Annotated in this window: 44 protein-coding genes, 3 tRNA genes and 4 pseudogenes; 10 read left to right on the top strand and 41 right to left on the bottom strand. The window is 38.6% G+C overall.

Features of this window, described 5'->3' with window-relative positions:
- Positions 1-209: 209 nt before the first annotated feature.
- Both BN200_RS00280 and BN200_RS00285 read right to left on the bottom strand, forming a co-directional pair.
- Positions 210-283: transfer RNA gene (locus BN200_RS00280), tRNA-Gly, on the bottom strand.
- A 26-nt stretch (positions 284-309) separates the two neighbouring features.
- A tRNA-Tyr gene (locus BN200_RS00285) sits at positions 310-393 on the bottom strand.
- Between the two features lie 203 nt (positions 394-596).
- On the opposite strand from BN200_RS00285, the gene BN200_RS00290 reads away from it, so the two are divergent.
- Complete coding sequence (locus BN200_RS00290) at positions 597-1,427, top strand: TrmH family RNA methyltransferase (protein ID WP_019220403.1); 831 nt, start codon at positions 597-599, stop codon at positions 1,425-1,427.
- Here BN200_RS00290 and BN200_RS00295 read toward each other — a convergent pair.
- The 6 genes and pseudogenes from BN200_RS00295 to BN200_RS00325 form a co-directional block, all read right to left on the bottom strand.
- Positions 1,417-2,156, bottom strand: a pseudogene (locus BN200_RS00295) (rhomboid family intramembrane serine protease). The gene BN200_RS00290 and the pseudogene BN200_RS00295 overlap by 11 nt on opposite strands.
- Before the next feature lie 594 nt (positions 2,157-2,750).
- Positions 2,751-3,176 carry a DUF2155 domain-containing protein gene (locus tag BN200_RS00305; protein WP_051007732.1) on the bottom strand — a complete coding sequence of 142 codons (426 nt, stop codon included), beginning with the start codon at positions 3,174-3,176 and terminating at the stop codon, positions 2,751-2,753.
- An 85-nt stretch (positions 3,177-3,261) separates the two neighbouring features.
- A complete protein-coding gene (locus BN200_RS00310; RefSeq protein ID WP_019220406.1) occupies positions 3,262-3,660 on the bottom strand; it encodes an NADH:ubiquinone oxidoreductase subunit NDUFA12 in 399 nt (132 codons plus the stop codon).
- 191 nt (positions 3,661-3,851) lie between these two features.
- Positions 3,852-5,351: an Asp-tRNA(Asn)/Glu-tRNA(Gln) amidotransferase subunit GatB gene (gene gatB / locus BN200_RS00315; RefSeq protein ID WP_019220407.1), complete on the bottom strand. Its 1,500-nt coding sequence runs from the start codon at positions 5,349-5,351 to the stop codon at positions 3,852-3,854.
- Positions 5,352-5,481: 130 nt separating this feature from the next.
- Positions 5,482-6,909 (bottom strand): trigger factor, encoded by a 1,428-nt coding sequence (tig, locus tag BN200_RS00320; protein WP_019220408.1) that lies wholly within the window; start codon positions 6,907-6,909, stop codon positions 5,482-5,484.
- A gap of 137 nt (positions 6,910-7,046) precedes the next feature.
- Positions 7,047-7,129: transfer RNA gene (locus BN200_RS00325), tRNA-Leu, on the bottom strand.
- Positions 7,130-7,293: 164 nt separating this feature from the next.
- Here BN200_RS00325 and trmFO point away from each other — a divergent pair.
- Positions 7,294-8,699 (top strand): annotated as a pseudogene (gene trmFO, locus BN200_RS00330) (methylenetetrahydrofolate--tRNA-(uracil(54)-C(5))-methyltransferase (FADH(2)-oxidizing) TrmFO).
- Positions 8,700-9,308: 609 nt separating this feature from the next.
- On the opposite strand, the gene BN200_RS00335 reads toward trmFO, so the two are convergent.
- The 8 genes from BN200_RS00335 to BN200_RS00370 form a co-directional block, all read right to left on the bottom strand.
- On the bottom strand, positions 9,309-9,584 hold the full coding sequence (locus BN200_RS00335) for an HU family DNA-binding protein (protein ID WP_019220409.1): 276 nt from the start codon (positions 9,582-9,584) through the stop codon (positions 9,309-9,311).
- A 230-nt stretch (positions 9,585-9,814) separates the two neighbouring features.
- Complete coding sequence (gene lon / locus BN200_RS00340; RefSeq protein ID WP_019220410.1) at positions 9,815-12,238, bottom strand: endopeptidase La; 2,424 nt, start codon at positions 12,236-12,238, stop codon at positions 9,815-9,817.
- A 183-nt stretch (positions 12,239-12,421) separates the two neighbouring features.
- Positions 12,422-13,693, bottom strand: coding sequence for an ATP-dependent Clp protease ATP-binding subunit ClpX (gene clpX / locus BN200_RS00345; RefSeq protein WP_034988517.1), 1,272 nt, complete (start codon positions 13,691-13,693; stop codon positions 12,422-12,424).
- Positions 13,694-13,877: 184 nt separating this feature from the next.
- On the bottom strand, positions 13,878-14,510 hold the full coding sequence (gene clpP / locus BN200_RS00350) for an ATP-dependent Clp endopeptidase proteolytic subunit ClpP (RefSeq protein WP_034988804.1): 633 nt from the start codon (positions 14,508-14,510) through the stop codon (positions 13,878-13,880).
- 145 nt (positions 14,511-14,655) lie between these two features.
- Entirely contained in the window at positions 14,656-15,462 is an 807-nt protein-coding gene (locus BN200_RS00355; protein ID WP_034988519.1) for a glycosyltransferase family 32 protein, read from the bottom strand.
- A gap of 10 nt (positions 15,463-15,472) precedes the next feature.
- On the bottom strand, positions 15,473-16,849 hold the full coding sequence (trkA, locus tag BN200_RS00360) for a Trk system potassium transporter TrkA (RefSeq protein ID WP_019220414.1): 1,377 nt from the start codon (positions 16,847-16,849) through the stop codon (positions 15,473-15,475).
- A gap of 3 nt (positions 16,850-16,852) precedes the next feature.
- On the bottom strand, positions 16,853-18,211 hold the full coding sequence (gene ntrX, locus BN200_RS00365; RefSeq protein WP_019220415.1) for a nitrogen assimilation response regulator NtrX: 1,359 nt from the start codon (positions 18,209-18,211) through the stop codon (positions 16,853-16,855).
- Position 18,212: 1 nt separating this feature from the next.
- On the bottom strand, positions 18,213-20,471 hold the full coding sequence (locus BN200_RS00370) for a sensor histidine kinase NtrY-like (protein WP_019220416.1): 2,259 nt from the start codon (positions 20,469-20,471) through the stop codon (positions 18,213-18,215).
- 159 nt (positions 20,472-20,630) lie between these two features.
- Here BN200_RS00370 and rirA point away from each other — a divergent pair, with 159 nt between their 5' ends.
- The 3 genes from rirA to BN200_RS00385 are packed head-to-tail and all read left to right on the top strand — an operon-like array spanning position 20,631 to position 22,800.
- Complete coding sequence (gene rirA / locus BN200_RS00375) at positions 20,631-21,098, top strand: iron-responsive transcriptional regulator RirA (protein WP_019220417.1); 468 nt, start codon at positions 20,631-20,633, stop codon at positions 21,096-21,098.
- 20 nt (positions 21,099-21,118) lie between these two features.
- Positions 21,119-22,315: a bifunctional 2-C-methyl-D-erythritol 4-phosphate cytidylyltransferase/2-C-methyl-D-erythritol 2,4-cyclodiphosphate synthase gene (locus BN200_RS00380; protein WP_341871742.1), complete on the top strand. Its 1,197-nt coding sequence runs from the start codon at positions 21,119-21,121 to the stop codon at positions 22,313-22,315.
- Positions 22,312-22,800, top strand: coding sequence for a CinA family protein (locus BN200_RS00385; protein WP_019220419.1), 489 nt, complete (start codon positions 22,312-22,314; stop codon positions 22,798-22,800). The genes BN200_RS00380 and BN200_RS00385 overlap by 4 nt, the downstream gene beginning before the upstream one ends.
- An 88-nt stretch (positions 22,801-22,888) precedes the next feature.
- Here the strand turns inward: BN200_RS00385 and BN200_RS00390 are convergent, their stop codons facing one another.
- The 14 genes and pseudogenes from BN200_RS00390 to tpiA all read right to left on the bottom strand — a co-directional run bounded on the left by BN200_RS00390 (position 22,889) and on the right by tpiA (position 37,052).
- Positions 22,889-23,350 (bottom strand): type II toxin-antitoxin system RatA family toxin, encoded by a 462-nt coding sequence (locus tag BN200_RS00390; protein WP_019220420.1) that lies wholly within the window; start codon positions 23,348-23,350, stop codon positions 22,889-22,891.
- 2 nt (positions 23,351-23,352) lie between these two features.
- Positions 23,353-24,315 (bottom strand): lipoyl synthase, encoded by a 963-nt coding sequence (gene lipA, locus BN200_RS00395; protein ID WP_019220421.1) that lies wholly within the window; start codon positions 24,313-24,315, stop codon positions 23,353-23,355.
- Between the two features lie 72 nt (positions 24,316-24,387).
- Entirely contained in the window at positions 24,388-25,848 is a 1,461-nt protein-coding gene (lpdA, locus tag BN200_RS00400; RefSeq protein WP_019220422.1) for a dihydrolipoyl dehydrogenase, read from the bottom strand.
- 225 nt (positions 25,849-26,073) lie between these two features.
- Positions 26,074-27,399, bottom strand: coding sequence for a pyruvate dehydrogenase complex dihydrolipoamide acetyltransferase (locus BN200_RS00405; RefSeq protein ID WP_019220423.1), 1,326 nt, complete (start codon positions 27,397-27,399; stop codon positions 26,074-26,076).
- Between the two features lie 14 nt (positions 27,400-27,413).
- Complete coding sequence (locus BN200_RS00410; protein ID WP_019220424.1) at positions 27,414-28,787, bottom strand: pyruvate dehydrogenase complex E1 component subunit beta; 1,374 nt, start codon at positions 28,785-28,787, stop codon at positions 27,414-27,416.
- Between the two features lie 16 nt (positions 28,788-28,803).
- Complete coding sequence (pdhA, locus tag BN200_RS00415; protein ID WP_019220425.1) at positions 28,804-29,844, bottom strand: pyruvate dehydrogenase (acetyl-transferring) E1 component subunit alpha; 1,041 nt, start codon at positions 29,842-29,844, stop codon at positions 28,804-28,806.
- 129 nt (positions 29,845-29,973) lie between these two features.
- Complete coding sequence (locus BN200_RS00420) at positions 29,974-30,303, bottom strand: FtsB family cell division protein (protein WP_019220426.1); 330 nt, start codon at positions 30,301-30,303, stop codon at positions 29,974-29,976.
- Positions 30,304-30,475: 172 nt separating this feature from the next.
- Positions 30,476-30,885 (bottom strand): annotated as a pseudogene (locus tag BN200_RS00425) (TM2 domain-containing protein).
- Positions 30,886-31,286: 401 nt separating this feature from the next.
- On the bottom strand, positions 31,287-31,694 hold the full coding sequence (locus tag BN200_RS00430) for a TM2 domain-containing protein (protein ID WP_019220427.1): 408 nt from the start codon (positions 31,692-31,694) through the stop codon (positions 31,287-31,289).
- A gap of 104 nt (positions 31,695-31,798) precedes the next feature.
- Positions 31,799-33,067 carry a phosphopyruvate hydratase gene (eno, locus tag BN200_RS00435; RefSeq protein ID WP_019220428.1) on the bottom strand — a complete coding sequence of 423 codons (1,269 nt, stop codon included), beginning with the start codon at positions 33,065-33,067 and terminating at the stop codon, positions 31,799-31,801.
- A gap of 67 nt (positions 33,068-33,134) precedes the next feature.
- Positions 33,135-33,980: a 3-deoxy-8-phosphooctulonate synthase gene (kdsA, locus tag BN200_RS00440; RefSeq protein WP_019220429.1), complete on the bottom strand. Its 846-nt coding sequence runs from the start codon at positions 33,978-33,980 to the stop codon at positions 33,135-33,137.
- Positions 33,981-34,017: 37 nt separating this feature from the next.
- Positions 34,018-35,646, bottom strand: coding sequence for a CTP synthase (locus tag BN200_RS00445; RefSeq protein ID WP_019220430.1), 1,629 nt, complete (start codon positions 35,644-35,646; stop codon positions 34,018-34,020).
- A 126-nt stretch (positions 35,647-35,772) separates the two neighbouring features.
- Complete coding sequence (secG, locus tag BN200_RS00450; protein ID WP_019220431.1) at positions 35,773-36,207, bottom strand: preprotein translocase subunit SecG; 435 nt, start codon at positions 36,205-36,207, stop codon at positions 35,773-35,775.
- Positions 36,208-36,287: 80 nt separating this feature from the next.
- Positions 36,288-37,052, bottom strand: a complete 765-nt coding sequence (gene tpiA / locus BN200_RS00455; RefSeq protein ID WP_019220432.1) for a triose-phosphate isomerase — start codon at positions 37,050-37,052, stop codon at positions 36,288-36,290.
- Positions 37,053-37,205: 153 nt separating this feature from the next.
- Between tpiA and BN200_RS00460 the strand changes: the two genes are divergently transcribed.
- Positions 37,206-39,095, top strand: coding sequence for a peptidyl-prolyl cis-trans isomerase (locus tag BN200_RS00460; protein WP_019220433.1), 1,890 nt, complete (start codon positions 37,206-37,208; stop codon positions 39,093-39,095).
- A gap of 1,603 nt (positions 39,096-40,698) precedes the next feature.
- On the opposite strand, the gene BN200_RS00470 is transcribed toward BN200_RS00460, so the two are convergent.
- The 10 genes and pseudogenes from BN200_RS00470 to nagZ form a co-directional block, all read right to left on the bottom strand.
- Positions 40,699-41,559 carry a phytoene/squalene synthase family protein gene (locus BN200_RS00470; RefSeq protein ID WP_019220436.1) on the bottom strand — a complete coding sequence of 287 codons (861 nt, stop codon included), beginning with the start codon at positions 41,557-41,559 and terminating at the stop codon, positions 40,699-40,701.
- Positions 41,556-41,942, bottom strand: a complete 387-nt coding sequence (locus BN200_RS00475) for an Mth938-like domain-containing protein (RefSeq protein ID WP_019220437.1) — start codon at positions 41,940-41,942, stop codon at positions 41,556-41,558. The genes BN200_RS00470 and BN200_RS00475 overlap by 4 nt, the downstream gene beginning before the upstream one ends.
- A 483-nt stretch (positions 41,943-42,425) precedes the next feature.
- Complete coding sequence (yajC, locus tag BN200_RS00480; protein ID WP_019220438.1) at positions 42,426-42,872, bottom strand: preprotein translocase subunit YajC; 447 nt, start codon at positions 42,870-42,872, stop codon at positions 42,426-42,428.
- Between the two features lie 367 nt (positions 42,873-43,239).
- On the bottom strand, positions 43,240-44,418 hold the full coding sequence (locus BN200_RS00485; RefSeq protein ID WP_019220439.1) for a M23 family metallopeptidase: 1,179 nt from the start codon (positions 44,416-44,418) through the stop codon (positions 43,240-43,242).
- Between the two features lie 166 nt (positions 44,419-44,584).
- Positions 44,585-45,243 (bottom strand): annotated as a pseudogene (locus BN200_RS00490) (protein-L-isoaspartate(D-aspartate) O-methyltransferase).
- 133 nt (positions 45,244-45,376) lie between these two features.
- Positions 45,377-46,654 (bottom strand): serine--tRNA ligase, encoded by a 1,278-nt coding sequence (gene serS, locus BN200_RS00495; protein WP_019220440.1) that lies wholly within the window; start codon positions 46,652-46,654, stop codon positions 45,377-45,379.
- A gap of 61 nt (positions 46,655-46,715) precedes the next feature.
- Entirely contained in the window at positions 46,716-47,495 is a 780-nt protein-coding gene (gene tatC / locus BN200_RS00500) for a twin-arginine translocase subunit TatC (protein ID WP_019220441.1), read from the bottom strand.
- Positions 47,492-47,932 (bottom strand): Sec-independent protein translocase protein TatB, encoded by a 441-nt coding sequence (tatB, locus tag BN200_RS00505; RefSeq protein ID WP_019220442.1) that lies wholly within the window; start codon positions 47,930-47,932, stop codon positions 47,492-47,494. The genes tatC and tatB overlap by 4 nt, the downstream gene beginning before the upstream one ends.
- A 47-nt stretch (positions 47,933-47,979) precedes the next feature.
- A complete protein-coding gene (gene tatA, locus BN200_RS00510) occupies positions 47,980-48,291 on the bottom strand; it encodes a twin-arginine translocase TatA/TatE family subunit (RefSeq protein ID WP_019220443.1) in 312 nt (103 codons plus the stop codon).
- Positions 48,292-48,504: 213 nt separating this feature from the next.
- Positions 48,505-49,536, bottom strand: a complete 1,032-nt coding sequence (gene nagZ, locus BN200_RS00515) for a beta-N-acetylhexosaminidase (protein ID WP_034988806.1) — start codon at positions 49,534-49,536, stop codon at positions 48,505-48,507.
- Positions 49,537-50,237: 701 nt separating this feature from the next.
- Here nagZ and BN200_RS00525 point away from each other — a divergent pair.
- The 3 genes from BN200_RS00525 to pgsA all read left to right on the top strand — a co-directional run bounded on the left by BN200_RS00525 (position 50,238) and on the right by pgsA (position 54,143).
- Positions 50,238-51,089, top strand: coding sequence for a 23S rRNA (adenine(2030)-N(6))-methyltransferase RlmJ (locus BN200_RS00525; protein WP_019220446.1), 852 nt, complete (start codon positions 50,238-50,240; stop codon positions 51,087-51,089).
- Positions 51,090-51,500: 411 nt separating this feature from the next.
- Positions 51,501-53,486, top strand: a complete 1,986-nt coding sequence (uvrC, locus tag BN200_RS00530) for an excinuclease ABC subunit UvrC (protein ID WP_019220447.1) — start codon at positions 51,501-51,503, stop codon at positions 53,484-53,486.
- Between the two features lie 75 nt (positions 53,487-53,561).
- Complete coding sequence (gene pgsA / locus BN200_RS00535; protein WP_019220448.1) at positions 53,562-54,143, top strand: CDP-diacylglycerol--glycerol-3-phosphate 3-phosphatidyltransferase; 582 nt, start codon at positions 53,562-53,564, stop codon at positions 54,141-54,143.
- Positions 54,144-54,246: 103 nt separating this feature from the next.
- On the opposite strand, the gene ndk is transcribed toward pgsA, so the two are convergent.
- Positions 54,247-54,669: a nucleoside-diphosphate kinase gene (gene ndk / locus BN200_RS00540; RefSeq protein ID WP_019220449.1), complete on the bottom strand. Its 423-nt coding sequence runs from the start codon at positions 54,667-54,669 to the stop codon at positions 54,247-54,249.
- Positions 54,670-55,208: 539 nt separating this feature from the next.
- On the opposite strand from ndk, the gene BN200_RS00545 reads away from it, so the two are divergent.
- Positions 55,209-57,080 (top strand): ABC-F family ATP-binding cassette domain-containing protein, encoded by a 1,872-nt coding sequence (locus BN200_RS00545; protein WP_019220450.1) that lies wholly within the window; start codon positions 55,209-55,211, stop codon positions 57,078-57,080.
- The last annotated feature ends 238 nt before the right edge of the window (positions 57,081-57,318 follow it).

Here is a 57,318-nt window from a genome sequence, read left to right on the forward strand (position 1 = left end):
TTTTGTACGTTCAAACTTGCTCTTCGCCATCGCTGCAATCTCTTGTCTTAGCACCTAGAAACAGACATGGAAAACTGAATTAAACCAGACTGGCAGATCAATCTAGCTCTTACAACTCTTAAGATAGGAAGTCCTGTTTACAACTGAAACACCCTCCCATCATACTCATTCACCCAACTATCCACAACTCTTAGCTATTAAAAACCGTCTGGAGCGGGTAGCGGGAATCGAACCCGCATATTCAGCTTGGAAGGCTGCTGCTCTACCATTGAGCTATACCCGCATACCATAAACTCTCCTTTATATGAATGGTGGAGGGGGTTGGATTCGAACCAACGTAGCATACGCAACGGATTTACAGTCCGCCCCCTTTAACCACTCGGGCACCCCTCCATTCCATCAGCAAAGCTGTGCGATAAGGCATCACAGCAACCAAATTCCGATCAACTATCTCAAATCGGCTGCGGTGTGGTTATGCCGATTACTATCGTCTCTGTCAACAGAATAAATACAATTCCGTACAAATTTCTTGCTCATAATTTTAAACCACAGCTTTTTTCTCTCCACTTTTGTCATTAACGCGCTATAAAGAACATATGAAAGAAAAAATGTCGAAAAATTTTTACCATACTCGCTTACAGCGTCGATCTTACAATAAAAAAGGCTTTTCTTCTCCTCATACAGTACACGTAAAACAGAAAGCTGTTCCCGTGAAGCACGGAACAATCCATCTTTATGGTCTTCATTCCGTTCATGCAGCTTTAAAAAATCCCAAAAGAGTTTTTAAGCGTCTCTATCTTACACCAAATGCCTTAAAACGATTAAATATACCCGAATCAGATTTACCGTGTTCCATCACATTATGCTCTCCCAAACAACTTGATTTGCTCGTTGGAAGTGATGCAGTCCATCAAGGTGTTGTTTTGGAAACTGAACCTCTCAAGCCGTGCCAATTATCCGAACTCACCAATACTGATCTTGTCATTGTAATGGATCAAATTACCGATCCCCATAATGTTGGCGCCATTATGCGCTCTGCAGTCGCATTTAAAGCTGAGGCACTCATTACAACTTGTCGCCACTCTCCTCAAGAAAGCGGCGTTCTTGCTAAAGCCGCATCTGGGGCTTTGGAGATGATTCATTATATCACCGTACGAAACCTCGCAGAAACGCTCCAACAACTCCATAAAGCAGGTTTTACCAGTTTAGGACTCGATTCGGAAGGCGATCATCCTCTTGAAACAACATTAACAGGAGAAAAAATTGCCCTTGTTCTAGGAGCAGAAGGTAAAGGCTTACGCAAAAAAACACGTGAAACCGTTTGTGCCTTGACACGCCTTGATATGCCTGGAAATATTAAATCGTTAAACGTTTCAAACGCTGCAACAATAGCGCTCTATGCCGCTTATAAATATCTTAGAGCCTAATCTTTTCTTTACCGCGTGAAACCTCAAAAAAACCAACCAATAAAAATCCCGAAACAAGCCCGCCAATATGAGCCTCCCATGCAATTGAAATGTCTTCTCTTTCAAACAGAGAGGAGGAGAAACCTATAATCAAATTAATCAACAGCCATACACCAATATAAACAAGAACAGTCTTTGAACAAAGTGCTTTTCTAACCGACCACAAAGGCCCAAAAAATCTCCCATTTTGCCGACTAATATCAAAATGAACAGGAGAAAAACCGTAACGTGCAATAGCTCCCATCATTCCAGAAACTGCACCGGAAGCCCCAACAAGTGACGCTATACTATTTTGATGAAATGCAAAATAAGTTAACGCAGAAATAGCTGCCGTTAAAACCCAAAAAATTAAAAAACGTAAACTGCCAAAATGTCTTACCAAAGGAGACCCAAAAACCAAAAGCCAAGCCATGTTAAGAGCAGTATGTTCAAAACTTCCATGCATCAATGAATAACTCATAATAGTATGAGCAAATGCTAAAGGTGCAGCTTTGAATAACACTGGTGTAAATGAAAAAAACTCAAGGCTTTCAATATAGAGCTCATCAGAAAAAAATATTGAGTAACGCAATAAATAAAAAAACAAAGTGCTATCAAAATAACTATAGTCAAGGGAACATTCAACAGTGGTTCCCTGGGCTGTTTTGGTAGCAAAAGAGCGTTATGAAATTGGCGGTCTACATCTTTCATTGTATAAGATCTCGTACTCTTTACAAAATTAATAGTCTATTTGTACAAAATAAATATATCAATTTTGATAATGAAAAACCAAACCTTTTAATTTACAATTTTCTGTTTTTTTACTCATAAAGCCAAATATTTTTATGTAAAAAGATCTTTATAGCTATACAAAAGATTTTTAGAAAAATGGATCTCAAAAACATCATCCACAAAATTTCTGCACCATGCAAAATCGAAACTCAAACTATTTAAGTTAAATAAAACTCTTCCTTCAAGATAATCTTGATTATTAAACTCTTTAATACACATATCAAAATCAAAAGATAAAACGGTGATTAAAATCAAAACTTATCCTCTCATTTATCTTTTTTCTTGATAAGAATGAAGCCTAATAGTTTAGTAATTTTATAGTCAATATCTCCACCAAAATCATCATACATGCACAGTAGAGACTGCCTAGAGATGAGAGATTACAAAATATCAATAAAGCTTTGATCTAGCCTCTTGTTGCTATAATTTTAAAAGATATTTTTATGAAAGATTTATAAAAAAATGAGCTCAGTATATAGTTTTATATAACAAATCACTGTTTTATATAACAAATCACTGAAGGGGCAAATTTTGAGAATTCTGCTTACAATCTTTTAACCATATGTCATAAATAGGATGCTCTACAGCATTCAAGCCAGGACTATCTGCAAACATCCATCCTGTAAAAATGCGCCGAACCTTTTTATCTAATGTTATCTCATTCACTTCAACAAAACCAGTTGTACGCGTTGGTTCATCCTTAGAATTCGTATAGCATACTCGCGGTATCACCTGCAAAGCACCGTATTGATAAATTTCACCAAGAGAAACTTCAAAACGCGTAGTTCGACCAGTAATTTTATCAAGCCCCGCAAAAACAGCAATCGCATTGCTAACACGCTCTGCCTGCACTCTACCCATTGAAAATAATGCCACTGTAATTCCCATAAAACAAGCGTAAAAAATACACCTTAACCTTGGCAGTAAAAAAAAAATCATAACCTCAAATCAATCAAGTATAAAAAACAATTCAAACTAAAAACAATGAAAATAAGAAAAGAATACACTCACGCATTAAAATACTTCATGTTTTAGGAGACCATGCATCATAGTCTTCATATACAGAGGGACGATTATCCTTATGAACGATCGAGCCCTTTGGTCGATAAGCTGCGCTTGTCCCCGTCATGTTAGCAATATGGGGTCTTTCCCATTCATATGGCTGATAATTCTCCTGCACAGGTGGAATATCACAGCGATGATGAATCCAACCATGCCAACCTGGTGGAATAGTAGAGGCTTCAGAATAATCTTTATAAATAACCCAACGACGTCGATAACCATCTTTATGATAGCCACCCTCATAATAAATATTTCCAAACTGGTCCTCCCCTACAGGTTTGCCTTTCCACCACGTAAAAAAGCGCGTATTGATGGTATTTCCACTCCACCACGTAAAGAATTGCTTTAAAAAACTAGCCATCCTTTATTCCACTTCTTAGCATATCTACAAAATCAATCACTGGAATAAACCTGTTACGACGCTTGAAATTACTTGAGACAAAAATTACCTGTGAACTCAGTGAGGATTTCATTTGACATAAAAACCTTAAATTTATCTCGCTAAGCTCTAAGAGGATATCATATTTACAGATTTTTCTCCACCCCATAATATTAATCTATACCAAGTTTTCGTTTAACCAATTCATTAACAGCTTGAGGATTTGCCTTACCACCTGTTGTTTTCATGACCTGCCCAACAAACCAACCAGCTAAAGCAGGTTTCTGTTTTGCTTGCGCAACTTTATCAGAATTATTGGCTATAATCTCATCAACAGCTCTCTCTATAGCCTTTGTATCTGTCACCTGCTTCATATTGCGCTCTTCTACAATCTGACGCGGCTCCCCACCTTCATGCCAAATAATTTCAAAGAGATCTTTGGCAATTTTCCCAGAAATAGTCCCTTCCTTAATAAGATCAATAATACCCCCCAATTGATCGGGTGATATTGGTGTCTCTTCAATTGCACGATTGTCTTTATTTAAAGCACCCAAAAGATCATTAATAACCCAATTGGCAACAGTTTTTCCATCACGCCCATGTGCTACTTTTTCAAAATAATCAGCAATGGCTTTTTCTGTTACAAGAATGGAGGCATCATAGGCCGTCAACCCCATCTCTTGGATAAAACGCATCTTTATATCATCAGGCAATTCAGGCAATTCAGCTGCCAAAGCATCTACAAATGCTTGATCAAATTCTAAGGGCAAAAGATCAGGATCAGGAAAATAACGATAATCATGCGCTTCTTCCTTTGAGCGCATAGACCTCGTTTCACCTTTTGCAGCATCAAAAAGTCGAGTTTCTTGATCTATGACACCACCATCTTCTAAAATGGCAATTTGACGGCGCGCCTCATACTCAATCGCCTGACCAATAAAGCGGATAGAATTCACATTCTTTATCTCACAACGCGTTCCAAAGCTCTCTCCAGGGCGACGAACTGATACGTTAACATCGGCACGCATAGAACCTTCATCCATATTGCCATCGCAAGTCCCCAAATAACGGACAATCGTGCGCAACTTGGTCATATAAGCCTTAGCTTCATCTGCTGAGCGCATGTCCGGTTTAGAAACAATTTCCATAAGAGCAACACCAGAACGGTTCAGATCCACAAAAGACATTGTTGGATGCTGATCATGCATAGATTTTCCAGCATCCTGCTCAAGGTGTAATCTCTCAATCCCAACTTCAATATCTTCAAACTGACCATTCGAACTCGGACCAACAGATATGACAATCTTCCCCTCTCCTACAATCGGATAACGAAATTGAGAAATTTGATACCCTTGCGGTAAATCTGGATAAAAATAATTCTTCCGATCAAAAACAGATTTCAGATTAATACGCGCCTTTAATCCCAAACCAGTTCGAACGGCTTGACGAACACACTCTTGATTAAGAACAGGTAACATGCCAGGCATAGCTGCATCAATCAGTGACACGTTATTATTTGGCTCCGCACCAAATTTGGTCGATGCACCAGAAAAAAGTTTTGAATTTGATATAATCTGCGCATGAACCTCCATGCCAATGATGACTTCCCAATCACCTGTAACTCCAGAAATAAAACGCTTAGAATCAGGAGTGCGCGTATCAATGATTCCCATTGCCAATCCACTATCAATATTTAAAAAATATATTTGATGGCTAATCTAAAACTGCTCTCAGTGCAAGACTAGAATATAACTCTTATAAAAAAAGCCCGATTTCATCGGGCTTGTTTTGTTCATATAAATATTAACCTTTTTTAGGTGCCTTTTTTTTAGCGGAAACTTTCTCTGCAGCTTTTTCCTTCACTGGGGATTTTTTCTTTTCTGGTTTTTTTTCCGTCAAATCTGTTTCATCATATTCCTTCATCAGCTCTTCAACTGTCACTTCTTTATCTATGACCTTTATTCGTGCTAACAAATGATCAATAACTTTTTCTTCAAAAATCGGGGCACGTAGATTTGCAATAGCTTCAGGAGTATTACGGAAAAAGTCCATAATTTCTTTCTCTTGTCCAGGATACTGACGAACTTGATCAAAAACTGCAGCTTTTAACTCATCTTCACTTACTTTAACGCCAACATTCATGCCAATTTCAGAAAGTACCAATCCAAGACGAACACGACGCTGTGCAAGCACACGATATTCTTCCCGCGCCTGTTCTTCTGTGACACCTTCATCTTCGAAACTGCGCTCAGCTTTCTTTAAATCATCATTAACCTGAGCCCAGATATTGTTAAATTCAATTTCTAAAAGTCCTTCAGGAATCTCAAAATTATAATCAGCATCTAAAGCATCAAGAATTTGACGCTTAATTTTCTGACGTGTCATTGAACCATATTGGCTTTCAATCTGCCCACGAACAACTTCACGCAGACGCTCTAAAGATTCCAAACCAACTTTTTGTGCTGCTTCATCATCAATTTTTAGCTCGTCTGATTTGCAAACAGCTTTAACGGTGATATCAAATTCTGCATCCTTACCAGCCAAATGGATAGCACTGTAATTGTCAGGAAATTTAACAGAAATTGTTTTTTTATCTCCTGCTTTTACACCAACTAATTGCTCCTCAAAACCAGGAATAAATTGCTTTGATCCCAGAATCAATTGCGCATCATTATCTGCTCCACCCTCAAATGGAACGCCCTCAAGCTTACCAAGATAATCTATCGTAACACGATCACCTTCTTCAGAAGGACCATCTTTTAAAGAATAATTACGGGCAGAGGAAAGCACGCGCTTTATTTGATCCTCAACTTCTTGTTCAGGAATAGCCGCAATTTCACGGACAATTTCAATATGATCAAAGTTCTTAATTTCAAACTTTGGCAAAACTTCATATTTTAAATTAAAAATAAAATCGGCTTTGCCATCGAGAATCTTTTCATCTTCATCTATGTCAATTTGCGGTTGCATCGCTGAACGTTCACCACGCTCGGACAGAATAGAACGAGGCACATCACTAACAATCTCATTGAGAATTTCCGCCATGAAAGATTTGCCGTACATCTTTCGTAGATATCCAGCTGGCACCTTACCGGGACGGAAACCATTAAGTTTGACTTTACTCTTGGTATTATCCAACCGTTCATTCAATTTCTGTTCTAAATCTCTCGCCGGAACCACGATCTTAATTTCGCGCTTCAGTCCTTCATTAAGCGTCTCGGTAACCTGCATTCAAAAACCTTTATTCTTCCTAAAGAGAGGGATACCCCACTCTGATAACTACATTCTAAAACTTGAGTGTTAAATCACCATGAAGCGGAATTCCAAACACAGAGACATCCACAGTGCTCAAAGAACCCCTTTGCCTTTGGTGCGGATGGAGGGACTCGAACCCCCACGGTCTCCCGCCAGAACCTAAATCTGGTGCGTCTACCAATTTCGCCACATCCGCTCAAATTTATAAACCACTATCCTTATAGCGGCGTTTCTATACCATTAATTAAAGAAAAAAAGCAAACAAATATATTTAAAAAACCAAATACATATCATTCCTACGAATTACAAAAACAAAAATCTATACTTTTCAGAGAAGACAGCTTCCGCTAAAAGCAAATTATGTTAAAGAAATCTAATACTCCAATTCATATCATCGGTGGCGGTCTTGCTGGATGTGAAGCAAGCTGGCAAATCGCTCAATCAGGAATCCCCGTTATTGTGCATGAAATGCGGCCAAAAAAAAATCCGATGCCCATAAAACCGATCAGCTTGCCGAACTGGTCTGTTCAAACTCATTCCGTTCTGATGATTCCTCAACAAATGCCGTAGGACTTCTCCATACTGAAATGCGATTAGCAAAATCCTTGATTATGAAGGCTGCGGATACCAATAAAGTCCCAGCAGGAAGCGCGCTTGCCGTTGATCGTGAAGGATTTTCAAAAACCGTTACGGCAGCACTTGAAAATCACCCTCTTATAACGATAGAACGTGAGGAAATTCAAGAGATTCCTGATGATTGGCGTCACATTATCATTGCAACCGGTCCTCTTACCTCACCAAAACTCGCTAAAGAAATCCAAAAAGTAACTGGAATAGAAGCGCTCTCTTTTTTTGATGCTATCGCCCCTATTATTTATACCGATACTATTGATATGGATATTTGTTGGTATCAATCGCGCTATGATAAAATTGGTCCTGAGGGAACAGGAAAGGATTATCTTAATTGTCCTCTTAATAAAGAACAATATGAAATATTTATTCAAACATTGAAAAATGCGGAAAAAACAAAATTCCGCGATTTTGAAAAAACACCTTATTTTGATGGATGCTTACCAATCGAAGTTATGGCGGAACGTGGACTTGAAACCCTTAGACATGGTCCCATGAAACCTATGGGATTAACCAATGCCCATAATCCCACAGTAAAACCTTATGCCGTTGTCCAATTACGCCAAGACAATAAGCTTGGAACCCTTTATAATATGGTAGGCTTTCAAACAAAATTGAAATATGGCGAACAAGTCCGCATTTTTAGAATGATTCCTGGTCTTGAAAACGCAGAGTTCGCTCGCCTTGGTGGACTTCACCGCAATACCTATCTCAACTCACCAAGCATTCTTGATCAAACCCTTCGTTTAAAACAACAACCCAGACTGCGTTTTGCTGGGCAAATTACCGGGTGTGAAGGTTATGTAGAATCATCAGCAATCGGGCTTCTCGCGGGGCTTTTCGCCGCTGCGGAATATCACCATAATTTCCCTTGCCTGCCACCATTAACCACAGCACTCGGCGCTCTTTTAAACCATATTACCGGTGGACATATCGTGAATGAAGAAACAGGAAGGAAATCTTTTCAACCGATGAATATCAATTTTGGACTTTTCCCTCCTATTGCTTCTGATTCTTACTCAGGAAAACGCTTGCCAAGTAAAGAAAAAAAAATAGCCAAAAAACAAGCGATAACTACCAGAGCTCTCGATACTTGCATTCAGTGGCTAACCAATGGAGAAACAAACAAACTCTAAATCAATCACCCTAAACCACTTGTTGTCTTTATTTGCAATCAGACAGTTTCTCTCTCACCCTCCAGTCTATGAATGTCATTATTCTCTCAAAAACAACAGAATTGTTATTTTAAGACTCTTCGCACTAATAAAAAATCATATATAATTTATCATTTAATATAGTTTTGGAGGCTTCAATTTTTTTCTTATGACAAAAGAACCATTCTTAAAAACAGTTTTAAAAATAAACTTTAAGCATCAAAAAGAGCTATGATGGAAAATATGCGGCAATAGTAAATGCAATTAAATGGATAGCAAACGCTTACACACTAGCAGATATCTGATCAATGCCATAATTTGAAAAGCTTTGGTGTTTTTTGTGATATAAAGTTAAACTCTCTCCTTAAAAATCCACACCAACTCCTATAATCAAATATTTTATTTGAAAATGCCGAAATAAAAATACATTGCTCCATAGACTATTCTTTTTAAATTTTAAAAACATTTAAAAAAATACTGAATAGTCGAAACAGAGACATGCCAGAAAATTTGGCATGAAAAGCGTATCCATAACTCTTCTAGAAAATCCCGGCTATAAATAAACCGGGTTTTTTCGTGCGGTTTAACTTATTATTTGTTAACAGCTTCTTTAAGACTTTTCCCGGCAGAAAATTTCGGCACAGAACGCGCTGGAATATTAATTTCAGCCCCAGTTGAAGGATTACGCCCCTTTGTCGCAGCACGATGAGAAACTTCAAAAGAACCAAAACCTGGAAGACGAACATCTCCTCCTGAAGCCAAAGCTTCTGTTACAGAAGCGATAAAAGCATCGAGAACAGAGCCAGCCTGCGCTTTTGAAACACCTGCCTTTTCAGCAATGGAGCTAACCAATTCACTTTTATTCATGGAATATTTCCTTTCCCTATATTACCAAATAACACAACTTAGCCGTGTCATTGGTTAGTTTATTGAAAACTATAGCAAACAGAAGCCTTATTTTTATTCAAAACATTGTTTTTTTAGCAATAATCACAGTTATTCACGGAATTTTTTACTTTTTTTTCAAAATAAACAGAAAAATAACCATGAAAATGCCTTCTGCTGCTTTTAAAATGCAGTAAAAAATGGAAAGTGAATCAGTGTGCAATCTGTATTCCCTCATTCTCATTTTCTGTCCTGATAGGCACAGACACCGCAGAAGGTTCTGTCCACCCAATAGGATCAGGGAAACGAACCAGAGCATGTCTAAGAACTTCACTGACATGACTGACTGGAATGATTTCCATATTATTTTTGACATCATCGGGAATATCAATCAAATCTTTTGCATTTTCTTCAGGAATAAGTACTTTCTTTATACCTCCTCGAAGAGCTGCAAGAAGCTTTTCTTTCAACCCACCAATCGGTAAAACACGCCCACGTAAAGTAATTTCACCAGTCATCGCAATATCCTTATGAACAGCGATCCCTGTAAGTATCGAAACAATTGCCGTCACCATTGCAATTCCAGCTGATGGTCCATCTTTTGGTGTAGCACCTTCTGGAACATGAACATGGATATCACGCTTATCAAAAAGTGGAGGTTCAATACCAAAATCAACAGCACGAAAACGCACATAAGATGCTGCTGCTGAAATTGACTCTTTCATGATATCACGCAAATTTCCAGTTACAGTCATTTTGCCTTTACCAGACATCATAACACCCTCAATGGTCAAGAGTTCTCCCCCAACCTCTGTCCAAGCAAGTCCGGTCACAACACCAATTTGATTTTCACCTTCAATCTGGTTATAGCGATAACGTTTCACACCCAAGAAATCATTAATATTATTTTCTGTAACTTTTACAGATTTTTGCTGTGTCTTAAGAATCTTGGTTACTGACTTACGTGCTACCTTCATTAATTCACGCTCAAGGTTGCGAACACCCGCTTCACGTGTATAAAATTGAATCATCGATCTTATAGCACCATCAGAAACACTGAACTCTTTTTTAGTTAAACAATGATCTTTCAATGCTTTGGGTAAAAGATGTTGTTTAACAATCTCCATTTTTTCACATTCAGTATAACCAGCGATACGAATAATTTCCATCCGATCCATTAACGGTCCTGGAATATTCAGGGTATTGGCAGTTGTAATAAACATGACATCGGAAAGATCATATTCGACTTCTAAATAATGATCAATAAAAGTACCATTTTGTTCAGGATCAAGCACTTCCAATAAAGCGGATGAAGGATCACCACGAAAATCTTGTCCCATTTTATCAATTTCATCAAGCAAGAAAAGCGGATTAGACTTTTTCGCTTTTTTCATAGACTGGATAATTTTTCCAGGCATAGAGCCAATATATGTCCGACGATGTCCACGAATTTCTGCTTCATCCCGCACACCTCCCAAGGAGATACGAACATACTCACGCCCTGTTGCCTTTGCAATAGAACGGGCAAGTGACGTTTTCCCTACACCAGGAGGACCCAACAAACAAATAATCGGACCTTTTATTTTTGATGCACGACTTTGTACTGCTAAATATTCGATAATTCGCTCCTTGACTTTTTCAAGACCAAAATGCTCATTATTCATGACTTTTTCAGCAAAGTCTAAATTGTTTTTAATCTTCGACTTTTTGCCCCAAGGCATTGCTAATAACCAATCAAGATAATTACGCACAACTGTTGCCTCTGCAGACATAGGAGACATATTGCGTAATTTTCTCAGTTCTGCTCCAGCCTTTTCGCACGCTTCCTTCGAAAGTTTTGTCTTCGTAATGCGTTCTTCTAGCTCAGAGAGCTCATCTCGGCTATCATCCCCTGCTCCCAACTCCTTCTGAATAGCCTTCATCTGCTCATTGAGATAATATTCCCGCTGGTTTTTTTCCATTTGCCGTTTAACATGTGAACGAATACGCTTCTCAACCTGCAAAACAGAAATCTCTCCTTCCATGAAAGAAAGTACACGTTCAAGACGATCACGTACAGGTAATAGCGCTAATATTTCTTGCTTTTCTGAAAGCTTAATCATCAAATGCGAGGCAATAGTATCAGCAAGCTTAGAAGGATTATCGATCTGACCAATTGCATTAACAACTTCAGGCGAAATCTTTTTATTAAGTTTTACATAATTTTCAAAATAAGCAATCACTGACCTTGAAAGAGCTTCAATCTCAACATCATTTTCTCTAGGCTCCTCCGTAAAAGTTGCAATAGCCTGATGATAATTTTCATTCGTAGTAAATTGGCTAATTCTTGCACGCGCTGTCCCCTCAACCAAAACCTTTACAGTTCCATCAGGCAACTTTAAAAGTTGAAGAATATTAGCAAAGGTACCAATATCGTAAATATCTTCTGATTTTGGATCATCATCAGAAGCATTTTTTTGCGTGACCAATAAGATCTGTTTATCAACCGCCATCGCCTCTTCAAGAGCTCGAATTGATTTTTCTCGACCTACAAAAAGTGGAACAATCATATGTGGGAAGACAACAATATCACGAAGAGGTAAAACAGCGTAAACTGCTCCTGTTACCCCATCTGCCTTTTCATCAAAATATTGCATAATTCTCCTTTCTGGAGCCTATGATCCATCCGCTACACAAGCCCACCCTTTAGAAAATCCTCCAGTTCTCCATAATACATGAAGTGGGAACTGGGAACATATAAATCAAGCACTATGACTATAATATCCAGAAACATCCATCCTTAAATGATGTTTATTCTTACTTTTCATATTGCACAATATTTATGCCGATACATTTTCTTTATCTTCACGTTCTGAATAAATGTAAAGAGGACGTGCTTTCCCATCAACTACGTCACTCGAAATAACTACTTTTTGAACACCTTCAAGAGCCGGAAGTTCAAACATAGTTTCAAGAAGTATCTTCTCCATAATAGAGCGTAAACCACGCGCACCAGTTTTACGCTCTATCGCCTTCTTCGCAATAACCCGCAACGCATCTTCATGAAAGGCTAATTCGACATTTTCCATCTCAAAAAGACGCTGATATTGCTTCACCAACGCATTTTTGGGTTGTGACAAAATTTGAACAAGCGCATTAACATCCAAATCCTCTAACGTCGCTACAATGGGAAGACGACCAATAAATTCCGGTATCAAACCGAACTTTATAAGATCTTCAGGCTCTAAATCACGAAAAATCTCACCAACACAACGCTCATCAGGCGCCTTAACGGTAGCAGAAAAACCGATGGAAGTTTTTTCGCCACGTCCTGAAATGATCCGCTCCAAGCCAGCAAAAGCTCCTCCACAAATAAATAAAATATTTGTTGTATCGACCTGGAGAAATTCTTGCTGTGGATGCTTACGCCCACCCTGAGGAGGAACAGAAGCTATTGTTCCTTCCATAATTTTTAACAACGCTTGCTGAACACCTTCCCCCGAAACATCTCTTGTAATAGAAGGATTATCAGCCTTACGAGAAATCTTATCAACCTCATCGATATATACAATGCCACGTTGTGCACGTTCAACATTATAGTCAGCAGCTTGAAGAAGCTTTAAAATAATATTTTCAACATCTTCACCCACATAGCCTGCTTCCGTTAAGGTGGTTGCATCGGCCATCGTAAAAGGAACATCAATAATACGCGCTAATGTTTGTGCTAAATATGTTTTACCACACCCCGTTGGACCAACAAGAAGGATGTTTGATTTCGCCAACTCAATATCATTGCTTTTAGACTGATGTGCCAACCGTTTATAATGATTATGGACAGCAACAGAAAGAACACGCTTTGCATGCTGTTGACCAATAACGTAATCATCGAGAACTGTTATAATTTCCTGTGGAGTAGGCACACCATCACGTGCTTTAATCCCAGAAGATTTATTTTCTTCACGAATAATATCCATGCAAAGCTCTATACATTCATCACAGATGAATACAGTAGGTCCCGCGATGAGCTTACGCACTTCATGCTGACTTTTGCCGCAGAACGAGCAATAGAGAGTATTTTTTGATTCGTTCCCGCTATTGCCAAGTTTGCTCATTTCTCTTTCCTTTCACCACGATATATGAATACTTCGCCTTTTCAAAGGAAGTTTTTCATAATGAAAAATAAAAGACATATAAAAAACCATGCATGTCTCAATATCTTTAGATGTTTTTCTCTTATTGTCGCGATATTTTTTACAAAAATCTTTCTTAAATTAGCGGCTTTTTCTATAAAAAATCTTAATCTTTTTCTTCTTTTTCAGTTTCCGCACGATATTGTATAACGTCATCAACCAAACCAAATTGTTTAGCTTCTTCCGCTGTCATAAAATGATCACGATCGAGCGTTCTTTCAATAACCTCATAATCCTGACCTGTATGTTGAACATAAATCTCATTTAAACGCCGTTTCATCTTTATAATATCTTGCGCATGCCGCTCAATATCTGAAGCCTGACCTTGAAAACCACCAGATGGCTGATGCACCATAATACGTGCATTAGGCAAAGTAAAACGATGCCCCTTCGCTCCAGCCGTTAAAAGAAGTGACCCCATAGATGCCGCCTGCCCCATGCAAAGTGTAGAAACAGGAGGGCGAATAAACTGCATAGTATCATAAATTGCCATACCAGATGTTACGACACCACCTGGAGAGTTTATATAAAGGCTAATTTCTTTCTTAGGATTTTCCGCTTCTAAGAAGAGCAATTGTGCACAAACAAGCATCGCCATCCCGTCTTCAACAGGACCATTAATAAAAATAATCCGCTCTTTTAAAAGACGAGAAAAAATATCATAGGCCCGTTCACCACGATTAGTTTGTTCAATAACCATAGGCACAAGGCTCAATGCTGTTTTTATTGGATCACTCATATTTTTACTTTCCATTCATATAATAATCACTCTTCACACATTTAACGCTTTATCCATAGGCTAACACTAGTCTCTTACGCAAGCCACAATCAACAGTCCCTCAGGCAAAATTAAAATCCCAATGGTTAAAATAGCAATAACAATTCTAACTGAACAAATCATGAGCACCAAGAATACGAGACACTGCCCAATGGTAAAAGCTTCCTTCTTGAGGTTTTTGAGTGGTCTTTGCCTTTCTGTGGATATGAAATCCTATAAAATAGGGATCGGTGAGTGGTTCAACACCAAAAGCTGGATCAAAAATATGTTCACTTTTTCGCCCCGTCCAATAATAAAAAGTTTCCTTTTTCTTTGCTTCATGAAAAAAACCATACCGTTTAGCCAATCGTGAAATACCATCATTGCCAAAGATCGTAACTCCAAGATTTGCAGGTAAAATAGGCATTTTTTTCCTCTTTAACCAAAATGGCTTCCAAACACGACGTTTAAACCCAAGCCACTCAGGTATCATTTCTGTGCCTGCCAAATAATCTTCAAACACCTTTATAATAGGGTTATCGGGTGGAAAATAAAGTGCAGACACACCAACCCTTAAAGCATTTTCTCTTGCAAACCAAATTTTATTCACATCTGGATGAAATTGTTTAACCAGATAAACATCTGTATCCAACCAAACACCCTGTTGATATTTCATCAACATAACACGAAAAAAATCCGAAAACTGAACAATTGTACACCCTGGTTTACTCTCAGAAAAATTGGGGTCAAGGCGGTAAATTGCCGAACGTGGTAAAATTGATTCGGCTTCATGCAATTCAACACCGGCAGGTAAATTTTCTACTTTATCATAGCTAAAGAGCTTAACACGCTGCCCAGTTTTTACCATTGAAGACAAACAAAGTCTGTCAACTAGTCTCAATTTTCCACCGTACCAAAAAGTGCAAATATCCATAAGCAATATATTAAAAATATTCCAAACTTACACGAAAAAGTTGTTCAACATCACGAACACATTCAGCCAGAGCAAAAATCACGATCCGATCGCCAGGCAAAATACGCGTATCTGCTGAAAGCTGTATGATTGTTTTATTACGATAAATCGCACCAATCCTTAAACCTTCTGATAAACCAAGCTCTGACAATGACTTACCAACCAATGAAGAGGTTTGCATCACTTCAGCTTCAATAATTTCTGCTTGACCATTAAAAACCGAATGAACAGCACGAATACGCCCACGACGCATTTGTTGCAAAATTCTCGATATTGTCACACTATGTGGATTAAGATAGGCATCTACACCAACTGTGCGGCTAAATTCCTGATAAGCAACATTATTGATCAACACCATATTGGCTTTGCATCCCAGTCTTTTAGCAATAATAGCACTCAAAAGATTGACCTGATCTTGATTAGTCAATGTAATCATTAAATCGGCCTGCTCAATTCCAGCATCCTGAAGAATCACTGTATCTAATACATTGCCATATAAAACAGTGGTTTTTTCCAGTTGATCAGCAATTGTGAGCGCTCTCTCTCTTTGCGATTCTATAATTTTTAACCTTAATTTATGGAGGCGCTTTTCAATAGCTTGAGCAACATAAAGACCTATGTGACCACCCCCTGCAATAATCATGCGATGGGCATCTTGTTCTTTATGACCAAAAAGCCCAACTGCACGGCGCACCTGATCACGAGCAGCAACAAGATAAGTGATATCGCCAACCTGTAATTGTGTCTCTGAATGCGCTACTAATAATTCTGAGCCGCGTTTAATAGCAGTAACCGTCGTGCTAAGATCTGGAAAAAGCTCCGTTAACTGACGCAAAGGTGTATTAATAACTGGACAATCTTCCATACATTCCAAGGCTAACGCAACAATATCATCGTTACAAAAATAAAGAACATCTATTGCACCGGGCAGTGCAATACGACGCAGAACCATCTCCCCAACTTCAATTTCTGGCGAAATAACTACATCAATGGGGATATTTTCTCGCGCAAAAAGCATCTTATAGCGTGGCTCTAAATAGGATTGCGAGCGAATACGTGCAATTTTTGTTGGAACATTGAACAATGAATGCGCCACCTGACAAGCCACCATATTGACTTCATCAAATAAAGTTACTGCAATCAACATATCAGCTTTGTCTGCATCAGCAGCTAAAAGTACCTCAGGACGAGAACCATATCCAACAAAACCTCTCACATCTAATGTATCGCGAATTTTTTCAATTAATCTCTCTTCAATATCGATAACAGTGACATCGTGATTTTCAGCAGCAAGACGCTCTGCTATCCCATAACCAACCTGTCCCGCCCCGCAAATAATAACGCGCATAATCTATGAAACTCCAAGTGCCTTAAGCTTACGGTGCAAAGCTGAACGTTCCATACCTATAAATTCAGCTGTACGCGATATATTCCCCCCCAAACGCCCAATCTGCGCCTCTAAATACTTCTTTTCAAACAATTCTCGTGCTTCACGCAACGGTAAATCCATTATACTCTCATCTGTATCCATTTGAAGGCGCGGCAAAGAATCACTTACTTCACTAGGAAGAAATTCTGCTGTTATTGGGTCATCACCATCACGTACAAGAATCAGAAGACGCTCAATATTGTTGCGCAATTGCCGCACATTACCTGGCCAAGCATGTGCTTGCAAAATAGCCATGACATCATCACTAATTTCACGTGGTTTAATACCAACCTGCTGCGATATCTTTTTAACAAAATGGTGGACAAGTTCTGGAATGTCTTCACGACGTGCTGAAAGTGGTGGAACAGAAATAGGAACAACCGAAAGACGGTGAAAAAGATCTTCCCTAAAACGCCCATCAGAAATGAGATTTTCAAGATTCTGGGCTGTTGAAGAAATAATGCGAACATCTACCTTGACACGCTTTGTCCCACCAACCCTTTCAAATGTCTGCCCTGTCAATACTCGAAGAATCTTACCTTGTGTCTCACGTGGCATATCGGCAATTTCATCAAGATATAATATTCCACCATGAGCTTCTTCTAATGCACCAATCTTACGCTCTCCTCCCTCCGTTTCGCTGCCAAATAATTCTATTTCCATTCTTTCAGGAGTAATCGTTGCAGCATTTATTGTGACAAATGGCCCATTTGAACGGGTTGAAAGCGCATGAATAGCACGTGCCACCATCTCTTTTCCTGCACCTGAAGGACCTGTAATCATGATGCGACTATTGGTGGGTGCTACTTTTTCTATGATTTGGCGTAAATGTTTTATAGCAGTCGATGTTCCAAGCAGTTCCAATGTCTCATTCGAGCGCTTTCGTAATTCTAAAAGCTCACGTTTTAAATTTGAGTTCTCAAGAGTTCGTTCTGCAACCAAGATAAGACGATCAGCTTTAAAAGGTTTTTCAATAAAATCATATGCTCCTCGTTTTATTGCAGAAACAGCTGTTTCAATAGTACCATGACCAGAGATCATAACCACTGGAAGAGCAGGATATCGCGTTTTAATTTCATCAAGCAGCGCTAATCCATCGAGACGACTTCCTTGCAACCAAATATCCAAAAAAATCAGCTTTGGAAGACGCGCACTAATTTGTGATAAGGCTTCATCAGAATTACATGCAACACGTGTTTCATAGCCCTCATCATCTAAAATGCCAGCAATAAGCTCACGAATATCCGCTTCATCATCGACAATTAAAATATCTGATACCATTTTATTCCCCTATCTTATGATTTATGGCTTGTATCACATTACTCTGCTTAGCCCCATCAGCTGGAAATATTAAACGGATCATCGCTCCACGACCTTCATAAAAGTTTTTTGGTGCGTCATGCAATTCCATGTAACCACCATGATCTTCAATAACTTTGCGCACAATAGCCAATCCAAGCCCTGTGCCTTTTTCCCGCGTTGTGATATAAGGTTCTAATAATTTTTGCCTTTGCTCTTTAGGAAGTCCTTTACCATTATCAATCACATCCACAACTATAGACCCTTCTTCATGATAAGAACGTACAAAAATGTGACCATGAATGCTCTCTTCTCGCGTGACTGAGTCTATAGATTCGCTTGCGTTTTTGATAACATTACAAAAAGCTTGCACAATGAGACGGTTGTCAAATGCGCCCATAAGCGGTGCACTTCCTAAGTCCTGTTCAAAATGAATATCATGTCGCGTAACTTCTATCAAGAAACATGCTTCACGCAGTAATCCACGTATATCTAAAATATTCATTTGAGGTTTGGGCATACGTGCAAAAGAAGAGAACTCATCAACCATACGCCCAATATCTCCAACTTGGCGAATAATCGTATCAATACACCGGTCAAAAACTTCTCGATCTTGTGTAATAACTTTATTATAACGTTTACGAATACGTTCAGCTGATAATTGAATAGGAGTCAGTGGATTTTTAATTTCGTGTGCAATACGGCGTGCAATATCTGCCCAAGCCGATGAACGCTGTGCTTCAACAAGGTCGGTGATATCGTCAATCGTTAGAACCCAAGATTGCCCTTGTCCATCATTCTCTTCCATTGTAATTTGCACATTACAAAAGCGTTCTTGTCCCGCAACACTTAAAGTAACCTGCTCACGATGATTTTTTCGAGCTAATGAACGTGCAAACTGAAAAACCTGATCAATTTCAGCACTTAACGATAAAAGACTATGTCTAATAACTTGTTCAGAGCGAATATCAAACATCGTTTCCATAGACCGATTAATAATTGTAATATCCCCATTATCATCAATTCCAGCCACCCCTGCTGTTACACCAGACAAAACAGCTTCAGAAAAACGTCGCCTCTCATCAATTTGATCACGAACTGCAATCAACTCATTGCGTCGACTTTTCAGTTCACTGACCATGTAATTAAAAGTTTTTGATAACTGCCCAATATCTCCATCCCTGGCACGGACTGGCACAAAAACTTCCATATTTCCAGACGCTACATCATCAGCAGCACTAATAAGAAGGCGAATAGGACGTACCAAACGATCAGCAACAGCAATACCCGCCCAAATAGCAGACAAGAATAAACTAAAAAAAAGACACAGATAAAGCATACCAAATGCGATTTGCGTCAGCAGACGGTTTTCATTTAAATCACGATAACGATCTGTATTAACTTCCGTCAAACGCAAAGCAGATAAAACGTCTTTATCAACATCACGCACCAGATATAAAAATGTGTTTGGAATATTGGTAAATTTTAAAATAATGCCAAAATAATCATGAACACCCGGTTGAAAAGAAAAAGGTCTTGCACTCGTTGCACGCTCAATAAGATGGGAAGGGGGTATAGGGAGTTTATCCTCATCACCAAGATCACTTGATATAAAAACAGTTCCACTAGAACTTAACAAAAACGCCCCACGCAGATTGCGCCCTATAGCATGACGCGTCAACTGCATCCGATATTCGGCTGGATTATGCTCTAAAAGCTTTTTGTTATCAAGTGCGAATGCCATAGCGTAGGATAAATTCTTCAAATTTTGCAACATTTCATCTGCATAAGCATTGGCTAAATCAATAGAAGAACCTACAATTTGCCGTGTCGTTGTATCAAACCATCGATCAAGACCTAAATTGAGAGCAGGTCCCGATACAAGAGCCACTGCAACGGCTGGCATCGTTGCAACAAGCGCAAATAATGAAATAAGGCGCACGTGAAGACGCGAGCCCGCACGTCTTGAACGCCACGCACGAATGATGGGAGTCATCTCGTAAAAAACAATGATCACAAGCCCTAAAACCCAAACACTATTAATCCCTATAAGAATGAGGGTTACAGCTCTGCTGGGAACAACAGGGGTTAATCCAATAAGAATAATAAATGAAACAGATGCTGTTAATAAAGCCAACACAATAATTGTGATACCTAAAAAGATATACACCTTACTTAAGCGATACAATTCATCGTTATGAGTATTTTGTTCTCTATCATTCGTCACAGATGTTGTATTCATAATTCGCTTATACTACCTTATCCCATTGTCTCCATATAACCTTTTGTGACAAAAATTGACAAGACCACATTTAAAATATAGCCAATAAAGAGACTTCTACATTTTCCGAAATTTCTTTAACATAAAGCGCATTCGGTAATATTTTACAGAGGAGATGAGATGCGGTTAACAAAACAGACAAATTATGCCTTCCGGATTCTCATGTATTGTGCAGATAATCAGGAATCTCTAAGCCGTATCCCAGAAATTGCCAAAGCATATGCTGTTTCTGAACCTTTTTTATTTAAAATTCTTCAACCCCTTGTTGAAGCAGGTTTTTTAAAAACAGTACGAGGACGTAATGGTGGCGTTAAATTAGCTAAATCTGCAGCAGAGATTTCGGTGGCTGATGTCGTAAAAGTAACAGAAGATAACTTTTCCATGGCAGAATGTTTTGATACTGCAAAATCTAACTGCCCATTGATCGATTTTTGTGGCTTAAATACCGCACTTCAAAGAGCATTAAATGCTTTTTTTGATGTATTATCTGTAATATCTCTTGCTGATCTGCAACGCCCCTCTTTTCGAAATCAATTAAAGATTGATAATCGTGAAATATTCAACTCAAATCATACAAAAGGCAACTGAGTAACACATAAGGAAAATCAATCATTTCTATTGCAGCAATTATATTAGCCGCTGGACGCGGTAAAAGAGCAGGGTCGCTCCTAGAAAAACCAAAACAATACCGACTTTTAGGACAAGAGCCGGTTATTTGCCATACTGTGCGTTGTTTTTGCCAGAATCCAGCCATCACAACGATTATCCTCGTTATTCATCCAGAGGACCACCAAATCTGTGAACAGACCCTTACCGATTTTAAAGAACGGCTTATCATTGTTGAAGGAGGCAACACACGCCAAATATCTACCTTACGTGGGCTTCAGGCACTTAAAAAGTTTAAGCCTAAATATGTGCATATTCATGATGGTGTACGCCCCTTTATCGAAAACAAGCTCCTCGAGCAAATCCATATCACCATCAACCCTCAAGAAGGCGTTCTCCCCATTCTCGCCATCTCTGATACTCTCAAACGTGTCAATAGCGCTCACTATGTTTTAGAAACAATTCCACGCGCAGATCTTTATAGTGCACAAACTCCACAGTGTTTTCCTTTTGAACGTATCTTAGCGGCCCATGAAAAAGCAAACCAAGCTTGCAAAAAAGAATTCACCGATGATTCTGCAATTGCGGAATGGTTTGGTATTCCTATGCGTACCATTCCTGGAGACCCTCACAACATAAAAATCACATGGCACGAAGATTTTGATACTGCACATTTATACCTTCAGAAAAAAATGCAAATATTTCCTGATATCCGCACCGGCAATGGTTACGATGTTCATTCTTTCGAAGAAGGAACTTCTCTTATATTATGTGGCATAAAAGTTCCTTTTCATAAAAAATTAAATGGACACTCTGATGCTGATGTCGCTCTTCATGCACTCACAGATGCCCTTCTTGCTACCCGAGGAGCGGGAGATATTGGCACACATTTTCCACCCTCTGATCCTCAATGGAAAAATGCATCTTCAGAAATTTTTCTCCTTCATGCTCTGGATATTGTTAAACAAGCAGGTGGTCGTATCGCCAATGTTGATATCACACTGATCGCTGAAGACCCTAAAATCGGCCCCTATCGCCATGCAATGATAGAAAATCTTATGAATATACTCACACTTTCACCCGATCGAATCTCCATAAAAGCCACAACAAATGAAAAGCTTGGATTTATTGGTCGTGGCGAAGGGATTGCAGCTTTTGCAACGGCGAGTGTCCTTTACCCAGGAGAAATTCTCTCATGACATATTTTTGCGAAAAACAGGCACGCGAAGTCCTTACAGCTTGTCGCCAAAAAGGTTTACGTTTAGCAACTGTCGAGTCTTGCTCAGGGGGCCTCATTGCTGCAAATCTTACCAATATTGCAGGATCATCCGATGTGCTCGATTGTGGATTTGTTGTTTACTCAAATGAAGCTAAAATGCGCCTTGTCGGTGTACGTGCTGAACTTATAAATACCCATGGTGCCGTTTCAAAAGAAGTTGTGCTTGCAATGGCCGAAGGCGGATTAAAATATTCACAAGCTGAAATTGCAATCGCTGTAACAGGAATTGCAGGACCAGAAGGAGCGTGTGTCAATAAACCGGTAGGACTTGTGCATTTCGCAGTTGCTTACAAAAACCATAAAACTCTACATAAAGAAATGCGCTTTGACAAGCTTGAGCGCAAGGCTATCCGTCATGCAACCGTTGAAAATGCTTTGAAAATGATCTTGGAATCTCTGCAATGACATTCTTTCCATCTGATTTCCATATGACACAACACTCCCATCATGGTCCATGACATTATAATAAGTATCATAAATTCAACTGAATAAATTATGTTACCGGAGTACCATAAACCCTATGAGCACGTCTTTCAAAAGCATCGGTAAATTTATGAAAAGCAACATCAAACATTGAGCCCATTATCAGCCCAAGCATTTTGTTTTTAAATTCATAATCAATGAAAAATTCTATATTACAAATGTCGCTCTTCTCAGTATGATAAAAGGCCCAACGATTTTCAAGATATTTAAATGGACCATCAATATATCGAACCTCTATGATTTTTTCCTTTGGCCGAAGAAAGACTTGGGTTGTGAAAGTTTCTCGGATCAGTTTATAGCCAACTGTCATATCAGCAAGAAGTAATGTCTTTCCCTCACATTCCTTGCGAGAACGGATTATCAAAGCTTCACACATCGGTAAGAATTCCGGATAGCATTCAATATCTGCAACAAGATCAAACATTTCACGAGCACTATGGGCAATTTGCTGATGTGTTGTAAAAGTTGGCATAACTATCTCTGTAAAGCAAATTTTTCATCACGTGCTTTTTGCAAAATTGCAAAATCATCGCCTGCATGATGCGATGAACGCGTCAGAGGATTGGAAGCCATGTGTAAAAAACCTTTCACTTTACCAATTTTGGCAAAAGACTCAAATTCTTCAGGTGTTACAAAACGAATAACTGGATGATGCTTTCGAGTAGGCTGCAAATACTGCCCAATTGTCATAAAGTCAACATCAGCGGAGCGCAAATCATCCATCAATTGGAGAATTTCATTTCTTTCTTCTCCAAGACCAACCATAATCCCTGATTTTGTAAAGATTGTCGGGTCAAGTTCTTTAACACGTTGTAAGAGACGAATCGAATGAAAATAACGGGCTCCTGGACGAACTTTTAAATATTTAGAAGGAACTGTTTCTAAATTATGATTAAAAACATCAGGTTTAGCAGCAACAACAATTTCTAAAGCTCCATCCTTATGGCGAAAATCAGGTGTGAGAACTTCAATTGTTGTTTTAGGAGCTTTTTGACGAATCGCATAAATAACTTTCGCAAAATGTTTAGCACCACCATCAGGAAGGTCATCACGATCAACTGAGGTAATAACAACATGTTTTAATTCCATCCGTGCAACAGCATCTGCAACACGTTCTGGCTCGTTCTCATCAACAGCGAGTGGAATGCCTGTTGCAACATTGCAAAATGCACATGCCCGCGTACATATTTCACCCAAAATCATAAAGCTGGCATGACGCTGGCTCCAACATTCACCAATATTGGGGCAACCTGCTTCTTCACATACGGTTACTAATTTATGAGCACGGACAATACCATGCGTTTCCTTATAGACCTGTGATGTTGGTGCTTTTACACGAATCCAATCCGGTTTTTTTTGAACGCTTGTATCAGGACGATGCGCCTTTTCAGGATGACGCAAACGTCTATTTGTAACTCTATCAACAACCGTAACCATTTAAGCCTTTGCCTTATCAATATGGAATGCCAATAAAAAATGAAACACAAAATTTTTCAGACAATCCAGTCATCAAGCATTTAAAACTTGACCATAAGCATCCAACACACTCTCTTTCATCATTTCCGATAATGTTGGATGTGGAAAGACAGTATGCATCAATTCCTCTTCGGTTGTTTCAAGATTCATAGCAATAACAAAACCTTGAATCAATTCTGTTACCTCTGCCCCCACCATATGCGCCCCAAGAAGCTGTCCTGTTTTTTTATCAAAAATAGTTTTTACTAATCCCTGATCTTCACCCAAAGCAATCGCTTTGCCATTCGCAGAAAAGGAATAACGACCAACACGTATATCATAGCCTGCTTCTTTTGCCGCCGCTTCTGAAAGCCCTACAGAGGCAACTTGCGGTGTACAATATGTACAACCTGGAATTTTCCTTTTATCAAGCGGATGAATATTCTCCAATCCTGCAAGACGTTCAATGCATATGACACCTTCTTCTTCCGCTTTATGTGCTAACATAGGAGGACCAGCGACATCACCAATAGCGTAAATACCCTCTACACCTGTCCAACTCCACTCATCCGTAACAATGCACCCACGATCGGTTTTGATGCCCAAGGCTTCTAATCCAAGATTTTCAATATTACCCTGAACCCCAACAGCTGAAATCAGCCGATCCGCTGTTATTGTTTCTGTTTTCCCGTTAACATCAAGAGATGCAGTAACGGAATCGGAAGCTTTTTTAACCTTTGTCACTTTTGCCTGGCTAAGAATGCGAATGCCTTTTTTCTCTAACTGTTTACGAGCAAATTTTGAAATCTCAATATCCTCAGCTGGCATGATGTGAGGCATCATTTCAACAACAGTGACCTCTGCCCCCATATCATGATAAAAAGAAGCAAATTCAATGCCAATGGCCCCAGATCCCATGACCAAAAGTGATTTCGGCATGGCATGGGGAATCATAGCTTCAAAATACGTCCAAATGAACTTCCCATCTGGCTCAATACCAGGAAGGATACGAGGACGTGCACCCGTTGCAATAATGACGTGCTTTGCTTGATAAGTCCCTTCTCCCAATGTGCCTTTTGGTACTGGATTTTGCGGTTGCATAATCGGTTTTGAAGATGACGAAACTCTAATTTCTAAAAGCTGGCTCCCCTGCTCTTTCTTGGTAAGCTTTGCTTCGCCCCAAATAATATCGATTTTGTTTTTTTTCATCAAAAAACCAACACCAGCATTTAAACGTGCCGAAACTGCGCGCGAACGTGCCACAACATCTTTGATATTGGCTTCAATTGAACCGTTAAGCTTTAAACCGTAATCCTTCAAACGTTCAGAAAAATGCTTTATTTCCGCTGAACGTAAAAGTGCCTTTGTTGGAATACAACCCCAATTTAAGCAAATCCCTCCTAAATGTTCACGTTCAACAATCGCAGTCTTGAAGCCGCATTGCGCCGCACGAATTGCGGTTACATATCCGCCAGGACCCGATCCAATCACAATTACATCATAAAGATTCGCCACAGTAATCCCTCCATGGATATACACAAAAATGGATACGCATTCTTTGCGCTTAAGACCAAAAAATATGACAGAATTTTCTGGTGACTTTCATTCGACGCTTCATATAAGTGCCTTTACTAAATCAGAAGCAGCAATAACATAGCCCTTCAAACTCTTTAAATCCGCTTTTACCATATTAAACTCACCATACTCACACACACTTTACGTGAAGCATTTTTAAACAGCTCAAATGAGCATTGCTATTGGATTTTCAATCATCTTCTTAAAAGTCCGTGCAAGCTCTGCTGCTAGTGCACCATCAACAGCACGATGATCAGCGGAAAGTGTAACCGACATAACTGTCGCAACTGCTAATGTACCATTTTTAACAACAGCACGTTGCTCACCTGCACCAATAGCAAAAATCGTCGCATGCGGTGGATTAAGAATAGCAGAAAAACTTTTTACACCATACATCCCCATATTCGATACAGCTGTCGTTCCCCCCTGATACTCTTCCATTTTTAATTTGCGCTCACGTGCACGCTTTGCAAAATCCTTCATCTCATTAGAAATAATCGATAAAGATTTCTCCTCTGCATGGCGAACAATTGGTGTAATTAATCCATTCTCAACAGAAACAGCTACTCCAACATCACAGTGTTTGTGATGAAGTATTCCACCCTCAAGCCAAGAAACATTCGCATCAGGAACAGCCTGCAAAGAAAGTGCTACAGCTTTAATAATCATATCGTTAACGGAAAGCTTATAAGCAGGCTTAGAACCTTCTTGCATTTTCATTACTGGTGCAGCAGCATTCAATTGCGTACGTAACTGTAATAACGCATCAAGTTCACAATCAAGTGTTACATAGAAATGTGGCACTCTCTGCTTAGATTCCACCAAACGTTTGGCGATTGTTTTACGCATATTATTATGGGGCGTGAATGTATATTCATCCTCTTTAAAGAGTTGCAGTATATGTTTGTCAGAAGTACCTGCACCTGCCAGCTGTTCAATTTGTGAAGAACAAGAAGCCGTTAAAACACCACCTTTCATGAACTTTTCTACATCTCGCTTGATAATACGCCCATGAGGACCACTTCCAGAAAGACGTGATAAATCAAGACCAGCTTGAGCTGCTAATCGCCGCGCTAAGGGAGAAGCAAAAAGACGTATTTTCTCTTTCCCTTGCTGCATTAATTGCTGAACTGATGAGACAGGAGAGATCTGTGCTATCTTTGAATCTCTCTGTTTTGCATCTTCTGATTCTTTCATTGCAGAAGAAGAGGTTTCCTCTGCAACCTTTGCCACTTCAGCTAAATCTTCTCCTTCTTCTGCTAAAACAACAATTAAACTGTTCACTTTAACGCCTTGCGTTCCAGCAGGAACAACAATCTTAGCAACAGTTCCTTCATCAACGGCCTCTACTTCCATTGTTGCTTTATCGGTCTCAATTTCAGCAATTATATCACCAGAAGAAACTTTATCCCCCTCCTTGATATTCCATTTTGACAAGTTGCCTTCTTCCATTGTTGGGGAAAGCGCAGGCATTGTAATCTTAATGGGCATAGTGCTTTCCTCCCTTATGCGTTATACGTCACAGCCTTAACGGCTTCAACAATTTCAGCGGTATTAGGCAAAGCCAATTTTTCAAGATTTGCAGCATAAGGCATCGGAACGTCTTTTCCAGCAATTGTAGCAACTGGTGCATCAAGATAATCAAAAGCCTGCTGCATAACACGCGTTGCTATTTCAGTGCCAACAGATGACTGCGGATATCCCTCTTCAATTGTTACCAAACGACCTGTTTTTTTAACTGAAGAAATAATTGTTGGAAGATCCATCGGACGAATGGTCCGTAAATCAATCAATTCAACATCAATATCCAATTTTTCAATTTCAGGCAATGCTTGAACTGCATAATGCATACCAATCCCACACGCAACGATCGTCACATCTTGTCCAGATTTATGAATACGCGCTTTTCCAATAGGTAAAACAAAATCATCTATTTGTGGAACATCAAATTGATGACCATATAAAATCTCATTTTCAAGGAAAATAACGGGATTGTCATCACGAATAGCAGCTTTTAGCAAACCTTTTGCATCGGCAGCACTGTAAGGCATAACAACTTTAAGACCTGGAACATGACTATACCAAGCAGCATAACATTGAGAATGCTGAGCACCAACACGTGCAGCAGCCCCATTGGGACCTCGAAAAACCATAGGAGCTGTCATTTGCCCACCAGACATATAACGAGTTTTCGCTGCAGAATTAATAATCTGGTCAATTGCCTGCATAGCAAAATTAAATGTCATAAACTCGACAATAGGCCGCAGCCCTCCAAAAGCAGCACCAACAGCCAACCCTGCAAAACCATGTTCTGTAATTGGTGTATCAATAACTCGGCGTGCACCAAATTCTTCCAATAAACCTTGGCTAACCTTATAAGCACCTTGATATTGCGCGACTTCTTCCCCCATGAGGAAAACCATTTCATCACGCCGCATCTCTTCAGCCATAGCCTGATTGAGTGCTTCACGTACCGTCATCGTAACCATTTGTGTGCCCGCTGGAATATCAAAATCAGGAGGAGTAGTCATAATAGGATGCTGTGGCACTGATGAAGAAAAAGAATAAGACGCGCTCCCATTCTTTTGATGCGTATTTACAGAATCTGCAGTCTGTGAAATATCCTCAACAGTTTCACCTTCTTCCAACAAGACCGCAATAACGGTGTTAACCTTCACCCCTTCAGAACCTTCAAGCACACAAATTCTCCCAAGAGTACCTTCATCGACAGCCTCTACTTCCATCACTGCTTTATCTGTCTCAATTTCAGCAATAATGTCACCAGAACTCACTTTATCGCCTTCTTTCTTGAGCCATTTAGATAATTTACCTTCTTCCATCGTTGGTGAAAGCGCTGGCATCAAAATATCAATAGACATACTCGCTTCCCTCGCATCAAACTAAAACATCAGTATAAAGCTCAGAAGCATCTGGCTCTTGATCACTTTGCGCAAAATCTGCCGCATCCGCGACAATCGCACGCACCTCTTTATCAATAGATTTTAAATCGTCTTCGCTTGCAAAACCTTGTTTAAGAATTCGATTTTTTACCTGATCAATCGGATCCTGCTCCTCTTTTATTTTTTGGACTTCTTCCTTTGAGCGATATTTTGCTGGATCAGACATGGAGTGACCACGATAGCGATAGGTCTGCATATCAAGAAGAAGCGGTCCTTTCCCTGAACGTGCCCAAGTAATTGCTTCATCCGCAGCTCCTTTTACTGCTCGAACATCCATACCATTAACAACAATACCTGGAATTTCAAAGGAAAGACCACGACGAGAAAAATCCGTTTCTGCCGATGCACGGGCAACTGATGTCCCCATAGCGTACTGATTATTTTCAATAATATAGACAACGGGAAGCTTCCATAGAGAAGCCATGTTAAAACTTTCGTAAACTTGCCCCTGATTGGCAGCACCATCACCAAAATATACCAATGTTACGTTATCTTTACCAAGGTACTGATTCGAAAATGCCAAACCAGAGCCAATCGGAACCTGTGCACCAACAATGCCATGTCCGCCATAAAAATTCTTTTCTTTAGAAAACATATGCATCGATCCCCCTTTCCCCTTGGAAAATCCGCCTTGACGCCCTGTTAATTCTGCCATTACACCACGAGGGCTCATCCCAACCGCCAACATATGTCCATGATCCCGGTAAGATGTTATAACCTGATCACCTTCTTTGGCTGCCTTTAGCGTTCCAACAACAACAGCTTCCTGCCCAATATAGAGATGACAAAATCCACCAATAAGCCCCATACCATAAAGTTGCCCTGCCTTTTCTTCAAAACGGCGAATTAAAAGCATCTCACGGTAAGCATCCATTTCCTCTTCTTTTGTAAAACTGGCTATTTGTGCTTTCTTTGTGGTGTTTGATAATGCATTATGCCCCACCAACGCAGAATTTTTTTTAGATCGTTCTGCCATATTAAACTCCCTTTTATGATTATTTAGGAATAACCTTTACGAACAAAAGTTACAAGCATTATCAATCAAGCTTAAATAATATCACGGGGAATTGTTTGAAAATATTGTTTGAAATTAGGTGATTTTTCATTAACTCTTCATATCATTTAAAGGAGTTAAAATCGTCAATTCATTCGGCTTAGAAAAGTCTAAATTTTTCCTCACATACTCATCCAGCATGTCCTTTTCAATATGCCCATTGCGTAAAAGAGAAATACGCTTTTCAATGAGCATCCGCTCAGCTTCTAATTTCTGAAGTTCCTCTTCTAATGCAAAAATATGTTGATTCACTTCACTGCGTGAATACAATCCATACTCACCATGATAAATGTGATAACTGAAATAACTTAACACTCCTACCGTCATCAGTGGGAGCACAAAGCGTATTTTGATTGATCTGCGTTTCTGCTTTGTCCACATAAAATAATAGCACAGTCTTTACAGCATAATCCTCTTAATATTTGACCCCACTCTGCATTATTTTGATTAATACCTCATTACCAAATGTATACATGTACACATTTATTACTGTATGTGAGTATCCTCCGATACTATATCATATTACCCACTTCATATTACAGCACATAAGCCTCTACCAATTTGTAATTTGGTACCCATCTTCGTCAGTAAATTTGCCAGCTATAATAACTATAAAATCAATAATTATCCAAATCACAGACACAAATGTCCCTACAAATGAGAAAGTCAGAATAAGCATTAAAAAACCAGACCCAATTTTGCCAACCATAAAGCGGTGGGCACCAACCATCCAAAAAACCAACAAACAAGTGCTAATACCAATTTTGATTGTTTTGACTGTTGTTGACTCAAGAGAGGGAAAACAGATTTAATGACATCACCCTCACACACAAAATCAACGGTATCACTGACTCTTGGTGGATTTTTTCCTAACCAATCCCAAGTCACAAATTGATAGCGCTTACCATCCTCACCAGCAACGAGATAAGCCCCTCGATCCTGACTAATAATCTCACCTTTCATTTTTACTACCTCTGAAATTGCTACTCATGTGTTATTCACAAGAAGCTGTCCTTCTTATTTGATAAGTTGGTGAATTTGACTGTGTGAATACAAACTGTATTCACCAGAATAAATGAATAATGAAAATAGCTTAAAATCCCCCATTGACTTAAAATTCCCCACTAAAATAAACAGCAATACAAAACACCCTGAATGATTTGCATTACTATTTTATTGATATAAAATATGCACAGTCTTTCTTATATTCTTTGTCAACTGTACATGTCTTTTCAATATCTTAACAAATATACAGACCAGATCATTCTTCTGTTATATACTTGATCTAGTTTTTATCAACGACGTGGGGACGGTAATTATAGGTGTTATTTGATCTTTCTCTTTTGTTTGTAATGTAAAAGTTTCTACCAACGTGTAATTTGCTTGCCATTTTTGTCAGTAAATTTTCCCGCCGCAATCACTATAAAATCAACGATTGCCCAAATCCCTGTAACTATCAAGCCAAAAAGTGTTAAAGAGAGAATAAGCATTAAAGCGCCAGTTTTCACTTTACCAACCATAAAACGGTGAACACCAAATACGCCAGTGAACCAACAAATGAGTGCTAACATTGGTTTTGAAGGCTCTAAACCTTGTTGTAGCAATGGGAATACAGAATTGACACTATCCCCTTCACACACAAAGTCAACAGTATCACCCACCATCGGCGGATTTTTTCCTAACCAATCCCAAGTTGCAAACTGATAACGCTGACCATCATCACCAGAAACAAGATAAGTCCCCTGATCTTGACTAATAATTATACCTCTCATCTTTTAACACCTAATAATTGTTGTTCCCACGTCGTTGATAAAAAATTAGATCTCGTAATTGTGTTCAAATGATATCATAATCTAAAATCTTGCATTCATCCCCATCAACAATACCAATGTCCCGCATAACATGCCTGATCTCCCAGCATTTCTTCAATACGAATAAGCTGATTATATTTTGCTAATCTATCTGAACGAGCAAGAGAACCCGTTTTAATTTGTCCACAATTGGTTGCAACGGCAAGATCCGCAATAAAAGAATCTTCTGTTTCACCTGAACGATGAGATATAATGGCGCGATAACCTGCTTTATGGGCTGTCTCTACAGCATCAAGCGTTTCACTCAACGTGCCAATCTGGTTTACTTTAATAAGAATAGAATTGGCTGCTCCCCTTTTGATACCATCACGCAAACGTGCAGAATTTGTTACAAATAAATCATCGCCAACAAGCTGACATTTTTTACCAATCGAATCAGTGAGCAACTTCCAACCTTCCCAATCATCCTCAGCCATCCCATCTTCAATCGTAATAATAGGATAAGTTTTAATAAGTCCTGCTAAATAATCTACTTGTTCACCCACATCACGACACTTCCCCTCGCCTTCATAAAAATACGAACCATTTTTATAAAATTCAGTTGCAGCACAATCCAAACCAAGAGCAATTTGTTCCCCTGGTTTATACCCACAGGCTATTATAGATTCCATCATAAAATCAATTGCCTGCTCAGCGCTTTTCAATTGAGGTGCAAAGCCACCTTCATCACCAACATTGGTATTATAACCTGCATCTTTCAAACGTTTTTTTAACGTGTGAAAGATTTCAGCACCATAGCGAACAGCTTCTTTTAACGTAGATGCCCCTACAGGAATAATCATAAATTCTTGAAAATCAATCGGATTATCAGCATGGACACCCCCATTAATAATATTCATCATTGGTATTGGAAGAACATGTGCCCGTGTTCCACCAATATAACGATATAGAGGTAAAGATAATGACTCTGCTGCCGCTTTTGCAACAGCCAATGAAACACCAAGAATTGCATTAGCCCCAAGGCGTGCCTTGTTTGGTGTTCCATCCAAGGCAATCATTGCTTGATCAATGCCGATCTGATTTCTGGCATCCCGCCCACCAAGTTCCTCAAGAATCTCACCATTGACTGCAGCAACTGCTTTTTCAACGCCCCTCCCTTGATAGCGCTTACCGCCATCACGTAGTTCTACAGCTTCATGTGCCCCCGTCGATGCTCCAGAGGGAACAAGAGCACGACCAATAGCTCCATCTTCTAAATGAACATCAACTTCTATCGTTGGATTACCTCGGCTATCTAGTACTTCCCGTCCAATAATATCGACAATTATAGTCATTTGCGTTTCCTCATCCAACAAAAGTCTTAATCACTTTAAACACCATAATGAGAAATATCTTCTCTATTCAATTGATCTTTTTTGACAGATAATCAAATTCCATTAAAGTCTCAAGCAGTCTTTGTAAATGATCAATTTTAACCATATTGGGTCCATCAGAAGGGGCATTATCTGGATCTTGATGTGTCTCTAAAAAAATACCGGCGACCCCAACCGAAACAGCTGCACGCGCCAAAATCTCAACAAATTGACGCTGTCCACCGGATGAATCACCTTGACCACCTGGCTCCTGAACAGAATGCGTTGCATCAAAAATAACAGGAGCACCAAAAGACCGCAAAATAGGCAATGAACGCATATCAGAAATAAGCCGATTATAACCAAATGAAGTGCCGCGTTCACAAAGCATAACATTCCGGTTCCCGCTTTGCGTAACCTTCTTTAAAACATTTTTCATATCCCACGGCGCTAAAAACTGACCTTTTTTAATATTAATAATACGCCCCGTTTTGGCTGCGGCTACCAAAAGATCTGTTTGACGACATAAAAAAGCAGGTATTTGCAAAATATCGACTGTTGAAGCAACAACAGCACAGTGCTCTTCTGTATGCACATCAGTCAAAATCGGACAACCAAACTCCTTCTTCAAATCAGAAAAAATAGTCATGGCTTTTTCAAGACCAACACCACGTACTGCACTTAGAGACGTTCTGTTGGCTTTATCGTAACTCGATTTATAAACAAACCCAATACCAACTTGATCTGTAATTTCCTTAATTCTGCCTGCCATTTCAAAAGCGTGATCACGACTTTCTATCTGACATGGCCCTGCAATTAATGAAAAAGGCGCTTCATTTGAAAAAATAACATTTCCAACTTTCACAATCGCATTTGGGGTATTTGGTTCAGACATTTTATCCCTCAAAAAGCAAATAACTCAATTTATCAAACTAAACCAATCGACTTTGTTCTATAGTGGCTTCAATAAAAGAAGAAAAAAGTGGATGTGGATCAAATGGACGTGATTTTAATTCTGGATGATATTGAACAGCAATGAACCATGGATGATCTGCATATTCTATCGTTTCTGGTAAAACACCATCAGGAGACATACCAGAAAAAACCAAACCACACTGTTCTAGCTTTTCTTTATAATCAATATTGACCTCATAACGATGACGATGTCGCTCGCAAATCCTTGTCATGCCATAAATTTGGGCAATATGGCTATTTTCTTTTAACTCTGCGGCAAAAGCACCAAGACGCATGGTACCACCAAGATTGCTATAGTGTGTGCGCTTCTCAAGAACATCCCCTTTGGACCATTCTGTCATTAAACCTACAATCGGATTTTTAGTTGCGCAAAACTCACTTGATGAAGCATTCTCAATCTGTGCAATATTGCGCGCTGCTTCTATACAAGCCAATTGCATCCCAAAACAAATACCGAAAAATGGAACTTTACGTTCTCGCGCAAATTGAATTGCTCGCATTTTACCTTCTGCACCACGCGCCCCAAAAGCACCAGGAACCAAAATTCCATGAACTTTTTGTAAAGTGGACGTAGGATCTTCTCTTTCAAAAAGCTCCGCATCAATCCATTCAATATTAACTTTGACTTTATTAGCTAAACCACCATGCGCAATCGCTTCGGTAAGAGATTTATAAGCATCTTTTAAGCCCGTATATTTCCCAACAACAGCAATTGTCACTTCCCCTTCGGGATGGTGAATTCGATGTGTAATATCTTCCCAACGATCCATGTTGGGTTTATGTGTTGGATGCATTCCAAAAGCAGAAAGAACTTCTGAATCCAATCCCTCTTTATGATATGCTATGGGAACATCATAAATCGTTGGCATATCTAATGCCTGAATAACGGCAGTGGGACGAACATTACAAAAAAGTGACAATTTATTCCGCTCTGTTTCTGGAATAGGCCTATCTGCGCGCACCAACAAAATATCGGGAGCAATACCAACTGATTGTAATTCTTTAACAGAATGCTGCGTTGGTTTGGTTTTTAATTCACCAGCCGAAGAAATATAAGGCATTAATGTAAGATGCACATAAATAACATTCTGTCTTGGCAATTCATTGTGAAGCTGACGAATCGCTTCAAGAAAAGGCATCGCTTCAATGTCACCAACGGTGCCACCTATTTCACATAAAACAAAGTCAAACTCTTCGTTTCCGGTAGTAATGAATCTCTTGATTTCATCAGTAACATGAGGAATCACTTGGACTGTTGCACCCAAATAATCACCACGTCTCTCTCGTTCAATGATATTGCGATAAATACGCCCTGTCGTAATGTTGTCTTGGCTATTTGCACAACGTCCGGTAAAACGCTCATAATGACCAAGATCAAGATCTGTTTCCGCACCATCGTCGGTGACAAACACCTCACCATGTTGATAAGGCGACATGGTACCTGGATCAACATTTAAATAAGGATCAAGTTTGCGAAGCCGTACGCGATAACCACGAGCCTGCAATAATGCAGCTAAAGCTGCAGCTGCGATGCCTTTTCCAAGGGAAGAAACCACACCACCAGTAATAAAAACATAACGTGCCATGGGCTTATAGTGATAAGCAGTTTATAATGATTTTTCCAGCAAAAAATGCAAAAAGAAACATTTTTTTCTATAAAATAAAAAAAGGTGAAAAATCACCTTTTTTCAATCTACACTCTCTTGAAAAAACTACTTTGTATCATTACCAGGAACTGGGTTTTCAGCTGCGGGATGATCTTTAGGCTGATTTTGTTCCTGAGATGAAACCGAACCATCACCTAGCTTCTCAAGAATAGAGGGTTCAGACTCACTCTCTGATGATGGTGTCGTTTCTAGAGTGTCTTTATTTGTAGAATTTTGTTCTTTATGAACCGGAATACGCTTGAGAATATCAGAACTGGAGTTCGATATACTGCCTACCACAGTAAGTCCAATGGATACCGCAAAAAAACAGCAGGCTAAAATAGCCGTTAAACGAGACAGCGCATTTTTACTCCCACGGGTTTTCATCAACCCCGAACCACTACTCACACCAAGCCCGCCACCTTCCGAAGGTTGGATTAATATAATACCAACCAAAGTAATAACAATCAAAAAATGGATAACAATAAGTACTGTTTGCATAAATCCTGCTCTTCAAATAACTCTTCATGGCTATTTACACATAAATTGCACATAATCCAAGGAAAAACCAAGTTTCTCTCTTATAATTTACGATAAACATCGCAAATAGTTAAAAAATCAATCGCTTTTAAACTTGCTCCACCTATCAGAGCACCATTCACATGAGCAGTACTAAGAAGCTCGAATGCATTGGATGGTTTTACTGATCCACCATAAAGCAAACGTATCTTGCTCCCTTCATCACCAAAACGAGAACGCATTTTATGATGAATAAAATCATGCACCTCTGCAACATCTGCTGAAGTCGCTGTATTGCCTGTTCCTATAGCCCATACAGGTTCATAAGCGATAATGATACTTTCTGCTGTTGTACCATCTGGTAAAGATCCTTCAAGTTGCCGTGTAAGCACCTCCAAAACTTTATTACTTTTGCGCTCTTCCAATGTTTCTCCAATACAAACAAGAGCAACAAGACCTGCTCGCCACGCCGCTTGCACTTTAGCACAAACAATTGCATCACTTTCTTGATAAACTGTGCGACGTTCTGAATGCCCAATAATAACATGGCTTGCTCCTGCTTCTTTAAGCATAAAAGCTGAAATATCTCCAGTATAAGGACCATAATCATCAAAATGACAATTTTGCCCCCCTAGGAGAATATTTTCTCCACCTAGAATATCAGAAGCACGGGATAAAAGCGTTGCTGGAACACAAATAAGCGCTTCAAATAAACGACCTAAATCAGAGCTAATGCCAGCGGCAATGGCACGCAACTCTCCAAGAGATTCACCGGTTCCATTCATTTTCCAATTTCCAGCAATAAAAGGGCGGATATTTGGAGACATATTTTTACCTCAAGAGCGATCACAACATATTGTTTATCTTTAGGTATCAAATTATAAAATGAAAGCAAGTCTTTAAGCTTGCATCTTGCGCATCTTTATTGCAAATTCCGCTATTGCTTTGATGATAACTCATGCCAAAAATGGAATTGAACGATGCTTGACATCTTAAGAAACGCTACTAACTCTTGGATTGTGAGAATTTTTCTTGCTATTTTGCTTTTATGTTTCATCCTTTTATGGGGGATACCACAGTTACACACAAAAAGTGAAAGAGATCTTATCTCTTCTGGAGAATCGACAATAACTGTTGATGATTATCGTCTCGCACTGGCTGACCAAAGCACACGTTTAGCACTCTCTTCTCATCTTGGACGAATGTTCACACCAAGTGAAATGCAGCAATACCAAATCCCCGCTTTTGTTTTTAATCAGTTACAACAAGATGTGTTGTTTGATGAACAAACCCGCCAAATGAAAATCAATCTCTCAAAAGATGCAATAGCCCGTAGCATTGGTGCGGATAATATGTTTAAAAGAAATGGCGTCTTTAACCATGATTTATTTCGTAACTACCTTCAACAATTACATATCAGAGAAAGTAATTTTCTCGACTATTACACAAAAAAAGAAAAGCGTAATCAGCTCCTTTCAGCATCACTATCTGGCATGAAGGCACCAGATCTTTTTTATAAAGCACTCGCTTCTTATCAAGGAGAAACCCGCATTGCCGATTATCTTATTCTTGATCTAAAGGGAAAAGAAGCAGTTTCTGAACCTCATCAAGAAACGTTGCAAAAATGGTTTAAAATGCATAGGAATGAATTTCGTGTTCCAGAATACCGTACCGTTTCTTTCTTATCCATGAAACTCTCTGAGTTTGTAAAACCCGAAAACATCTCAAAAGATGAGGTGAGGGCTTATTATACTCAAAATGCTTCGCGTTTTATAACACCTGAAAAACGTACGATTGAAGAATTGCGATTCCCTACACGTGAGGCTGCTGATAATGCAGCAAAAAAAATAGCCGATGGATTAAGTTTCGATGACTTAGTTAAAGCTGAAAACAAGACTCTCAATGATATAAAAAAGGGGCCTCTAACAGCAAATGAACTTCCCAATTATCTGTCCTCTGAGATTTTTGAACTTCAACAAGGACAAGTCAGTGCTGTAATCAATGATTTACAAGGTCCTGTTATCGTTCGTGTTACAGATATTATACCCGCAGGTCCTACTCCCTTCGAAAATGTAGAAGACGATATTCGCCAAACACTTGCTCAAAATCGTGCGGCTGATGATATACGTAACAATTATACAGCAATTGAAAATGCACGTTTTGAAGGAGCTTCTCTCAAAGAGCTTGCTGACCAATATAAATTGCCTCTGCAAACAATCACTCTTGATAAAACAGGAAAAACAATTGAAGGCACAATACTTACAGATTTACCCCAAAAAGATCTTTTGCTGAACTCTATCTATCAATCAAACGAGGGAGCTGATCTTGATCCGCTCTCTCTTCCAAAAGGTGGATATCTCTGGTACAAGGTCGAAGCTATCATCCCTGCACGCGATCAAACATTTGAAGAGGCAAAACAAGAGGTCATCGATCAATGGAAAAAGGAAGAAATCCAACGCCTTCTTGATGAAAAAGCTAAGGATGCTCTCAAACAACTCACTGAAGGAAAAGGTTTTGTTTCTCTCGCCCTTAGACTTGGTGTTACAAAACAAACGACGCGGCCCCTTCGGCGCCAAGATTCATCTGAAATCCTTGGATTTGAAGGCGTTAAAGCATTATTTTCTGGTCCAAAAGGTCACTATGGCATAATAAAAGGTCCCGTTGCAACAAATCGTATCCTTTATCAGATAAAGGAAGTCACTCTGCCTAAAGACATCTCCCCTCATACCCTTTCATCTGATATTCGTAGCAATATAGATATGGGGATAAGAGAAGATCTCAAACTAGAAATGCTGCACATTGCCAATAAGGAACATCCTTTAAAAATTAATAGCGCTAACTATAATCAAATTTTCCAAGCTCTCCAATGAAAATCAAGCAAACGATCTTAAACATTGCTTCGGTAAAGTTACGCTTAATATTTTATCTGCAATGTAAAACTCAGGCAAAATTCTTTTTGCCTAGTTTTGCAACATGTAACATCTATCTAATAACAAGCTTTTTTTCAAATTTGTGCTATTTCAGAAAAGTAAATGCATCACAGCTTTATCAAACGGAGATAAACTTTTATCAGAAAGACAAATGAAATTTAGAAAAGCGTTTTTGAGTGTATTTTAAAATGTTCTCAACCCCAACTGAACTGTAAATGTTGTTGTAAAACAGTCATCACTTATTTCTTCATAGTCTCTCCATAGCTGAAAATTTTCTTGTAAACAGCAAAGAGAATTTTCCTTGTCAAAACAAGAAATTCTGCTTTATCAGAAAATAAAAAAATCAATAAATTCAAAGCTCTAAGTATTACAATTCCAATATCTAATATCTCTAGAGCCTGTGCTTTTAACTCTCAAAACGAGAGGATGATTGAAAAATGACTAGGAATTTTATCAAAGAAGAAGCTTTTCTATCGTGTCACTAGGAGATAGGTCTCAAATCTCTGAGTTTTCTGAAGAAGATTTTGATAAAGGATAGTCTTCTGTAAAGATGTTCCTCATCGTTCTAACCTGTTTTCTGAGTTGAGCAGAAGAAAAGAGAAGTAATTTTACTTCTTCTCCAGTTTTCTTGAATGTCTCTAAACAGAGCCTTTATTGGTAAGAACTTAATGTGTTTTCATCCCCTTCAAGAAACTGAGATGCTGGAACAATATCATTCCAAATCCCTGTTTAAGAAAAAAACGAAAAGACCGGTTCAAGATGACTTCTTTAGGAGTAATCTTGGCTTGCTTTTTTGCATTTTTCTTCTCAATGCTTCTCTCTCATGCTAAGATTCTTTATAGCTTCCAGCACAACCTCTAATCCACAGCATAGCGATACGTCTGAATAAAGGTGACATCGAATTCTCTATAGATCATCATTATAACCTGTATTGATAAGCTTTTCAAAATCGAAATCCAAGCTTCTTTCTGGTACCCATGCATCATAAAGTCCAGAGATGTTAAGCCTCTTTTACCTGAAGGCAAAAGAAAAATCCTCACCATTGTAAAATAAAATGAATGCTTTCAACAAAATGATGCGTAAAATTATAAGTCCTCACTTACATCTGAAAAACTTATTCTCAATAAATTCTTAATCTTTTGCCAACTCTTGGCTAATGAGATATTTTTCCCTGATAATATTTTTTGTTCTTTACCGATGGAACGTTGGCTATCACTGCAGTTTTACTCTCCAATTTTACTCGGATACATAAACCGCAGAAAACTAGCTGATCTATGGCATGCATTTAATCTTATGTTTTGTGTTCTCTACATTTACTGATACACGATCCTTTTAATAAGGAGCATAATCAATGAGTCAATATGCATGATTATCCAACATTACTAAGTCACAATTTTAACTGTTTTAAGAGCATCCCGCACTTATCATCGCTGTTTCTAAAATGACAAAGAAACGAATTGAAATCACAAGAGCGCTATACTTTTCAATATAAAAAATCTATCCGTCTGTTTATTGATTCTCTCGTTATGAATTCTTTTTTATTCTACAATATCTTTGGAAGATTACCGCTTATCGCTGCTTTGGCTATCAACCAATAGCGCTGAAGTAATGGCAAAGCTGCGTTTTCTTGAAAAACTGCTGCTCCCAATTCTACTGCCTTTTGAAGAGATGCTGGTATAATTGCCAATGGAAGAAACGCCGGTTTAAGGGTTTTAGGCATCATATTAAAATGCTCGTAAAACTTAGTGTAATGCTCTCTTGATAAAGCTACCATAGCCTCAATGATATGGCATTTTTGTTCATGACTGACACGATGAGACTGCAACTCTTCCCTCTTCACCCCTACAGCTGTAAGCATATCAGTAGGCAAATAATAGTGATATCGTGATTGCATGAATGATAGGAGACGCAATACACCACTTAGCCCTTGGGCAATCCCTCCATGTTGATAGGAATCTGTGAAATTTGCTGCAGCATCTGAATCTAATATCTGACAAGAAAGCTGTAAAATTATACTTGCTGTCTCACTACAATAGAATTCGAGATCGTAAAGAGTCGCTATCGGATTGTGGTAAAGATCTAAAATCTGCGCATCGCAATAACGTAAGAAATCTGTCTTAGGTAAATTAAAAAGAGTCATCGCCGTAAACAAATCACTCAAAATCGGATTGCTTTCACTCTTTTGCATTTCACTCTGCGCAATCGAATCATACCACCAGCGCAATCGTATCTCACCGATAAGGGGATCGTGCACACTTTCACGAATACGGGCAATTTCCGCATTAAAGGCATAAAGAGCAGCCAATGCTCTACGCTTTTTTTTAGGCGCAAATAAAACTGATATATAACGATCACGATCTGTAGCACGTAAAATATCAAGACTATAGGGCAGAAAATTGATCATTCTACAGCAAACAATAAAGCCGCAACTGCACGATCTTCAGCTAACAGAACATTAAATGTACGTACTGCTGCTCCTGTACTCATTGTATCCGATGAAATACGCTTTTCCCATAACAGTATCCTTAACTCTTCAGGTAATCGCAATAATTCAACTCCTGTGCCTATTAATAAAATCTCAATTTGATCTGACTCTTCTAAGACACGAGAGATATCCTCTTGAGTTGGAATAGGTCCTGCCATATCTATACCATAAACACCTGATGGTACACAAATAATAGAACCTCTATGTGACATATCAGCGAAACGAAAACCACCATTTCCATAAGCATCAATAGGTGCGCGTCCTGGGAAATGTGCCTCGCGGACTTGAATTGCATGAAACATCAGTCAATGTCCTTTATTTTGAAAGCTCAATTGCGTTTTCCCACTTCCCCCTCAACGTCAACAAAAAAACAATAATACCCCGCATTGCAAAGTTAATGCAAAATCTTTCATACAAAAATTATCCCTGACAATGTAACAGCAATATATAAAAACTCTCACAAATATTATGGAAAAGTTTGCAATAAAACGCAGTCAAATACCATATCCGTTTAAATATATTCATTTAAGAAAAAATATCTGAGCCTATTTGCTCAAAAACAAGCAATTTTTGTCATATAGAATAATGACCTTGTTCAAAGAGCAGTTAGAATTATCACAATATTGAACAGATAAAATAACTATTTTTTAAAACAAAAAATATTAATATTCATTTACCGACTATAAGACCACTCCTACAATGAAAAGGCTTTTATATATTTATATAAAAGCCACCCATTTTCATAAAAATCAGTTTTAAAAGAACATGATAACTGTAATCATACTTTAAGATTGCTCTTCCTTTGATACAGATTCTTTTTCTTTAGAGGAAACCACATTTTCCTTCTTTGCAGTTTTAGCTTTCTGCGATGTTTTTACTTTAGCATTCAATTTTGATTTTTCTTCCGGAACTGGTTCTCCTTTAACACGAACATCTGATAACATTGAACGTATAACGCGAATACGCGTACCATCACAGATTTCAACCTCTAATTCACCGCTCTCAGCGTAAACTTTCGTAACCTTACCGATAACACCACCACCCGTTATCACTGTATCACCACGACGTACAGCATCCAGCATTTCCTGGCGCTTTTTCATTTGTGCACGCTGTGGACGAATAATAAAAAAATACATAATTCCAAAAATCAGAATGAACGGGACGAAAGTAACAAGTGAGGGCCCGTGGGAAACACCGCCTGCAACTTGAGCATAAGCGTTCGTAATAAACATTTTTATCTCCTATAGATTAAACTTCAGGTATTTCCTACTCTCTTAAAATAAGCTTTTGGTTGAAAAAAGCCTTCCTAGAGGATCATCATACAAAGCAATAACTGCACAATTGTAATTACAGTTTCACCGAAAGGTGATAAATCCTTAAAAGACAGAAGGCAACGAGAAAAAACTTTAAAAAAACAGATTTATTTCTCTTTTCGAGAAAAAATGATACCCAATAACTTTCTTCCCTTCTCAATGAGCTTAACTGATCGCTTCCCTCAAACGTGTAAGCTTTTTTATTAAAAGAGCATTGATTTAAGCAGACCGATTGTTTTTTGAAATCCAGATAAATTGCAGATTTTTAGAAGAAAGTCATCTCGCCTTAGTTTTCTAGATATTTAATAGGATCAACAGGTGCAGAATTCTTGCGCACTTCAAAATAAACACGCGGAGTTTTAACATCCCCTGAAACACCCGACTTCGCGATCTCATCACCCCGGCGTACTCTTTGTCCTCTATTAACAACAAGTTTGCTATTACAGCCATAAATAGTGATAATATTATTTTCATGTCGGATCATAACAACATTACCAAGCTCTTTTAGTCCATCACTTGCATAAATCACGATACCGTTTTCTGCTGCCTTTACTGATGAGCCTTCAGGCACGGCGATATCTATTCCCCGACTCGTTGCTGTCCCTTTCTTTTGACCAAACTGGCTTAGTAGACGCCCCCGTACTGGCCAACGCATCTTAGAAATTCCTGTAGACTGTGGTGTTACACTATTATCTTTATTCATCACGGTGTCTAAAACACCCTTTCCATCATGCAATGAGGACATCTGTGTAGAAGACTTCTGCTCAATATTTGACTTATTTATCTTTGCAGAAGATTGAGTTGTGATAAAAACTTTCTCTGAAGATGAGTCCTTCTTTTGTCTTATGGAAGATGCAACTTGAGACTGCGATATAGACTGTTTTGATGCAATCCCATCATTATTGTGAGCATTCGAATTTCCTCCTGGACGCCCGCCTGGGATCATAAGGACCTGGCCGATATAAATGGAATTACTCCTTATTCCGTTTACTAATTTTAAGTCCTCAATACTGATCCCTCTCTGCCGAGCAATGCTTAACAGCGTATCTCCACTTTGAACAATATAAGAGTTTTGCCGAAAAAGAGGATCATTCTTCATGTGTGAGCGAGAAAGTATTCCAAGATTGCGTGGCGGTGTTCCCATAACTCGACTATCAAGAGAAGGTGCTCCATCTTTTCGTGGAGAATTATACGTAGCACTCTCATAGGTTGATAAATCATTACTTGGCTCTACAGGTGGCAATTCAGTACTTTGTATCATACCATCGCCGTACGACAACGCTGGCGAATCGTGAGACATCGACATCGTTGTAGACATATTTGACTGATGAGAAACCGTAGGATCAGAGAAAGGATTAGCGAAACGCTGCATACCAGAACTACACCCCACAAGAACCACTATCATCGCTAAAAGCGCTGTACCCTGATTACACTGGAAAACATTACCCAAAACTTTTAAACACATCGTTCTGCTCACTCACCAATACTCAACACAACCTATTAAAGCTTTGTAATATTACCTAAGAGTTAAAATAAGGTATTTTATTCAAAAATATCTTTACAATAAAATCAAAATGAATTTATCATAAAGTGAAGAAGCAGATATTTTGGGTGTAGCTGTAGTCTGAAAATCAAAGCGTTTCCGCAATACCTTCAATAAAAGGTTGATAACGCACTTGGAACATTTCTAAGCATTCAAACCGGCTCGCAATTTTTGTATAATGTGTGATGATTTGTACCCCTTCATCAGGTCCTATAGCTTGAATGAGAATTCCGTTTTCAGTTAAAAGCTCTAAAAACTCTTTCGGTTCATCAGAGCGTGATGGCCAAATAAGAATACGATCAAACGATCCTAAACCTGTAACAATACGACTTCCATCAACCTGCCGTACAACAATATTTTCAATGCCTAAAGTTTCAAATCTTTGACGCGCCAAATCAACAAGCGTTTTATAGCGATCAACTGTTATCACACGGTCACTAAGGTGTGCCATAAGAGCCGTACAGAAACCAGAACCTGTGCCAATCTCTAAGACACGATGTTTTTTTTCAAAGATAAAGCATAAAGAATCAAAAGCTGCTCTTCCAAACGCTCAATATATTCACCACACTCAATTGGAATAACTTTATTATCATAAGCACTCTGAAACCAAGGAGAACCGACAAACTGTTGACGAGGAATTTTCTCCAATGCCGCAAAAAAGCGAACATCATCAATTCCTTTGCTGCGCATTTTTAGCACAAGACTAGCTAGCTCCTCATGAAATCGTAAAATACCCTTTTGATCCATAGTATCATTCGATCTCCAACAGAGTCGTTTTCTCATTATATGTACACTTTATTTTTTTTAGAATGGCACACCTTTGTGTTTTTATGCTATCATTTGTCAATAATAAACGTCTATCTGTTCTCTTTTTGCCAATTTAAGCAGTAATGCAATGCATGCCCCTCATATAAGGTTGTAAAACATCAGGTATAATAATTGACCCATCGGCCTGCTGATAATTCTCAAGAATAGCAATAAGACAACGACCAACAGCCGTACCGGAACCATTAAGACTATGAACAAAGTGTAATGTTTTTTCATCTTCTTTACGATAGCGTGCATTCATGCGTCGCCCTTGAAAATCTCCACACAATGAGCAACTGGAAATTTCACGATAGCATCCCTGACCAGGAAGCCAAACTTCAATATCATAAGTTTTACGTGCAGCAAATCCCATATCACCCGTAGAAAGAACCACGGTACGAAAAGGCAAACCAAGTCGTTTTAACACATCTTCTGCACATTCTGTCATACGTTCCAATTCAATTAAAGACTGTTCTGCCGTGGTAATTGATACCATTTCTACTTTCCAAAACTGGTGTTGACGCAACATACCACGTGTATCACGGCCTGCAGATCCCGCTTCAGAGCGGAAACAAGGAGTCAAAGAAGAAAAGCGCAGTGGCAAATCCGATATCTCAAGAATTTCATTGTTTACCAAATTGGTTAACGGCACTTCTGCTGTCGAAATAAGCCATCGACCATCTGTTGTGCGAAAAAGATCATCAGCAAATTTAGGCAACTGCGCTGCTCCATAAACACTCTCATCACGAACAAGAAGAGGAACAGAAACTTCTGTATAACCATGCTCATAAACATGTACATCAAGCATAAATTGGCCCAATGCGCGTTCAAGCCGTGCTAGCGCCCCTAAGAGTACTGTAAAACGTGTACCAGACAAACGGCTTGCCCGCTCAAAATCCATCTGTTTGAGATTTTGACCAAGATCAAAATGTTCCTTTGGTATAAAATCAAACGTCGTAGGTGTGCCAAAATGCCGAAGAACAACATTATCGCTTTCATCTTTACCCTCTGGAACATCATCTAATGGAATATTCGGCAGCGCTGCAAGAGCATTCTCACAGCTCTCCATTAATCGCCTTTCTTCTGCTGTAGCAGAAGAAAGAAAGGCTTTAATCTCTTCCACTTCAGCTCTATAGTGTTCAACCATTTTCTGATCACAGACAGCTAAAGCCTTTCCTATTTCCTTTGAAACCACATTGCGACGCTCCTGTGCAGATTGTACTTTAGCAACATGTGACCGACGCTCAAGATCAAGTTTGATTAACCTTTCAGCTTGTGGCTCAATGCCTCTCTTTGCTAACGCTTCATCTAATTTCTCAGGGTGTTCACGAATCCACTTAATATCAAGCATCAAAATTCCTCATTTGCATCATTTCTTCTCGTTTTCCTATCGCATAAGTTATAAACTTCTCTTAAGGGACTTTTTTCTTTTCCATACAGTAGGCAATTAAAATTGAAATCTCGTAAAGAGCTATCGTTGGTAATGCTACTGCAAACATAGTAAAAAAATCCGATGGGGTGACTATTGCCGCAATTATAAAAGAGATGAGAATAGCCCATTTTCGTTTAGACGCTAAACTATGAGCAGTTAAAAGTCCAACTTTCGTTAAAAGACTGGTGACAAGAGGTAATTGAAAAATCAAACCAAAAATCAAAATAAACGATGTCATAAAACTCAAATAATCGGAGATACGCACTATGAACTCTATTCTTAAATGAACATCCGGAAGAACTTGCTGAGAAAGGCTAAACCAAAGCATAATCGGTGCTAACAGAGCATAAACAAATGCTCCACCAAGACAAAATAAAATCGGTCCACCAATGAGAAATGGTAAAAAAGCCATACGCTCATTTTTATAAAGCCCTGGTGCAATAAAGCTATAACACTGAAAAGCCGTATAAGGAAAAGACAAAATTGCCGCCCCAAATGCAGCAAGTTTCATCTTTGTTAAAAAAGTTTCCCATACTTGTGTTGATTGCAAACGAATACTTTCAGGATTACCACTCGATATTTTCATGGCCCACTGATAAGGCCATATCAAAAAATTTAAGATATAATCTTTAACAAGAAAACATATAATAAAAGCGGCAAAAAATGCGATCAGAGCGGCAATAATTCGCTGACGCAATTCAATCAAATGCTCTAAAAGAGGTGCTATATTGGCATCAACTTCATCTCTCTCAACATTCATGACGCATCTTCTTTATCTTTAGAAGTTACAGATACGTTCCCAGAATTATGAGAATCAACAGGTACGGCTAAGTCTTCATCAGTTTTGTTCTGATCACATTCCAAATTTTCTTGACCTTTTTCTAATTTATGGTGCATTGTATTGACATCAAAATTACCCGGAATATCACCTCTTATATCCTGCATGGGGTTTAAAATCCCTGTTAACTTTCTGTCTGGATTAAAATTGTCCATATCCGATAATGTCTTTTGCAAATCACCGAGCTCAGCTTGTTTTATTGCATCATCAAACTGGCGGCGAAATTCATTGGCTGTTGAACGCACATACGCTACTGCCTTTGACATTGCTCTTAACATTTTAGGCAAATCTTTTGGTCCAACTACAACGATGAGAATAATTAAGATTACGAGAAACTCTGGCCCATCAATCCCGAACATCGTTTATACTCAACTTCCTCATTTCAATAATAACGATTGTATCTTTGTTATTTTATACGCTGTTTTTTAACAACAGAAGTTTTGCCTTCTCTAGTGGAAGAAGAACCTTTTGCGCGCATGGCTGCAAGCTTTACCGATAAAGACTGAGATTTTTGAGGCTCAACATCCATTTTTTCAGAATAGTCAGCCATTTCAAGCTTATCCTCGAGCATGTCCTCTTCGTCTTTCATATTCTTTTTGAAAGCTTTGATCCCCTTTGCAACATCGCCCATTAATTCAGAAACCTTACCACGCCCGAAAAGTACAATGATAATCAGTAAAATTACAATTAAATGTGTTGGTGAAAAAATATTACCCATCACTCTCTCTCACTACTTTTAAATTTGATTTCACTTATTTATACTGGCTCTGTAAGGAATGTAGCAAATATAATCATATTTTACTTGTATATTTTCTTCTCAAGTTAAAGACAATCGCACATCTTTTTTATTGTAAACTACCTTTTAGACTTTCTCCAGCTTTTCCTTAGCATATTACAATAAGCATAGATAAATTAAAAATGACAAACCTCTTCAAATAAAAGTCAAAAGGTTTGAAAACTCTTCTCTCAAGGCAACTTCATCTGAGCTGTCTTCTTGCAGAATTCGCCTGCTAGCCCTATGCACACGTTCTAATGCCTTACCTTTTAAAAATGGCGCTGTATGCGCAATCGCACACATCTCTTCTAAATGACCATTACAATGTAAAACAATATCACAGCCGGCAGCAAAAATTTTACGTGTTAAATCAGAGAAATTTTCCGAAAATGCATTGTTCCAAAGAGCTTTCATTGATACATCATCTGATATTAAAAGCCCATCAAAACCTATCTTTTTACGAATAACATTCTCAATAACTCTCTTAGAAAGTGTTGCAGGAAACCTCTCGTCAATTGCTCCGTAGACAATATGCCCAGTCATCGCAGCTGGCAAATCAGCTAAATTTTTAAAAGGCATAAAATCATGCTTCTCCAAAATATCAAGGAAGGCATCAACATGTGCTAATTCAAAATGCGTATCGCAAAGCGCTCTACCATGTCCGGGAATATGTTTCATTACTGGTAAAACACCCCCATCCAAAAGCCCCTTAGCAGCTGCACTCCCTAAAGCTGTCACTGTTTCTACATCTTTAGCATAAGCACGCGTTCCAATAACATCGTGTGCTCCACCCACCGGAATATCTAAAACAGGAAGACAATTGGCATTTATACCAAGCTTTATTAAGTCAAAAGCATGAAGTCGAGACATAATCCACGCAGCGCGAATTCCTTTATCTTGATCCTTTTTATAAAGTTTCCCCAAAGTTGCAGCTGCTGGATAATGAGGTACCAGAGGTGGAAGCAAACGTTGTACTTTTCCTCCTTCTTGATCAATAAAAATAAAAACGTCATCACGCCCACTTACCTCACGTAAAGATGTCGTCAATGCCTTAATGTCATCTGCTGACCCAATATTGCGAGCAAATAGAATAAAAGCCCAAGGCTTATACTCAGCAATAAAGGCTTTTTCAGCTTCTCTTAGAACAAAACCAGAAATACCAGTAATTATAGCTTTTATTTCTGACATTATCGTCATACCTTAACATTGATTCCTTCATAATTTCTCATTTGATTGAGACAGTTCGCATATCTCATGTTAATTTTTTTAAAGCTCTTCTTTCGAGATTCTATACAAAAATCTCTCCATTTCGCATATGTAACGTGAAACTTGCGCCCCAAAGAAAGCCATTTCTTAAATGCTTCCGTGAGAAATCTATCAACATAGCATGCAAAATTTTTATTCTTATTGTTTATAGAATTTATCATTGATAAGTTTAACTGATTTCTGAGATATTCAAAATGGATCATCTTCAAATACTTGGCTGTCTTATTAATAACTGTGCACATTGCGCTTAGAATCTTTAGCATTCTCCACTGGCACGTTAATTAACCTGTCGCTTTCATTCATTTCCTCCTGAAAAGCGATAAAATAAAGAAATTCTTTATAATCTGCCCAATGCCTTACAGAATATTTTCTCCTGTTCTCACTATGTTTTGTCAAAAGATTTAAAATTTTAGTGATTAATCCAGTTTATACAGATTAGATTAATATAAAACAGCATAGCCAATTACTCATTTATAACATTGGCACTCTGCCAAACAGATATGCTTTTTTGATCAAAATATAATTTTCTCTCTGCTTGACAGGGCTTTTATGAATAGAAAAACTGTCATTTTATGTTAGTAAAGGGATTTGGTGAGCAGTCTGAAATAGGATAGAGTTTCGTCATGAATTATCGGCATATTTATCATGCTGGCAATTTTGCTGATGTTTTTAAACATATTATTGTCACCCGCATCATAGAATACCTCAAACGCAAGGAAAAAGCTTTTCGCGTTATAGATACCCATGCTGGAATCGGTATTTATGATCTTTCTTCTTTGGAAGCACATAAAACCGGAGAGTGGAGAGAAGGCGTCCACCGATTTCTTTCAGCACCTATACCAGAAGACTTAAAAGAACTTCTTTATCCATGGTGCAATATCATTGAAACACTCAATGAAGGGGAAAAAGACATCCTGTTTTATCCAGGCTCTCCTGTTCTTATTCGCCAATTACTGCGTAAACAAGACCGCCTCACAGCAATTGAATTGCACTGTGAAGATTATCACATTTTAGCAAAAAATTTTGCCGGTGATTATCAAACAAAAGTCTTGCATTTAGATGGATGGCTTTCCTTAAATGCTCATCTACCACCAAAAGAAAAACGTGGTTTTATTCTCGTTGATCCTCCTTTTGAAAAACCTGGTGAATTTTCCCGTCTTATCGAGGGGTTAATGAAAGCATATCGCCGTTTCTCTGGAGGAATTTATGCTTTATGGTATCCCGTTAAATATGACAAAGAAATTGAAAATTTTCTTCATGCATTGCATCAAACAGAAATTCCGAAAATTTTACAACTTGAACTGCGTATTCGAAAAAGCTCCATACCACCTACAATGAATGGAAGTGGTATGATCCTTATCAATCCTCCCTATCTCCTTGAAGAAGAAATCAAAAAGCTCAGCCCCTTTCTTATCACTCGTCTTGGGCAAGATAAAAATGCACAAATAACTCATAAATGGATTCAAAAAGAATAGCTGTTATGTTAAAATTACTTTTCTATGCTCCCTAAATGAGGCTCCTTGTGAGGGTAATGAAAGAAGATTAAACTCCTTAGAGGCTGAACAAGAGTTAAATCTTTTGCTCTACAATTGACACAAAATGTACAGAAAAGCGAAGGGTATGGTTTTTTCTTTGAAAAGAACGTCTTAGCTAATTTTTATTTTATAACAAATTTATCAATTCATGAATAAAGTTAGCTGACTGGTAAAACTTTTTTCTGGGGTTTCCTTCGTTGTTTTTTATAAAAAGTAATAATTCCAAAACTGTATAATCTCATGCCATAATGCGTTATTTATTAAGACAAAACTATAAACACATAAAAGACAAGAGTTAATGGAGTAGAATACCTCGCATAAAAAAGCACAAAACACCCTTGGGTAAACTGAATGATCTTTAAAAATAAAACAGCTTATGCAGAAGGTGAGCAAGAAAAACTCTCTTTTCTTACTCATATTACGTGGGATAATGCTGATCAAGGAAATGAAAAAAATCAATTTAAAGGTGCCAAACTCATACAAGAGTTTGTCAAACATCTTCCGCATAAACCAGGCGTTTATCGGATGGTTGATGAAAATGGTGAAATTCTCTATGTTGGCAAAGCACGTAATCTTAAAAAACGTGTCTCAAACTATACACGTGAACAGGGACATAATAACCGTATCACCCGCATGATTCGTGCGACATCTCATATGGAATTTGTCGTTACTCATACAGAAACAGAAGCGCTCCTCTTGGAGGCTAATCTCATTAAAAGGTTGCATCCACGTTTTAATGTGTTACTACGTGATGATAAAAGCTTTCCTTATATCATTATTACTGATGATCATCGTGCACCCGCACTTTACAAACATCGCGGCGCCCGAACACGAAAAGCCCATTATTTTGGTCCTTTTGCTTCTTCGAGCGCTGTTACACAAACAATCAATGTTTTGCAACGCGCTTTTTTATTACGCACCTGTACGGATTCAGTTCTTGAAAACCGTACACGTCCTTGTTTGCTTTACCAAATCAAGCGGTGTTCTGCGCCCTGTACGCATGAAATTAGTGACAGTGATTACAGAGAACTTGTTAAAGGAGCAAGATCTTTCCTTTCGGGAAAAAGCCAATCCGTTAAAAATGATATGGTTCAAGCTATGCATAAAGCTGCAGAAAATCTTGATTTTGAACAAGCGGCAGCCTATCGTGATCGTTTATCGGCGCTCTCTCACATACAAAGTCATCAAGGCATTAATCCCCAAACAATAGAAGAAGCAGATGTCTTTGCAATTGCGCAAAAGGAAGGGATAACCTGCATTCAAGTGTTCTTTTTCCGCATGGGGCAAAATTGGGGAAACAGAGCATATTTTCCTAAAGCAGATCCATCTTTTTCCAGTAGTGAAATTTTAGCAAGTTTCCTTGCCCAATTCTATGATGATAAGCCACTTCCAAAACTCATCCTTTTATCTGAATCCATTGAAGACAAGACACTTCTTGCAGAAGCATTCAGTCTAAAAGCAAATCGTAAAATATCCCTCTCTTTACCAAAACAAGGTGAACGCAAAACCTTGGTTAATCATGCCTATATCAATGCCCATGAAACACTTGGACACAAACTTGCTGAAACAGCCACACATACAAAATTGTTTCAGGGTATTGCAGAAATATTTCAACTGCCTCATACCCCATGCCGTATAGAAATCTATGATAATTCCCACATTATGGGGACAAATGCAGTAGGTGCGATGATTGTGGCAGGCCAAAATGGATTTATTAAAAATCAATATCGCAAATTCAATATTCGCTCAACCGATATTACACCTGGCGATGACTTTGGCATGATGAAAGAAGTCATTAAACGAAGATTTTCACGCCTTATCAAAGAGCATGGTCTGCCTCATGAAAGCAAAAAAATACAAGGTAAAGATGATATTTCTTTCCCTACTTGGCCTGATCTTATTTTAATCGATGGAGGCAAAGGACAAATAAATAGTGTGCATACAATCTTATCTGAATTAGGATTGGATAATTTTATTACGGTAGTGGGAATAGCTAAAGGTGTTGAACGTAAAGCGGGACGTGAACGTTTTTTTATAAAAGGAAAAACACCTTTTACACTTCCCCTACGCGACCCTATTTTGTATTTTTTACAACGTCTACGTGACGAAGCACATCGTTTTGCAATTGGAACTCACAGAGCAAAACGAAAAAAAGAAACATTGAAAAATCCGCTTGATGAAATCGAAAATATTGGTCCGACAAGAAAGCGTGCATTGCTTCATCATTTTGGAAGTGCTAAAGCCGTTGCCGGCGCCTCATTAGAAGATTTAACAAAAGTTATAGGAATTTCTCTCACGATTGCACAAAAAATTCACAACCATTTTAATGAAAAATAGGCTTGTTTCATAATCTTTGCCTTGTTACGTTTATAAAGTATATTGTAATTTCACAAAAAAATTGAAAATAGTTTTATGAAAAATCATACTTTTTCTTTTCCAAATATTTTAACTTATGCACGGATTATTGCTGTGCCAATGGTTGTTGCGTGCTTTTTTTTAGAAGGACGACTGCAATCAAGCGATATTGCACGTTGGGCTGCCGTTTCTATTTTTGTGTTTGCATCTATTACTGACTTTCTTGATGGCTACCTTGCCCGTATTTGGGAACAAACATCCAATATCGGGCGCATGTTAGATCCTATTGCAGATAAACTTCTTGTCTCTGCCTGTTTACTCTTACTTGCAGCAGACAGTACTATTGCGGGGTGGACATTATGGGCAGCTATTATTATTCTTTGTCGGGAAATTCTTGTATCAGGATTACGTGAATATTTGGCTGAACTGAAAGTCAGTGTTCCTGTCTCTCGTTTTGCAAAATGGAAAACTTTTGTACAAATGATAGCTATTATTTTTCTTTTAGCGGGACCAGCTGGCAATAAAATTATTCCTTATACAGTGGAATTTGGCATCACTATGTTGTGGATTTCTGCTCTTCTTACATTGTGGACAGGATGGGATTATTTTCGCGCAGGTTTAAAACATGTCATCACATGAACAGTGATAAATTCTGTATTCCTTATTTTTTAATCTATAACCTCATAAAAAAATTCCAAAACAAGCTGTTTTGGAATTTTCTACTTCTTAGATATGCTTTTTATTAGCCAACAATTTCTACTTCGGAAAACCAAAAAGCGACCTCTGTCTTTGCCGTCTCAGCGCTATCCGAACCATGAACAGAATTTTCACCAATCGACAAAGCATGAACTTTACGAATTGTCCCTTCCTGTGCTTCTCCAGGATTTGTAGCCCCCATCACTTCACGGTTTTTAGCTATTGCATTTTCGCCTTCTAAAACCTGCACAATGGTTGGACCAGAAGACATGAATTCAACTAATTCAGTAAAAAATGGACGTTCTTTATGAACAGCATAAAATTTTTCAGCTTCACGTTGGCTCATCCACACACGTTTAGATGCGATAACACGCAGCCCCGCATCTTCAAGCATTTTTGTAATTGCACCTGTTAAATTACGACGTGTTGCATCTGGTTTAATCATTGAAAAAGTACGTTCTATAGCCATTTGACCACCTTTATTTTATTATAAATATTATCTGGCTCTATAGCGAGCAAGACGTCTCTTGCCAAGTGACTCTGAGAAAATCCGCACCAATTTTTAGAATTGTACAGTTTTGGGTTGATTTTAATAAAAAATCTCAATTTAATGTATTGCCTCATCATAGATACAATAAATTGACGTATAATGATAAACTATCTCTCTTCAACTTGAATAAGAACCCCAAATAACGTAAGTTTTTCTCATTCAAGCCTTCTTATCTAGTGAATTCATCAAAATCATTCTCTCACACCACAAAGAGGCACATCGCAAAGAGGTTGGAGTGTGGGGATAGAAACGCTTCAAGAAAGGACTAAAATGCCTCTCATAAACTGTTTCACTGTAAGAGCTGTTGCAACATTTTGAGCTGGCAAATAGAGGGTGTCAACTTGCACCAAGCATAATGACAGTGGTAGACAGTGGTATATAACGGCATACATACTTCACCTTCAAAAATTAAATCCACTTGCACTTATTTTTAAAATATGCAAGGGGGGTTTTTCATTATGTTAGTGTTGAATGATATTACAATACGGATAGCTGGGCGTCTTTTAATTAGCCGTGCTAATATTGCTCTTCCTGCTGGTTCAAAAACTGGGTTTGTTGGCTGTAATGGCACAGGAAAATCAACTCTTTTTCGCGCCATTACAGGTGATATCTCACCTGAAAGTGGCGATATCCGCATACCCAAAGGTACAAAAATTGGTCAAGTTGCTCAAGAGGCACCTGCAAGCAAACATTCTTTGCTTGAAACTGTCTTAGCCGCCAACACAGAACGCACCAATCTTCTCCATGAAGCAGAAACCGCAACTGATCCTCTGCGTATTGCTGCCATTCATGCACGCTTAGCCGATATTGATGCCCATTCTGCAAAAGCACGCGCCGGAAAAATTCTCTCTGGTTTAGGATTTGATTCTCATACACACCAAAAACCGCTCTCATCCTTTTCCGGTGGATGGCGTATGCGAATTGCGCTAGCAGCCGTATTGTTTACTGAACCGGATCTTTTACTCCTCGATGAACCAACAAATTATCTCGATATTGAAGGAACTCTCTGGCTCACCGAGTATGTGCGTCACTACCCCCATACAGTGATTATCATCAGTCATGATCGCGATTTTTTAAATCATACAGTTAACTCTATCATGCATCTCGAAAATAACCAAATTAGTTTCTGGCGTGGTAATTATGATCAATTTGAACAACAAAAAGCTGAAGTTATTAAACTTCAACAAAAACAAATTGAAAAACAAGAAATGCAACAAAAACATATGGAAGATTTTATCATCCGTTTTCGTGCTAAAGCAAGTAAAGCACGACAAGCACAATCACGCCTTAAAGCGCTTGAAAAACTTAAGCCTCTTACAACATGGAAAATTCAAAATACTCAACCTTTTATCTTTCCACAAGTAGAAAAGCCTGTGGCCTCCCCTATTCTTGCACTCTCAAACGTAAGTATCGGTTATGAAACAGGAAAGCCAATTTTAAAAGAATTAAATTTAAGAATTGATAATAATGATCGTATCGCCCTCTTGGGTTCAAACGGAAATGGAAAATCAACTCTTGCTAAATTGCTCGCTGGTCGTCTAAAATCAGAAAAGGGAACAGTTACTCTTGCTCCACATCTGAAAATTGCTTTTTTTGCTCAACATCAACTTGATGATCTGAGACCTGAAGAAAATGCAATAGATCACATGCGTCCTCTTATGCCAGGAAAAGCAGACGCTAAAATACGCGCTGCAGTCGCTCGTATGGGAATATCAACGGAAAAAATGATGACAAAAGTCAAAGAGCTTTCAGGAGGTGAAAAAGTTCGCTTGCTTATGGGACTTACTGTTTTTGAAGGTCCCCATCTTCTTATTCTTGATGAACCAACCAATCACCTTGACATCGATAGCCGTCAAGAACTGATACATGCACTCAATCATTTTAATGGAGCAGTGATACTTATTGCCCATGACCGGCACCTTATTGAAGCAACAATGGATCGCTTATGGCTTGTAAAAAATAAAACTGTGCTTCCTTATGAAGGTGATATGCACACTTACCGTAAAGAGATTCTTGGACTTTCCCCCAAAAAAGAAACAAATGTATCTGTTAAAAAACAACTTTCCCCTTCTAAAAATGATCAACGAAAAAGCAACGCTCAAAAACGTGCTAGTCTTGCTCCATTACGCAAAAAAATAGCTGAAACTGAAGCATTGATAGAGCACCTTCATAAACAAATTACACGACTTGATGAAGAACTCATTTCTGTTTCTTTCCATAACAAAATACCTGAGAAAATAAAAGAACGTGCTAAAATAGCCCACAAATTAGAAGAAGCCGAAACGCTCTGGTTTGCATTATCTGATCAATATGAAACACAAATGATGTAAAAATAAACTCTTATCACTTATAATATTTTTGCTTGATTGGGAACTCTAGGATAATAGCCATAAGCAAAAAATTCATGCCTGTCATAAAAATCATGGACCAAATGATAGAAGAAAAAACACTCCCTCTAACGACCTAATAGAGAAAACCCTCACTCTCATCTGTTAGGAGAATAGATTGACATTCTGTCACAGAAAACTCTCTCATCGTTGATGTGTGCGCTGAGAAAAAAATGATCTC

The organism is Bartonella senegalensis OS02 (assembly GCF_000312545.1).
In the GTDB taxonomy this organism is placed as follows: domain Bacteria; phylum Pseudomonadota; class Alphaproteobacteria; order Rhizobiales; family Rhizobiaceae; genus Bartonella; species Bartonella senegalensis.

Excerpts from the sequence above, each read along its gene's own strand:
- BN200_RS00460 (WP_019220433.1), top strand. The coding sequence starts at position 37,206 with ATGCTTGACATCTTAAGAAACGCTACTAACTCTTGGATTGTGAGAATT.
- ndk (WP_019220449.1), bottom strand. The coding sequence starts at position 54,669 with ATGGCTATAGAACGTACTTTTTCAATGATTAAACCAGATGCAACACGT.
- clpX (WP_034988517.1), bottom strand. The coding sequence starts at position 13,693 with ATGAGCAAACTTGGCAATAGCGGGAACGAATCAAAAAATACTCTCTAT.
- BN200_RS00525 (WP_019220446.1), top strand. The coding sequence starts at position 50,238 with ATGAATTATCGGCATATTTATCATGCTGGCAATTTTGCTGATGTTTTT.
- pgsA (WP_019220448.1), top strand. The coding sequence starts at position 53,562 with ATGAAAAATCATACTTTTTCTTTTCCAAATATTTTAACTTATGCACGG.
- pdhA (WP_019220425.1), bottom strand. The coding sequence starts at position 29,844 with ATGGCAGAACGATCTAAAAAAAATTCTGCGTTGGTGGGGCATAATGCA.
- BN200_RS00445 (WP_019220430.1), bottom strand. The coding sequence starts at position 35,646 with ATGGCACGTTATGTTTTTATTACTGGTGGTGTGGTTTCTTCCCTTGGA.
- BN200_RS00545 (WP_019220450.1), top strand. The coding sequence starts at position 55,209 with ATGTTAGTGTTGAATGATATTACAATACGGATAGCTGGGCGTCTTTTA.
- clpP (WP_034988804.1), bottom strand. The coding sequence starts at position 14,510 with ATGAGTGATCCAATAAAAACAGCATTGAGCCTTGTGCCTATGGTTATT.
- gatB (WP_019220407.1), bottom strand. The coding sequence starts at position 5,351 with ATGGGAATCATTGATACGCGCACTCCTGATTCTAAGCGTTTTATTTCT.
- BN200_RS00385 (WP_019220419.1), top strand. The coding sequence starts at position 22,312 with ATGACATATTTTTGCGAAAAACAGGCACGCGAAGTCCTTACAGCTTGT.
- BN200_RS00485 (WP_019220439.1), bottom strand. The coding sequence starts at position 44,418 with ATGTGTTTAAAAGTTTTGGGTAATGTTTTCCAGTGTAATCAGGGTACA.
- yajC (WP_019220438.1), bottom strand. The coding sequence starts at position 42,872 with ATGTTTATTACGAACGCTTATGCTCAAGTTGCAGGCGGTGTTTCCCAC.
- BN200_RS00420 (WP_019220426.1), bottom strand. The coding sequence starts at position 30,303 with ATGTGGACAAAGCAGAAACGCAGATCAATCAAAATACGCTTTGTGCTC.
- BN200_RS00305 (WP_051007732.1), bottom strand. The coding sequence starts at position 3,176 with ATGATTTTTTTTTTACTGCCAAGGTTAAGGTGTATTTTTTACGCTTGT.
- BN200_RS00470 (WP_019220436.1), bottom strand. The coding sequence starts at position 41,559 with ATGATCAATTTTCTGCCCTATAGTCTTGATATTTTACGTGCTACAGAT.
- tig (WP_019220408.1), bottom strand. The coding sequence starts at position 6,909 with ATGCAGGTTACCGAGACGCTTAATGAAGGACTGAAGCGCGAAATTAAG.
- trkA (WP_019220414.1), bottom strand. The coding sequence starts at position 16,849 with ATGCGCGTTATTATTTGCGGGGCGGGACAGGTTGGTTATGGGATAGCA.
- BN200_RS00475 (WP_019220437.1), bottom strand. The coding sequence starts at position 41,942 with ATGTTTCATGCAATTCAAGTCCGCGAGGCACATTTCCCAGGACGCGCA.
- BN200_RS00405 (WP_019220423.1), bottom strand. The coding sequence starts at position 27,399 with ATGCCCATTAAGATTACAATGCCTGCGCTTTCCCCAACAATGGAAGAA.
- BN200_RS00370 (WP_019220416.1), bottom strand. The coding sequence starts at position 20,471 with ATGAATACAACATCTGTGACGAATGATAGAGAACAAAATACTCATAAC.
- serS (WP_019220440.1), bottom strand. The coding sequence starts at position 46,654 with ATGCTTGATATTAAGTGGATTCGTGAACACCCTGAGAAATTAGATGAA.
- secG (WP_019220431.1), bottom strand. The coding sequence starts at position 36,207 with ATGCAAACAGTACTTATTGTTATCCATTTTTTGATTGTTATTACTTTG.
- BN200_RS00355 (WP_034988519.1), bottom strand. The coding sequence starts at position 15,462 with ATGGATATTTGCACTTTTTGGTACGGTGGAAAATTGAGACTAGTTGAC.
- BN200_RS00430 (WP_019220427.1), bottom strand. The coding sequence starts at position 31,694 with ATGAGAGGTATAATTATTAGTCAAGATCAGGGGACTTATCTTGTTTCT.
- BN200_RS00290 (WP_019220403.1), top strand. The coding sequence starts at position 597 with ATGAAAGAAAAAATGTCGAAAAATTTTTACCATACTCGCTTACAGCGT.
- lon (WP_019220410.1), bottom strand. The coding sequence starts at position 12,238 with ATGCAATATTTTGATGAAAAGGCAGATGGGGTAACAGGAGCAGTTTAC.
- kdsA (WP_019220429.1), bottom strand. The coding sequence starts at position 33,980 with ATGTCTGAACCAAATACCCCAAATGCGATTGTGAAAGTTGGAAATGTT.
- tatB (WP_019220442.1), bottom strand. The coding sequence starts at position 47,932 with ATGTTCGGGATTGATGGGCCAGAGTTTCTCGTAATCTTAATTATTCTC.
- uvrC (WP_019220447.1), top strand. The coding sequence starts at position 51,501 with ATGATCTTTAAAAATAAAACAGCTTATGCAGAAGGTGAGCAAGAAAAA.
- lipA (WP_019220421.1), bottom strand. The coding sequence starts at position 24,315 with ATGGTTACGGTTGTTGATAGAGTTACAAATAGACGTTTGCGTCATCCT.
- ntrX (WP_019220415.1), bottom strand. The coding sequence starts at position 18,211 with ATGGTATCAGATATTTTAATTGTCGATGATGAAGCGGATATTCGTGAG.
- rirA (WP_019220417.1), top strand. The coding sequence starts at position 20,631 with ATGCGGTTAACAAAACAGACAAATTATGCCTTCCGGATTCTCATGTAT.
- tatA (WP_019220443.1), bottom strand. The coding sequence starts at position 48,291 with ATGGGTAATATTTTTTCACCAACACATTTAATTGTAATTTTACTGATT.
- eno (WP_019220428.1), bottom strand. The coding sequence starts at position 33,067 with ATGACTATAATTGTCGATATTATTGGACGGGAAGTACTAGATAGCCGA.
- BN200_RS00410 (WP_019220424.1), bottom strand. The coding sequence starts at position 28,787 with ATGTCTATTGATATTTTGATGCCAGCGCTTTCACCAACGATGGAAGAA.
- BN200_RS00390 (WP_019220420.1), bottom strand. The coding sequence starts at position 23,350 with ATGCCAACTTTTACAACACATCAGCAAATTGCCCATAGTGCTCGTGAA.
- tatC (WP_019220441.1), bottom strand. The coding sequence starts at position 47,495 with ATGAATGTTGAGAGAGATGAAGTTGATGCCAATATAGCACCTCTTTTA.
- tpiA (WP_019220432.1), bottom strand. The coding sequence starts at position 37,052 with ATGTCTCCAAATATCCGCCCTTTTATTGCTGGAAATTGGAAAATGAAT.
- nagZ (WP_034988806.1), bottom strand. The coding sequence starts at position 49,536 with ATGTCAGAAATAAAAGCTATAATTACTGGTATTTCTGGTTTTGTTCTA.
- BN200_RS00335 (WP_019220409.1), bottom strand. The coding sequence starts at position 9,584 with ATGAATAAAAGTGAATTGGTTAGCTCCATTGCTGAAAAGGCAGGTGTT.
- BN200_RS00310 (WP_019220406.1), bottom strand. The coding sequence starts at position 3,660 with ATGGCTAGTTTTTTAAAGCAATTCTTTACGTGGTGGAGTGGAAATACC.